This window comes from Luteibacter sp. UNCMF366Tsu5.1 (assembly GCF_900119235.1).
In the GTDB taxonomy this organism is placed as follows: Bacteria; Pseudomonadota; Gammaproteobacteria; order Xanthomonadales; family Rhodanobacteraceae; genus Luteibacter; species Luteibacter flocculans.
Window position 1 is genome coordinate 341,724 of sequence record NZ_FPIS01000004.1, and the last position, 50,303, is coordinate 392,026.

Below are 50,303 nucleotides of genomic sequence, written 5' to 3' on the forward strand. Positions count from 1 at the left end.
CTGAAACAGCGTGACCTGGACCACCCCATCGAGAAGGTCGGTGCGCAGCTTCGCGCACGCATGCCTTGGCTCGCCGCGAACCAGCCGAAGCCGGCAGCAGAACCCGCCAAGGCGGAATGAGGATGGCGAAGGCTCGCGTCGCGTGCGCGAGCCTTCGCACCGGATCACTTGCCAAGTAAGGAACGACACACCGTGAATGCCCAAGTGGACAGCGTCGGCGACATTCGCCGCACTCCCTCGACCCATCCCCTGGCCGGTCAATCCATGACCGGCGCGGACATCGTCGTGCAAGTACTTGCCGACGAAGGCCTCGACGTCCTTTTCGGCTATTCCGGCGGCGCCATCCTTCCCGTGTACGACGCCGTCTTCCGCTACAACGCGGACCACGTGGCCGATGACGGCAGCGAGCCGCTGCCGTTGATCGTGCCCGCCAACGAACAAGGCGCCTGTTTCATGGCTGCCGGCTATGCGCGCGCGTCGGGACGCGTCGGCGCCGCACTGGTCACGTCTGGCCCAGGCGCCACCAACGCGGTGACGCCCGTGCGCGATTGCATGGCCGACTCCATTCCATTGGTGGTGATCTGCGGCCAGGTGCCGACCAAGTCCATCGGCACCGATGCGTTTCAAGAAGCACCCATCAGCACGATCATGGGCTCGTGCGCCAAGCATGTGTTCCTCGTGACGGATGCGTCGACCCTGGAAGCCACCTTGCGCACGGCGTTTCACATCGCTCGCAGCGGCAGGCCCGGCCCTGTCGTCATAGACATTCCCAAGGACGTCCAGAACGCGCCGCTCGTTTTCGACGGCTCGCGTGAGTTGCCGGTGCGCGGCTACCGCACGCGCTTGCGTGCAGTGGAATCCGCCACCATCGCGGACACCGAGTGCGCACGCTTCATCGCACTGCTGAACCGTTCGCGCCGACCGCTCATCTATGCCGGTGGCGGGATCGTCGCCGCAGGCGCGGCCGACGCGCTGCGTGACTTCGCGCATACCTTCGGCATTCCCGTGGTCACCACGCTCATGGGTATCGGGGGGTTCGACACGACCGATCCGCTCGCACTGAACATGCTCGGGATGCACGGTGCGGCGTATGCGAACTACGCCATGGACGATTGCGATCTCGTGCTCGCGCTGGGCGCACGCTTCGATGACCGTGTGGTTGGCGTCCCCGACAAATTTGCACCGAAGGCGCGCGCCATTGCGCAGATCGACATCGATCCCGCCGAGATCGGCAAGGTCAAGGCGGTGGACTGGCACCATGTGGGCTCGCTGGATACGTCACTGATCCGCCTCACCGCCTACGGCAAGCGCCATGGCTTCCGCCCGGACTACGCGGCCTGGCGCGAGCACGTGACCACGCTGAAAGCCACGCATCCCATGAACTTCCGCCGCGATGGCGAGGCCATCCAGCCATGCGCGGTCATCGAGGCCATCAATCGCATCACCGACGGTCGCGCCATCATCAGTACGGGCGTGGGCCAGCACCAGATGTGGGCCGCGCAGTACTTCGACTTTCGCGAGCCGCGGCACTGGCTCACGTCCGGGTCCATGGGAACGATGGGCTTCGGCCTTCCTGCCGCCATCGGCGCGCAGTTCGCACGGCGCGATCGGGTCGTGATCGACATCGACGGTGACGCGAGCATTCGCATGAACATCGGTGAGTTGGAGACGGTCACGACGTACGGCCTGCCGGTGAAGGTGGTGGTGCTCAACAACAGCGGCGACGGCATGGTGCGCCAGTGGCAGAAGCTGTTCTTCAAGGGCCGCTTCTCCGCCTCCGACAAGAGCCTGCACAAGAAGGACTTCGTGAAGGCCGCACAGGCGGATGGTTTCGAGTGGGCGCAGCGTCTCGATGACCCCGCGCGCATCGACGCCACGATCGCCGACTTCCTCGCCTTCGATGGTCCGGCCTTTCTTGAAGTGGTCATCGACCCCGACGCGGGGGTCTATCCCATGGTGGGGCCGGGCGCGACCTATGCCGAGATGATTACCGGCGAGTGGATTGCGAGCCGGCATGCGCCCGCGACGCCGGCCGAGGCCGAACCGACGGGGATGTTCTGACCATGCGCCATCTGGTTTCCATGCTGTTGCAGAACGAGGCAGGTGCGCTGGCACGAGTGGCCGGTCTGTTTGCCGCGCGCGGCTACAACATCGAGTCGCTGACCGTGGCGGCGACGCCCGATGTAGACGTGTCGCGCCTGACGCTCGTCGTCTTCGGCGACGAGGCCGTGATCGACCAGATCGTCAAGCAGTCGGCCAAGCTCGTGGATGTGATCGAGATCGGCGAATTGACCGCACGCGAGCACGTGGAGCGCGAACTGCTGGTGGTGAGGTTCGACGCACCGGAGGCCGCCGCCGATACCTGCCTGGCACGCTACGGTGCGCGTCTTCTGCACCGTAGCGGTACGCAGTCGGTCATGGAATACACGGGCAACGCAGCAGAGGTCGACGATTTCCTCGACGCCCTGCGCCAGCGCGGAGAGATCGTCGATCATGCCCGCAGTGGCATCGCGGCGATCGAGCGCCCGCAGATCCCGGCAGGTGCGACCGCACAGGCGCTGCTTTAGCGGCGCCTGTGCGGCGACGTCTTTACCAGACCTTGTAGACCTGCCCGGTCTGTCGTCCCTCGACCGAGCGCGAGAACGCCAGCGCGGCGCGTGCCGCGGGAACCGGTTCGAATCCACGGAAGAACGGCCCGTAGCCTTCCATCGACTCGACCAGCACGTTGGGGCTCACGGCGTTGATGCGCAGGCCGCGTGGCAGTTCAATCGCCGCCGCACGCACGAACGCTTCCACGGCGCCGTTGACCATGCTGGCACAGGCGCCGGCAACGATCGGCTGTTCGGTCAGGATGCCGGTGATGAGGGTGAACGAGCCACCGTCGCGCAGCCGTGGCGTGCCTACTTCCACCAGGCGCACCTGACCCAGCAGCTTGTCCTGCAGGCCGTCGAGGTAACGTGCCTCGCTCAGTTCGGCCAGCGGGGCGAACGGCACCTTGCCGGCCGTGCAGACGACGGCATCCAGTTCGCCCACGTCGCGGAACATGGCGGCAACGCTGGCCGCGTCGCGCAGGTCCACGCGCACGTCGCCGTGGGTGCGTCCGGCGCGGACGATTTCGTGACGTGCGCCGAGTTCGTTGACGACAGCCTGGCCCAGCGTGCCGGCAGCGCCAATGATCAGGATCTTCATGATCGGGTTCCTTGGTGAATGCGACCGCCGAGCATACGCCGCGCGAGGCGGGCGGTCTTCCCCACGATCGCGTGGACCGACGCTTTACGAGACGTATCCGGGTGCTTCACTCCGCCGCGCCTACCGTGGAAGCTCCCCGCCGAATGGAGCGAGCCCCATGCCCTATACGCCAACCAATCCCCAGCCGCCGTTTGCGGAGCCCGGCAAGAACCGCCCGGACGAGGAAATTCGCAAGCCGGGCAGTTTCCGGCCGGAACGGGACGCGGACCCTGAGCCGCCCGTGGATAACGATCCGATCGAACCGCTGGAGCGTTGAGGGTTTCCTGATGGGCGCGACCCTTGACGGGTCGCGCCAGTAGGGCATGTCGGCGGGCGTCGGCTAGACTTCCCGCATGACTCCCACGTCCCGCAAACCCTCCCCAGGGAGAAAGACGGCGCCATCCGCGCGCAAGGCACCTGCCGCCGCACCCGCACGCCCCGCCGATGCATCGACCTCGGCCGAGCGCGTCATCGCCTTTTTCCTGAAAGGACTGCCGGCTGCGCGGCGCGAAAAGATTCACGCCTATCTAGTGCTCACGCGGATGGACCGGCCCATCGGGGCGCTTCTGCTGCTGTGGCCTACGTGGTGGGCACTGTGGCTGGCAGCGAAAGATTTCCCGCCCATCGGGCCGCTGGTGATCTTCACGCTGGGCGTCTTTGCGATGCGATCGGCAGGCTGCGCGATCAATGACTACGCGGATCGCAAGCTCGATCCGCAGGTCGCGCGCACGGCTGGCCGGCCCATCGCCAGCGGGCGCGTGACGCCGCGCGAGGCGCTGGTCATCTTCGCCGGCTTGCTCGTCTTCTCGTTCGTGCTCGTGCTGTTCACCAACCGGCTCACCATCCTGCTGTCGTTTGCCGGGGCGGCGCTTGCCGCGATCTACCCCTTCACCAAGCGCTACACGAACCTGCCGCAGGTGGTGCTAGGTGCGGCGTTCGGCTGGTCGATACCCATGGCGTTCGCTGCGGTCACCAACACCGTGCCGCCGCTGGCGTGGCTGCTCTTCATCGGCAACATCCTGTGGTCGGTGATCTACGACACCGAATACGCCATGGTCGATCGCGAGGACGACCTCAAGGCGGGCGCCAAGTCCACGGCCATTCTTTTCGCCGATGCCGACCTGGTCATCATCGGCATCCTCATGGGCACGTTCTTGCTGACGATGCTGTTCGTCGGCACCCGCGCCGAACTCGCGTGGCCGTATTGGATTGGACTGGTGGCTACGGCCGGCCTGTTCGCTTATCAGCAATGGCTCATGCGAAACCGGGAACGCCTCGCCTGTCTTGCCGCGTTCAGCCACAACAAGTGGGTAGGGCTGGCGCTGTGGCTGGGCATCGTGGTGGCGCTGGCCCTCTGACGTGATCGCACACCAGGGTGCGGTTCTCGTTTTTCACGATTGAAACCGGGCCGTCACGTAAGTTCATTCGTTCCGTCACCCGTGACGCATAACGTTCGCAGGGTCGTGGACCCACGGAGAGGCCACGGGTAGCCGCACACCCCAGCGGCACCCGAGGGGCGGGTTCGCGCAGACCTGCCCCGGAAGACATCGATCATGCGTCACACCCCGCCAAGTTGCGCCCTGCGCGCAGCCATCGCCGCCGCGTTGTTGCTTGCCACCGCCGCCCATGCGCAGGACAGCGCACCCGAAAAGAAAACGACGGACCTCGACAATGTCGTCGTCACCGCTCGCTCAGGCGTCGAGACGCGCACCAAAGCGGAAACCAGCTATTCGATCACCACGATCGACGAGGATCGCCTGCGCATGCAGGCTCCGACGAGCGTGACCGAAGCGGTAAAGTCCGTGCCGGGCTTTTGGGTGGAATCCTCCGGCGGCGAGGCCTCGGGCAACATCCGCGCGCGTGGCATCCCGGTGGACGGCTACGGATCGGTGACGTTGCTGGAAGACGGCATCCCCGTGCAGCACGATCCCGCGCTGGGTTACCTCAACGCCGATCAGGCGTTTCGTCTGGACGAAACCATCGAGCGTGTCGAAGTGGTGCGAGGTGGTCCGTCGTCGGTGTTCTATTCGAACGCACCGGCAGGCGCGATCAACTTCATTCCGCGTCAGGTGGGCGATACGGCCGAGGGCCTGGTCAAGTACACCGTCGGCAACTACTCCCTGAATCGCCTCGACTTCTGGTACGGCACGCCCATGGGCAACGGCTGGAAACTTGCGGTGGGCGGCTTCTGGCGCGTCGATGACGGCGTGCGCCGCCCCCAGTTCCACGCGGACGACGGCGGCCAGTTGCGCGCCACGCTGTCGAAGACGCTGGAGCATGGCGACCTGAGCTTCGACGTGAAGCACATGGACGACAAGGTAGCGCTGTACCTCGGCATTCCCATGCGTACCAACGCCAACGGCGACATCCGTGCCGTGCCCGGATTCAACGGCAACTACGGCACGCTGGCGGGCCCGGAGACCGAGCACCTGCCGATGCGCGAAGCGGGCGGTGGCACGTACGACTTCGACAACAGCGAAGGCACGCATGTGAAGCGCACCCAGGTGTCGTTCAAGTTCAACCACGACCTGGGCGACGACTGGAAGCTCGCCGAGTCGATGCGTTACAGCACCACCGATACGCAGCGCAACGGCGTGTTCCCGAACGCGCTGCAAAGCGCCAGTTCGTTCATCACCCAGGACAGCAAACGTCTCGCGCTCGTTCCCGGTGCCACGGGCCTGCAGTTCCGCTATGTGGACAACCCGTCGCAGGTCTTCAACGTCGCCAACCAGAACGGCAACGGCCTGGTGGTGACCGAAGGCCTGCGCGGCATCACGCTGCCGGTCGACGAGTTCATTAACGACACGCGCGTGCTGCGCAAGTTCGAGTTCGGCGACCAGACCCACGACGTCACCTTCGGCTATTACCACGCCAACTTCGAGCAGGACTTCGATCGCTACTCGTCCACGGTGCTGACCGATGCCACGGACAACGCGCGCTTGCTGGATCTGGTGGGCGTGGACGCCAACGGCAACGTGCTTGGCTCGCTCACCGACCACGGCTTCTATCGCTATGGTTACGAGTGGGAACACGCCAGTGGCAAGTCGAAGACAAACGCGTTCTACGCGTCGGACGAATGGCAGGTGACGCCCGAGCTGCGCGTCGATGGCGGCGTGCGCTGGGAAAAGGTGAACGTGCAGGGCTATACCGAGGGCAAGCAGACCGTCGACATCGGTGGCTCGCCGGCTGCCGCCCAGGTGCTGACGGGTAACGGCCAGTTCGTCCACTACGACCAGTCGTTCGACAAGACCGGCTGGACGCTCGGCGCCAACTGGCAGTTCTCGCCGCGCCAAGGCCTGTTCGCACGCTGGACCTCGGCGTTCCGCCTGCCCAACCTCAGCACCTACATCACCAGTCCGACGGCCACGCCGCTGTTGCAGACCATGGACCTGGCCGAGACCGGCTGGAAGTACAGCGATCGTTTCGTGGACCTGTACGCGACCGCGTTCTACACGAAGTACGACAACGTCAGCTTTACCAACAACGTCTTCGACCGCAACGGCAACACGTCCACGCCGCAGACGGGCTACGCAAACACGAAGACCTACGGCCTGGAACTGGAAGGCACGCTCTATCCGAGCAAGTGGTTCGACGTACAGTTCAACGCGACGCTGCAAGACCCCAAGTACAAGGGGCTCAGTTACACCGATGTCGTAGCCGGCGCCCCGGTGCTGCGCGATTACGACGACAACCAGTTGATCCGCGTACCGAAGGTCAGCTACCGCATCGTGCCCGGCGTGAACCTGTTGGATGGTCGCCTGCGTCTGCAAGTGTCGTACGAGCATGAAGGCAAGCGCTACGTCGACACCGCGAACTCCGTGGTGCTGCCGTCGTACTACGTGATCGGCGCCAGCGCGCGCTACGATGCCACCCCCCAACTTTCCTTGTTCTTCTACGCGGACAACCTCACCAATTCGCTCGGCCTGACGGAAGGCAATCCGCGGGCGGGCGAATTGGTGAGCGCCGATGCGGGCGCGAATACCTTCATCGCGCGCCCCTTGCTCGGCCGCTCGTTCCGTCTTGCCGCGATGTACCGTTTCTGATGCGCCGCTGGATCGCTTTCATTCTCGCCAGTCTTCTCGCCACCGGCGTGGCAGCGGAGCGGGCACCCGACCTGGTCCTTCGCGGCACGCTTTCCGGCGCGGACCAGCACACCTATCGCGAGTTGCCGTTCGACGTACCGGCAGGCACCTCGCGCATCACCATCGACGTCGACTATACCGGCCGCGAGGAAAAGACCGCGATCGACCTGGGCCTGTTGGGCCCCGGCGAGTTCGAGGCGCAAGATGGCTTTCGCGGATGGAGTGGCGGCAGCAAGCGCCGCTTCACCGTGTCCGCCACAGACGCGACCGCCTCGTTCCTTCCCGGTGCCATCGGGCCCGGACGATGGCGGCTTCTGCTCGGTATCCCGAACATCCGTCCGACCGCGACGTCCACATACACCGCGAAGATCTGGCTCTCGCGCGATGAGGAAGGCTTCGGTCCGGAGCACGGTCTAACGACGACACTGGCGACCGGCGAGCGCTGGTATCGCGGCGACCTGCATATGCACTCTGCGCACAGCGATGGTGGGTGCATCAATACGTCGAAGACGAAGAGCGTGCCGTGTCCGCTGTTCCTCACGGTGACGTCGGCGGCGAAGCGCGGTCTCGATTTCATAGCGGTGTCCGAACACAACACCATGTCGCAGGTGTCCGAGCTGCGCGAGATGCAGCCGTACTTCGACACGATGCTGCTGATCCCGGCACGGGAGATCACCACCTTCGAAGGACACGCCAACCTGTTCGGCGTCTCGCGCACCGTGGATTTCCGCGTAGGCAGCAAGCAGGTGCCGGACTGGAATGCCTTGCTGGCGGACGTGGCCCGCGCGCACGGCGTCATCTCCATCAACCATCCTCGCCGACCGAACGACGAGACGTGCATGGGCTGCGGTTTCACCCCGCACGATACCGTTGACATGCATGGCTTCCAGGCCATCGAAGCGGTGAATGGACGCGACGTCGAGCGCGCGGAAACTGGCATTCCCTTCTGGGAAAAGCAACTCAATGCTGGACTCCGGATCACGGCCATCGGCGGCAGCGACAGCCACGTCGGCAGTGACGACGCCCGCGACGAGTTCGCCGGCACCATCGGCACACCGACGACGGTAGTCCACGCGCGCGAACTGTCCATGGAGGCGATCCTCGACGGCATCCGTGCCGGCCATGTCTTCATCGACACGGAAGGCACCCGCGATCGCTCGCTGGACGTCACCGCGAGCACGGGTATCGCCAAAGCCGGTATGGGCGACGCCATCGACGTGCCGTCCGGAGCGGATCTTCATCTATCCCTGCGTACGGAGGCGCTGCAAGGCAAGAAGATCGCCGTTACCCTCGATGGCAAGGCGTTGCCCGACTATGCGCAGGTCATTCCCGCCAACGGCAGACTGGACATCGATTGGCGCAGCGATGGCAAGCCGCACTGGCTGCGCGTGGACGTTCGCGCGGCCGACGGAAAACTGCTGATCCTGGGCAATCCGGTCTACGTGAATCGCTGAGCGCGGCGCCGCCGTGGTGAACGAAGACCCCAGACCACCGATGCGTCGACGAGGCCGGTCGCATCATCGACGCGCGGGCACATCTCCAGGGATACGTTCCGCTGGAGGCGGCGGCCGATCGAACGGTAACGGCGTGCGCGCCAGCGCCCATACGTCCACACGTTCGACCCCTGCCGCGTGCAGCGCGCGCGTGCATTCGGCAAGCGTGGCGCCGGTGGTCATCACGTCGTCGACCAGCGCGACATGGCGTTGCACCGGCGCGTGTTGCACAACGAAGGCGCCACGCACGTTGCGTGCACGTGCGCCGGCATCGAGCAGGGTCTGCGCTTCGGTGCCGCGCGTGCGACGCAGTGCGTCGTGCGCCAGCGGCAGGCCATAACGTCGCGCCAACGGACGTGCCAGTTCCAGCGCCTGGTTGTACCCGCGGCTGCGCAGCCTGCTCGGATGCAACGGCACCGGCACGATCAACTCGGGCATCAACGGCGGCGGGCCGGCATCCAGCCAGCACGTGGAAAGCACGCGTCCGGCAGCGAGGTGACCTGCGAACTTGAAGCGGGCCTCCAGCATGTCGAGCGGCCACGCATACGAGAAAGGTACCCACACATCGGCCCACGGACGCGGTGCGCGCTGACATTGGCCGCAGATCGGCGTCGGTACCGGCAGGGGAAGTGCGCAGCGTCCACAACACGACAGGTTGCGCGAGAGCTCGGCACGGCATCCGTCGCACAATGCGATGTCGTCACCGCCCGCACCGGCGCACACCAGGCAACGCGCCGGCAGGAAGAAGCGTGTGGCGGCACCGAACCATCGCTTCCAGAAAGACGCTTCCATGCGTCGATGGACCCGTCAATCGCGCCGATACATCGCCGCGTCGACGATGGACCACAGGTGGATGATCCAGCCCAACCAGATCACCCAAAGCACGGCGGCGAGCACGAACATGAGCAGCGCCTTGAAGACACGGCCCTGCACGAGCTGGCCCAGTCCCGGAATGAAGAAACTGCAGATTGCCGCAAGCACGTTGCCGCTGCTGCCCTGACCTTCGCTCATGCGCATGCCCTCCTAGTGGGAACCCGGGACCATCGTACGGCAGTGCCACCCAGGCCACCGTCAACCTTTACCATGCCGTTAAGGTTGACATCATCCCGACGGGTTTCCACACTCCGCGTCTTCGCCCGCCGGGATACCCCCATGACCGCAGCCATCCGCCACGACTGGTCCCGCGAGGAGGTCGAGCACCTTTTCGCCTTGCCGTTCAACGACCTGCTCTTCCAGGCCCAGACCGTGCACCGGCAGTACCACGACCCGAACGCGGTCCAGGTCTCGACCTTGCTCTCGATCAAGACCGGCGGCTGCCCCGAGGATTGCGCCTACTGCCCGCAGGCAGCTCGCTACGCCACGGGCGTGAAAGCCGAGAAGCTGATGAGTGTCGAGGCGGTGCTCGCCCGAGCCCAGGCGGCAAAAGAGGCCGGCGCGAGCCGTTTCTGCATGGGCGCCGCGTGGCGCTCTCCGAAGGACCGGGACGTCGCGAAAGTGGCCGAGATCGTCAGCGCCGTGAAAGGCCTGGGCCTGCAGACCTGCGCCACGCTGGGCATGCTGACTCAACCGCAGGCCGACACGCTGAAAGCGGCTGGTCTCGATTTCTACAACCACAATCTCGATACCTCTCCGGACTACTACGGCGAGATCATCCACACGCGTGAGTTCCAGGATCGTCTCGACACGCTGGATCACGTCCGCGCTGCGGGACTCAAGACCTGCTGCGGCGGCATCGTGGGAATGGGTGAGTCGCGCGCGCAGCGCGCCGGCCTGCTGATGACGCTGGCGAACCTGCCGGAGCATCCGGAATCGGTGCCGATCAACCGCCTCGTTCAGGTCGCGGGCACGCCGCTGGACGGCACCGAAGCGCTGGACCCGTTCGAGTTCGTGCGCAGCATCGCCGTCGCGCGCATCCTCATGCCGGCGTCCGTCGTGCGGCTGTCGGCCGGTCGCGAAACCATGGACGACGCGCTGCAGGCACTGTGCTTCGCCGCGGGCGCCAACTCGATCTTCTACGGGGAAAAGCTGCTCACCACCGGCAACCCGGACGTCGAACACGATCGCCGCCTGTTTGCCCGTCTCGGCCTGAAGCCGCTGGAAGTCGTCCTCGAACCCGGCACCGTGCACGCAGACATCGTGGAGCACGCAGCGGCGTGACGCGACCGGACCTGCTCGCGCGACTGGACGCCGCGCGCGTCGAACGCGAGCAGGCGGGTCTGCTGCGCCGTGCGCGCGTCTGCGACGTGCTGCCCGACGGGCGCCGCAGAGTCGGCGACCGCGTGCTCGTCGATTTCTGCGGCAACGATTACCTGGGTCTCGCGGCGCATCCCGATGTCGTGTCCGCGCTCACGCGTGCGGCCTCGACGGAGGGCGTCGGTAGCGGCGCCGCGCATCTCGTGTCCGGCCACCGCGGCGCTCACGCGGCGCTGGAAGAAGAGCTGGCCGACTGGACCGGACGCGAGCGGGCCCTGCTTTTTTCCACCGGCGTGATGGCGAATCTCGGCGCACTGCAGGCCCTGCTTGGCGCGGGCGCATCGCCAGCGCGCCACAAGGCGCTCTGCGTACAGGATCGCCTCAATCACGCGAGCCTCATCGACGGGGCGATGCTGGCCGGCGCGGAGCTGCGTCGTTACCCGCATGCCGATGCCGCGGGCGCCGCCCGGCAACTCGACGCGCGCCCGGATCTCCCCGCGCTCGTGGCCACCGATGGCGTCTTCAGCATGGACGGCGACGTGGCCCCACTGCGCGATCTCGCCACGGTATGCCGCCATCGCGGCGCCATGCTTTACGTCGATGACGCCCATGGTCTGGGCGTGAGGGGGCCGGGTGGTGCCGGGTCGGTCGCGGCAGCGGGCCTCGGCACGCGGGACGTACCGATTCTGATGGGCACGCTTGGCAAGGCGGTGGGATGCGCGGGTGCCTTTCTCGCGGGGGATGCGCGATGGATCGAGGGCATCGTCCAGTTCGCCCGCACCCATGTGTACACCACGGCCATGCCCGCTGCGCTGGCCGCCGCGACGCAGGCCGCCGTGCGGCTCGTGCGCACCGACCCCGAAGGCCGGCGGGAACGCCTGGCGGCCAACATCGCAAGATTTCGGGTCGGCGCCGCACAGCTCGGGTTGACTCTGTCCACGTCGGCCACCGCCATCCAGCCGCTCCCGATGAGCAGCCCGGTAGCCGCCGTATCGGCAGCGACGGCCCTGGAGGCCGCTGGTTTCCTCGTCGTGGCGATCCGTCCGCCCACCGTGCCGCCGCAGGGCTCGCGCCTGCGCATCACGTTGTCCGCGGCCCATACCGCGGCGCAGATCGACGCCCTGCTCGACGCGCTGGCGAGGATGCCCCGCCCGGTGGAGGGCGCGGTCGTATAATGACCGGTCGCGAACCCCGGCTACGCCCATGACGATCCTCAATATTTCCGCCTACAAGTTCGTCGGTCTCGACGATCTCGCCGAGCTGCGGGCCCGGATTCTCGAGCGCTGCGAGGCGCTGGCGCTGAAGGGAACGATTCTGCTCGCGCCCGAGGGCATCAACCTGTTTCTGGCCGCACCACGCGAAGCCATCACCGAGTTTCTCGACTGGTTGCGCCAAGATCCGCGTTTCGCAGACCTCACACCGAAGGAAAGCGTGTCCGATGCGCCACCCTTCGGGCGCATGCGCGTACGACTGAAGAAAGAGATCATCACCATGCGCGCGCCGACCATTCGCCCCGCCGAGGGACGCGCGCCACACGTGCTGCCGACGGACCTGCGGCGCTGGCTCGACCAGGGCCACGACGACGATGGTCGTCCGGTCGTCCTGCTGGATACGCGCAACGACTACGAGGTCAGCGCCGGCACGTTCGAGAACACGGTGGAGTACGGCCTCGCCAGCTTCACAGAGTTCCCCGCAGCGGTGGCCGCGGACCGCGAACGCTTCGAAGGCAAGACGGTAGTGTCGTTCTGCACCGGCGGCATCCGCTGCGAAAAGGCTGCCATCCACATGCGCGAGCTGGGCATCGAGCACGTGTTTCAGCTCGAAGGCGGCATCCTCAAGTATTTCGAGGAAGTGGGCGGTGCGCACTGGCGCGGCGATTGTTTCGTCTTCGATGCGCGCGGTGCCGTCGATCCGTCGCTCGCGCCGAGTTCGCCTCCGTGAGCGATCTCCACGTCGAAGTTCATGGTACCGGGCCGGTGCCGATGGTGATGGTGCACGGCTGGGCCATGCATGGCGGCATCCTTGCGCCGCTGGTTGAACGGCTCACGGCGCACTACACGATGCACGTCGTCGACCTGCCGGGACACGGCTATTCGCGCGACTCGCGCGTGCCGCTGGAGCCGGGTGCCTGCGCCCGCGCCATCGCCGCGGTAACGCCGCCGGCGGTATGGCTCGGTTGGTCGATGGGTGGTCTGGTCGCACTCACTGCCGCACTGGACCTGCCCGAAGCCGTCCGCGCCGTGGTGCCGATGTGCGCCACACCACGCTTCGTTCGCGCGGACGATTGGCCGCACGGCAACGATCCCGAGCTGGTGCGTCAACTGGCTGTCGATCTGGACGTGGACTATCACGCCACCATCGAACGCTTCATCGCGCTGGAAGCGATGGGCAGCGCCGACCCGCGCGGCGAAGCGCGCCGCTTGAAGGACGAGGCGTTCTCACGCGGCGAACCCGACCCACGCGTGCTCATGGAGGGCATCCGCCTGCTGGAAAGCGAAGATCTTCGCCCCCGTCTCGCTGCCATCGATATGCCCAGCCTGTGGATCGCAGGGCGCCGCGACCGCATCGTCCATCCCGAGGCCATGCGCTGGTCCGCCGACGCCGCAGGTGGCCGCTTCGAGGAAATCGCCCACGCCGGGCATGCCCCCTTCATCGGACACGCCGCCGCCGTGGCGGATGTCCTGACCGAATTTACCGACGCCTACCCATGAGCGATTTCCATTTCGACCGCCGTCAGGTCCGCCGCAACTTCGCGCGCGCCGCCGACACCTACGAGAAACACGACGCATTGCAACGCGAAGTGCAAGCCACGTTGATCGATCGGCTCGACATCTACGAGCAGGTGCCCGACGTGGTCCTCGACGTCGGCGCCGGGACGGGTCGAGGCAGTGCGGCATTGAAGAAGCGCTATCCCAAGGCCCAGGTCGTCGCCATCGACCTCGCGCTGCCGATGTTGAAGCAGGCAAAGCAGCACGCGTCCTGGCTGAAACCGTTCGGTCGCGTGCTTGGCGATGCGTACACCCTTCCGGTGCCGGATCGCAGCGTGGACGTGCTGTTCTCCAACCTCTGCTTCCAATGGTGCGAGGATTTGCCGCGCCTGTTCGCCGAATGCGCTCGCGTGCTCAAGCCCGGCGGATTGCTCACGTTCTCGACCTTCGGCCCGGACACGTTGAAGGAGTTGCGTGCTTCGTGGGCGGAGGCCGACCAGTACGCGCACGTGGCGCGTTTTCTCGACATGCATGACGTGGGCGACGCGATGCTTGCCCAGGGCCTGCGCGATCCGGTCCTGTTCGCCGAACGCTATACACTGACCTACCCGACGCCCCGCGCGTTGCTCGACGAACTCAAGGGTCTGGGCGCCAACAACGCGGACGCGCAGCGTCCTCGCGGCTTGACCGGCAAGCGCCATTATCAGCGCATGGTGGAGGCCTACGAGGCCCTTCGCACCGATGGCGTGATTCCCTCCACATGGGAAGTCGTGACGGCCCACGCATGGGGCCCACCGGCAGGACAGTCGCGTCGCGAAGGTAGCGGCGAAATCGCCAGCTTCCCGATCGAGAACCTGCGCGGATCGCGACGCAAGACGCCGTTCTAACAGCTAGACCATCGACGTGAGCGTGAGCGCATCGCCTGGCGCCTTCACCTTGGCATCGTTGTCGAAATAGACATACACGTCTCGCGATGCACGCGTGGGCGGAAGCGATCGAGTGATGCGCGGATCCCCCTGCGCCTGCCCGCCCTTGCGCCATGCGCGAATACGGCGCGCCCATTCGCCCAACGCCTCGCGGCCGTAGCCACTCGTGTACAGATGCTTGTCGCCGTGCAGACGTACGTAGACGAACGGCGCGGTCACGTCGAAATAGCGCGGAAACTTGCCTGCCGTATCGGCGACGACAAACGCAACACCGTATCGGCGCAGCAGCGTGACGAAGGCGGGATCGACGAAACTCTCGTGGCGGATTTCTACAGCGTGGCGCAACCGATGGCTACGCCTGAACTCGAGAAAGGGCTCGCGCTTCAGGTGCGAGTCGTAGCCACGCGCCATATCCGCCGCGGCCCGCGTGGTCTTCGGCAGCAAGGCCAGGAAGTGCTCGAAGACCGCAGGCTCGAATCGAAGTGTGGGCGGGAACTGCCAAAGGATGGGCCCGAGTTTCTCGCGCAGCGCCAGCACACCCGAGGCGAAGAAATTCGCCATCGGCTTCTCGATGTTGCGAAGTCTCAAGGTATGGGTAATGAACCGCGGCCCCTTGACCGCGAAGACGAACCCGCGTGGCGTGTCGTCATACCAGGACCGATAGCTCTCCGGCCGCTGCAACGAGTAGAAAGAACCGTTCAGCTCGATCGTAGGGAACTGGCGCGATGCGAAGGACAACTCGTTTCGCTGCACGAGATCCCTGGGGTAGAACACGCCGCGCCACGGAGCGTAGCGCCAGCCCGAAATGCCGATTCGTGTGGTAGCCATGCCGTCATGGCAACTCGCCACGGGTGCAGCCACGGTGAACGCCGCGTCATCGATAGCGGAAGCAATCTACCGCGTGATCGTTGACCAGACCCGCCGACTGCAGCAGCGACTGACAGATCGCCGTGCCGGCAAAGCGGAAGCCACGCTGTTGCAGCGCCTCGCTCAACTGATCGGACAGATCGCTGCGCATGGGCAGCGGCTCGTCGCCACGCCGCGCGTTGACCTGCGGCGTGCCACCGACGAATGCCCACAGATACGCGGACAGCGAGCCTCTCTCATCGATGACGCGCAACGCGGCACGGGCGTTGTTTCGTATGGCGTTGATCTTGAGGCGATTGCGGATGACACCGCGATCGGACAGTACCGCTGCCAGTTCGTCGTCACTCATGGCGGCGACACGTGCGATGTCGAAACCATGGAAGGCGCGGGCGAACGATTCGCGCTTGACGAGTACTGTGCGCCAGGCAAGCCCGGCCTGCACGGCACGTAGGGAAAACCGCTCAAAGATCAGATGATCCTCGTAGACGGGAACCCCCCACTCGGTGTCGTGGTAAACGCGCTCTATATCGCTGTGTTCGGCCCATGCGCAACGCATTGCCACCTCACGAATTGCCCGGAAAGAGCGGCGAGAATATCGCCGCGCCTTTCGCGAGGATGTCCGCTGTCGGCCTAGTCGAACGTACGTATGAACGGGCCCCGCGGCACGCATGACGCCGTCATCGCATTGGGCGCCACCGTCATCATGTGGGTCTGCGTAGCCCACAAACGGCAAGAACGGTGATCGACGCCGCGCCGAAGGACGCGTCACCAGGGCAGAGCGTCGATGTCCACGTTGCCGCCGGTCAGCACCGCGCCTGTTCGACGGCCGGCGAGATACTGCGGATAACGCAGCGCGGCCGCCAGCACCGTGGCGCTGGAGACCTCGACGACGAGGCGCAATTCGGTCCACAGCAGCCGCATGGCTGCGATCGTCTCTGCGTCGCTCACGCGCAACACGCGAACGCCATGATCGCGCAGCGCGTGAAAGTTGGGCTCGCCGATCAAGGTGCGCAGCCCGTCGCAGATCGTGTGCGGGGTGAACGACCCTACCCGCGCGCCGGCTTCCAGCGATCGCGCCGCGTCATCGGCGCCTTCGGGCTCCGCCGCCAACACGACGATCGACGGATCGATACCGTGCGCGGCAATGGCGCAGCCGGATGCGAGGCCGCCGCCGCCGACAGGCACCAACACCGTATCGAGTCCCAATGCCTGACGGAGCATTTCCGGCACCACGGTGCCCTGGCCTGCCATGACGCGCGCGTCGGCGTAGGGATGAACGAGTGTGGCACCCGTCTGCGCCTGTACTTCCGCTGCCTTGGCCTCGCGCGCGGCTGTCGTCGCCTCGCAGCGATGCAGGGTGGCACCGGCGGCGACGATTGCATCGAGCTTGGCTTTTACCGCACCCTCAGGAACCACGACGTGCGCGGGAATGCCTCGCGTGCGTGCGGCCATCGCCAATGCATTGCCGTGATTGCCCGACGAATGGGTCACGACGCCGCGCACCGCCTCGTCTTCCGTGAGAGACCAGACGGCGTTGGTTGCACCTCGATACTTGAACGCACCGCCTCGCTGCAGGTTTTCGCACTTGAAGACGATGGGCGCACCCACCAATGCATCGATGCGATCGCTGCGCATGACGGGCGTTACGAGTGCATGCGGCGCGATCCGCGCCGCCGCATCGCGCACCTCAGCGAAGCTGGGCAGATTCATCGAGCGAACTCGACACCGCACACGAAACGACGCTCCTCGCCCGGGCCCAGCGTGACGAGTGGTGTGCAGTCGTCGCGATTGAACGCGTCGGGCATGCATTCCATCGGCTCCAACGCCACCGAGCGACGGGCATCGCGTTCGGCCGTGTCGGCAGTGAAGACGAGCATCACACCGCGCTCCTGCCACACGGCGATCGCCGCGCCGCTCTTGGGATCGCGCAGGTGCGTGCGTGCACGGCCATCGGCATCGAGTTGCAGATCGGCGTAGGTGTGATTGAGCTGCGTGTCTCCGATCGGCCGCGTATTGCGGAAATCGAGTGCGCGGTCCGCCTTGTCCAACGCTTGCCATGCACGTGTGCCGGGCAGTGGAATGAAGTCCTTGTCGGTCGCGATGATCTTATCGCCAGGCACCTGAAGCTCCCAGCCTTCGATCGGATGGTCCGAGAGGCGGAAGTACGGGTGCCAGCCGAAGAACGTGGGCGCATTGCGCTCGCCGACGTTGCGCGTGATCGCTTCCAGGCTCAGGCCGTTGTCGTCGAGGGTGAAGGTGATCGACACGTCGAGCGCAAAGGGATAGCCAGAGTTGACCTCGGGTCGGATCGCCGAGGTGACGAGCGTGACGGAGGCCTTTTCGTCGTCGGCGTGTTGCTGCTTCACGTCGAAGGTCACGCCACGCAGGAAGCCGTGGCGACTTGCACGATCCGCGCCGACGACACCTGGCTGCAAATCGTAAGAAGTTGCTTCAAATGTGTAGCGCGAATCGTTAACGCGATTGGCGAACGGCGTCATGATCGCGAATCGCGAACCCTTGTGCCCGACCAGTTCCTTCTCGTCACGGAAGCCATCCGCGATGTCGCGGCGGCCCTGAGGCGGGCAGGTAATTATCGAAAGAACCGTGGCGCCGCGGCGCGCAATGCGGATTTCACGATCGGCATCGGCGTCCACCAGCACCACCAGTTCCTCGCCACCCAGGGCGGCGCGCGTCACGGCGAAACGGGACATGGGAGTTCCTTTTGACGAATCCGGCCGCATGTTAGCCTGCCCACCGTATTCGACAAATGACGTCAGCCATGAGCGACCGTTCCGACGCCCCCACCACCGTCATCCGGCTCGATGATTATCGCCCACCGGCCTGGGCCGTCGAGCACGTGGCGCTGGTCTTCGACCTGGGCATCGACCGCACAGAGGTCGATGCCACGCTGCAGATGGTGCGAGCGGCTGGCGACGAACCGATACGGCTGAACGGCGAGGGCCTGGAACTGCTCGAACTCTCGGTCGACGACCGGCGCCTGGTCGAAGGCGAGTACATCTTCGCCAACGGTCTGCTGGAGATCGCCGTCGATGCCGAGCGCTGCACCCTTCGCACGAAAGTGGCGCTTCGCCCCGCGGAGAACACGGCGCTCGAAGGGCTGTACCTTTCCGGCAGCCGCGAGAACGGCTTCCTGCTGACCCAGTGCGAGGCCGAAGGCTTCCGCCACATCACGTTCTTTCCGGATCGACCGGACGTGCTATCCCGTTACACCGTCACGTTGCGCGCGGACCGCCAGCGCTTCCCCGTCCTTCTCGCGGGCGGCAATCCCGACGGCAGCGGCGAACTGTCCGATGGGCGTCATTGGGCGCGGTTCGTCGATCCGCATCCGAAGGCCAGCTATCTCTTTGCTGTCGTGGCCGGCCGGTTGGAGCGGATCAGCCGCGACTACACCACGGCCGACGGTCGCGCCGTCGCGCTGCATGTATGGGCGGAAGCCGACGTCATCGATCGCTGCGACTATGCGATGGATTCGCTGGTGCGGTCGATGCAGTGGGACGAGCGCACCTACGGTCGCAATTACGACCTCGACGTTTTCCATGTCGTCGCCACGCATGACTTCAACATGGGCGCGATGGAGAACAAAGGTCTCAACATCTTCAACGCGAAGTACCTGCTCGCCGACCCGGATTCCAGCACCGACGACGAATACCGTCACGTGGAGGCCGTGGTCGCCCACGAATACTTCCACAACTGGAGCGGCAATCGCGTCACCTGCCGCGACTGGTTCCAACTCAGTTTGAAGGAAGGCCTCACCGTCTTCCGCGAACAGAGTTTCTCGGCCGACATGAATTCGGCACCGCTCAAGCGGATCGAGGACGTCGCACTGCTTCGGCGTGCCCAGTTTCCGGAGGACGCGGGTCCGCTCTCGCATCCCGTGCGCCCGTCGCAGTACAGCGAGATCAACAACTTCTATACGGCCACGGTCTACGAAAAGGGCTCGGAACTGGTGCGCATGCTGGCCGGCAGGCTCGGGACCGAAGGCTTCCGCCGCGGCATGGACCTGTACTTCGATCGTCACGATGGACAGGCCGCCACCATCGAAGACTTCATCGAGGCGCTCGGCGATGCCAATGCCATCGACCTGTCGCCTTATCTGGCTTGGTACGGACAGGCGGGCACTCCTCGACTCACGGCCGAAGGCCGTTTCGACGCCGCGCAACGGCAGTACCGTCTGACGCTGCGCCAGCGCACGCCGGCCACGGCGGGCCAACCGAGCAAACAGGCCTTGCCGATCCCGGTGCGGCTCTCGCTGTTCGACCGGTCCGGCCGGGCGCTCCCATTGCGCCTTGAAGGCGAGGCCCGCGCGGAAGGCGCCGAACGCACTGTCGTGCTCGACACAGCCGACCAACACTACGTCTTCGAAGATATCGACGCCGCACCCGTGCCGTCGCTGCTGCGCGGGTTCTCGGCCCCCGTCATTCTCGAATGCGATTACCAGCCAGAGGATCTGGCGATTCTGCTTCGCCACGATCCGGACGGCTTCAATCGGTGGGAGGCTGGCCAGCAGCTGGCCGGCCTCGCCTACGACGACTGCCGCGATGCCCGGGCCGACGGCCCGGCGCTGCTCGCCTGGACCGGAGCGCTCGCGGAACTGTTTGCCGACGCGTCGCTGGACGATGCGCTGCTCGCCGAACTGCTGACCCCGCCCGGGGAAATCGAGCTGGTCGAACGACAGGCCGAGCGCGACCCGGACCGTATCCGCACCGCGCGCCAGGCGATGCTTCAGGCGTTGGCCCAGCGCATTGGGGTGGATTCCTTGCGCGCCCGCTACGACGCGCTGCGGGCGTCCACCAGCGCCGCAATGGATGCCGCCAGCCAGGCGCGTCGTCAGTTGAAGCGCCGCGTGCTCGATCTGCTTGCCTTGATCGATGCGCCGCTTGCGACCACGTTCGCGCTCGCCCAGTACGAACAGGCGCCGGGCATGACGGACCGACTGGCCGCCTTGGCCACGCTCGCTACCGTGGCACCGGCGCAGGCCATCGCACCGATCGCGCATTTCCGTCGCCGCTACGAGGGGAACGCGCTGGCGCTCGACAAGTGGTTCGCGATGCAGGCGCAGCTTCCCGGCGCCGACGCGCTGGCCCGGGTGCAGGCGCTGGAAGGCGACCCCAGCTTCATGCTCAAGAATCCGAACCGCGTGCAGTCGCTCCTGGGCACGTTCGCCCGCTCGAATCCCACAGGATTCCATCGCGCCGACGGCGCGGCCTATCGCTGGCTCGCGGACCGGCTTGTGGCCGTGGACGGCCTGAATCCGCAGGTGGCGGCGCGAGTGGCGACGGCGTTCAACGGCTGGAAGCGGCTTGAGCCAACGCGGCGTGCGGCCGCCCATGCCGTGGTCGCGGAGCTTGCCGCCCGCAAGGATTTGTCGCGCGACCTGGCCGACATCCTCGGACGCGTCGCCCTTGGCTGATCGTGCGCTGCGTCACGCAGGGTCTCACGGAAGGTAAGAAACTGACGTACTGCGTCACCAAATGCCGAAACAGAGCACTTTCTTGACGCAAAAGTCACACACGGTTCAGTGGAAAAGTGTAGTGTGACCTTCAACAAAGAAAAGCCGCGGCCATAGCCGCGGCTCTTTGTGCCAGTCACTCGGTTTCTGGCGCCCGGCAACACGGTCATCCTGGATTCCCCCTGTTCCTGAGACCGCCGGGCGCCAGATCTCATTCTTCGAACCGGATGAGGCATCCCTGCCCACCCCGCTTCCTTCCTTCGGCACTCGGCCAAACCCCTGCGTTCGGCCTCGGCGCGCGGATGATCGCGCTGCGTCTGCCCGGAGGAAGTGCGAGTAGTGAAAAGCACAAGACGTGCCAGCACCCCGTCAGGAGACGGGAAGACGCGGTCCGCCGCGACGGCGCATAGCGCGTAAAATATCGATCCTGATTCCGCTACCCTCGCCTCCCATGCTGCATGACGAAACCTACGATGTGATCGTGGTCGGTGGCGGCCACGCCGGTACCGAAGCGGCGCTCGCTTCCGCGCGGGCCGGCGCGCGCACGCTGCTGCTCAGCCACAACATCGAAACCATCGGCCAGATGAGCTGCAACCCAGCCATCGGCGGCATCGGCAAGGGACATCTGGTCAAGGAAATCGACGCGCTGGGCGGCGCGATGGGACTGGCCGCGGATCGCGCCGGCATCCAGTGGCGCACGCTCAATGCTTCCAAGGGGCCGGCCGTACGCGCCACGCGCTGCCAGGCAGACCGTGCGCTCTACAAAGCGGCCATTCGGCACCTGGTCGAAACCCAGCCCAATCTCGTGCTGTTCCAGCAGGCCGTGGACGATCTCCTTCTCGACGGCGGCCGTGTTGCGGGCGTACGTACGCAGATGGGCCTGGACTTCCACGCACGCTGCGTCGTGCTGACGGCGGGCACCTTCCTGGCGGGCAAGATCCACATCGGACAGGCCCAATACGCGGGCGGCCGGGCAGGCGATCCGCCGGCCACGACGCTTGCCGCGAGGCTGCGCGAGTTGCCCGTCGCCGCCGATCGACTCAAGACCGGCACGCCGCCACGCATCGACAGCCGCAGCATCGACTTCTCGGCGCTCGACGAGCAGCCGGGCGACGATCCGATGCCGCACTTCTCGTTCATGGGCTCGCCTGCCGATCACCCTCGGCAGGTCAGCTGCTGGATCACCCACACCACCGGGGCGACGCATGAGCTCATCCGCGCGTCGCTCGACCGCTCGCCGCTGTACAGCGGGCAGATCGAAGGCGTGGGCCCGCGCTACTGCCCGTCGATCGAGGACAAGGTGGTGCGCTTCGCCGAGAAGACCTCGCACCAGATCTTCGTGGAACCGGAAGGCCTCGATACGTTCGAGATCTATCCGAACGGTATCTCCACCTCGTTGCCGTTCGACGTGCAGTACGCGCTGGTCCGTTCCATTCCGGGCTTCGAGCGCGCCCACATTACGCGGCCCGGCTATGCGATCGAGTACGACTATTTCGATCCACGCGGCCTGCATCCGTGGCTGGAAACCAAGGGCATCCCCGGCCTGTATTTCGCGGGGCAGATCAACGGCACCACGGGCTATGAAGAAGCCGGGGCGCAGGGCCTGATCGCGGGGCTGAACGCGGCACTGGCCGTGCGCGGCGACGCGCCGTGGTACCCGCGTCGCGACGAGGCCTACATCGGCGTGCTGATCGACGACCTGACCACCAACGGCACGATCGAGCCCTACCGCATGTTCACCTCGCGCGCGGAGTACCGCCTGCACCTGCGCGAGGACAACGCCGACCTGCGGCTCACACCCCAGGGCCACGCGCTGGGCGTGGTGTCCGATGCGCGCTTCCGTCGACTCGAGGGCAAGCGCGACGCTGCCGAACGCGAGAGCGCCCGGCTGCGCGCCCTTTGGGCGGCACCGAACAATGCGCTGGGGGCCGCCATCGAGCGCTCGCTGGGCCTCGCCGTCAGCCGCGAGACGCACGCGCTAGATCTGCTCCGCCGGCCGGAAATGGATTACGCCACGCTCACCACCGTCCCGGAACTCGGCCCTGCCGTTGAGGATGCCGAAGTCGCCATGCAGGTCGAGGTGCAGGCCAAGTACGCCGGTTATCTCGAGCGCCAGCGCGAAGACATCGAGCGCCAGCGGCGTCACGAATCCACGTCCATTCCCGAAGGCTTCGACTACGACCGCGTGCGCGGCCTCTCGGCCGAAGTCCTGCTCAAGCTGAAGCGCGCGCTGCCCGCCACCATCGGGCAGGCCTCGCGCATCAGCGGCGTCACGCCCGCGGCCATCTCGCTCCTGCTCGTCCATCTGAAGCGCCGCGCCGCCTGACGACACCCTGCCATCCAGCAGTCGGCGCGCCGACGACCCATCTGGCATCATTCCGACATCGAGCAAGCGAGCGGAAGGAACACCATGCAAGTCTGGATCGGACGCAACGGCGAGCGCTTCGGCCCCTATGGGGAAGACGAAGTCCGGCAGTGGCTGCGCGACGGCACCTGTCGTCCGGAGGAACTCGGCTGGTACGAGGGGATGACCGACTGGCGGCCTCTCGGTGAGATGTTCCCCGACGAGCGCCCCGCACCAGGCGCCGTACCCCCACCGCCACCGCCCTTCATGGGCGTTCACGACACCGCTGAGCCGGAGTACGCCGGCTTCTGGTTGCGCTTCGGCGCCTGGGTGATCGATTACCTCATCCTCATGGTGCCCTTCACCGCCATCAGTCTGAGCATGGGGCTGGGCGCGGCGATGACCCGGCTGTTCGCCGAGATGGAAAAAGACCAGACGGCAGCCATCACGGCGTATGCCGCCACCGCGCAGCCCATCACCTATGTGCTGCTGGTCATCGGCTTCGTCTACTACGCCTTCTTTGAAAGCTCGAAGTGGCAGGCCACGCCGGGCAAGATGGCCGTGGGCATCCGCGTGACCGACACCGAGGGTCGTCGCATCAGCGTGGGCCGCGCCGCAGGGCGTAATGCGGTCCGTCTGCTCAACGCGTTCACGTTGCTGGTGCCGATGGTCTTCTACGTCGTCGCCGCCTTCACCCAGCGCAAGCAGGGTGTGCATGACCTCCTCGCCAGCACCTACGTGCTTGTCGGCCGCGCCGACAAGGTCGCGGCGCCCGCGCCACGCGGCCGTACGGGCGGCAGCTTCGACGCCTGACGCACCGCCCCGGCCGATCCGGCCGGGGCGTTCCCTGTGCTTGCTATCATCGGCGGCCCGGCCCGACGTTCGGCCGGCGAGCAACGCACAGGAACGACATGCAGAGCATCGAACAACGTATTGCCCAGGACATTGCCGCCAAGCCCGAACAGGTGCGCGCGGCGGTCGAGCTGCTCGACGGCGGCGCCACCGTGCCGTTCATCGCGCGCTACCGCAAGGAAGTGACCGGTGGCCTCGACGACATCCAATTGCGCCTGCTCGAAGAGCGCCTGCGCTACCTGCGCGAGCTGGAAGACCGCCGCACGGCCATCCTGGATAGCATCGCCGAGCAAGGCAAGATGACCGACGCGCTGCGCGCGGACATCCTCACCGCCGATACCAAGGCGCGCCTGGAAGACCTCTATCTCCCCTACAAGCCGAAGCGCCGCACCAAGGCGCAGATCGCACGTGAAGCAGGCCTCGAACCGCTCGCCTTGGGCCTGCGCGACGATCCGACGCTGGATCCGGAAACCTTTGCCGCAAGCTTCGTCGATGCGGAGAAGGGCATCGCCGACACCCGCGCCGCACTCGACGGCGCGCGCGCCATCCTCATGGAAACCATCGCCGAAGACGCCGCACTCGTGGGCGAGCTGCGCGACTGGCTTTGGGAGAAAGGCCAGATCCGCGCCACTGTCGTTCCCGGCAAGGAGAACGAAGGCGCGAAGTTCCGCGATTACTTCGACCACATGGAGGCCGTGTCCAAGATCCCGTCGCATCGCCTGCTCGCGCTCATGCGCGCGCGCAACGAAGGCGTGATCGAGATCGACCTGAACCCGGGCGTGGACGCCGACCAGGGCCACGCCGAAGGCGAAGGCCGGGTGGCGGCGCGGGCGGGCATCGTCGATCGCGGTCGCCCGGCCGACGCCTGGCTGCGCGAGACCGTGCGCCTCACCTGGCGCGTGAAGCTGCATCTGCACCTGACGCTCGATCTGTTCGGCCGCGTGCGCGAAGGCGCGGAAGACGAAGCCATCCGCGTGTTCGGCGAAAACCTCAAGGATCTTCTCCTCGCCGCCCCCGCCGGTGCGAAGACCGTCATGGGCCTCGACCCCGGCATCCGCACCGGCTGCAAGCTCGCCATCGTGGATGCCACGGGCAAGCTGCTGGCGCACGACACCATCTATCCGCACGAGCCCCGCAATCAGTGGGATCAGTCGCTCGCGCGCATCGCTCAGCTGTCGAAGCAGCACGGCGTGAATCTCATCGCGATCGGCAACGGCACCGCGTCCCGCGAGACCGACAAGCTGGCAGGCGAGGTGATGCGCAAGCATCCGGAGCTCGGTTTGTCCAAGGTCGTGGTCAGCGAAGCCGGCGCCTCGGTCTATTCCGCGTCGGAACTCGCGTCCAAGGAATTCCCTGAGCTCGACGTCTCGATTCGCGGCGCTGTGTCGATCGCGCGCCGCCTGCAGGATCCGCTCGCGGAGCTGGTGAAGATCGAACCGAAGGCCATCGGTGTCGGCCAGTACCAGCACGACGTGAATCAGGTGAAGCTCGCGCGTGCGCTCGATGCCCGCGTGGAGGACTGCGTGAACGCGGTCGGCGTGGACGTCAACACGGCCTCTGCACCGCTGCTCGCGCGCGTTGCGGGGCTGTCGTCGAGCGTCGCCGAGAACGTGGTGAAGCATCGCGATGCGAACGGGCCCTTCCCGAGCCGCAAGGATCTGCTCAAGGTGCCGCGCCTCGGCGACAAAGCGTTCGAGCAGTGCGCCGGCTTCCTGCGCATCACCGGCGGCAGCAACCCGCTCGATGCAAGTTCAGTGCATCCCGAGGCTTACCCGGTCGTGGAGCGCATCCTCAAGCAGTGCGGCCGCGAGGTGAAGCAGGTCATCGGTGACACCTCGTTCCTGCGCAGCCTGAAGCCCGAGGATTTCACCGACGACACCTTCGGCGTGCCGACCATCCGCGACATTCTCAAGGAACTGGAAAAGCCTGGCCGCGACCCACGTCCCGAGTTCGTGGCGCCGAGCTTCGCCGAGGGCGTGGAGGATCTGAAGGATCTCAAGGTGGGCATGGTGCTGGAAGGTCGCGTCACGAACGTGGCCGCGTTCGGCGCCTTCGTCGATATCGGCGTGCACCAGGACGGTCTCGTCCACGTCTCCGCGCTGTCGCATACGTTCGTCAAGGATCCCCGCGACGCCGTGAAAGCCGGCGACATCGTGAAGGTCAAAGTCATGGAGGTCGACCTGCCGCGCAAGCGCATCGCCCTCAGCATGCGGCTGGACGACGTGCCGGGTGAGGCACGGAGCGGACGCCCCGCCGCGCGCGACGACGCGCCGTCGGGCGGCAACCGCCGCGGTGGCCCGGCTGGCGGACGCGGTACGCCGCCTCCCAAGCCTGCGGCCGCCCCTGCCAACAGCGCCTTTGCCGACGCGTTCTCCCGCGCCTTGAAGAAATAACTCAGACGCCTGCCGCAGCTACTGCTGCGGCGGGTGAGCACGACATCGCCTTGCGACCCAACGGTCCAGGGCCTTAGGCGCAAGTTTTTACGGCCCTTGGGCCTTTCAGCACGACCGCTCAGGGGCTACTTCCCTTTTCCATTTCGCGGCGCAGCATGCGCTTGCGTATGGCTTCCATTAACGTAACGTTTCTCTAACGCCCCACACACGGAGTGATCCACATGCGTATTCGTCATCTTGCCGGTGCCATCGGCGCCGCCCTTCTCTTCAGTGCCGGGGCGCACGCCGACGGATATCAGCAGGTCGTCTCCTTTGGCGACAGCCTCAGCGACAACGGCAACGTTGCCCTGTTGACCGGCTCGCCGGTCGTCTCCCGCTTCACCACCAACCCCGGCACCGTCGCGGTCGAGAACATCGCCAAGTACTTCAACCTGACGCTGACGCCGTCGCTCCAGGGCGGCACCGACTACGCGTTCGGCGGCGCACGCGCGGCCATTGCGAACCCGGTCCCGGCCACGTCGACGCAGATTCAGCAGTACCTGACCGCGAACGGCGGCAAGGCCAACCCGAATGCGCTGTACACGATGTGGATCGGCGCCAACGATCTGCTCGCCGCCACCAGCAACCCGGCAACCGCGCAGGTTGTCGTCGCGACCGCCGCGCAGAACGAAGTGGCGCAAATCAAGGCGCTGCAAGCCGCAGGCGCTAAGACCATCGTCGTCTTCAACCTGCCGGACGTCGGCAAGACGCCCGCCGCGCTCTCGCAGGGTGCTGCCGCATCGGCCGGCATCACCCAGCTGACCCAGATCTACAACGGCATCCTCTCGGGCGGCCTGGCGCAGGCCAACCGCGGCATCGTGCCGATCGACACCTACGCACTGCTCAACGAAGTGATCGCAAGCCCGAGCACCTACGGATTCACCAACGTCACGACGCCGGCATGCACCACGGCCAGCTCGATCACCTGCTCGCCGGCCACGCTGCGCGATCCGAATGCCGCCAATACGTACCTGTTCGCTGACGGCATCCACCCGACCAATGCCGCACATGCGCTGCTCGGTCAGTACGCGATCTCGATCATCCGCGCGCCGCAGCAGATCTCGCTGCTGGGTGAAGCGGGCCTCGCATCCAACGCCGCGCACGTTCGTACGCTGCGCAACCAGATGATGGCCGACAACTTCGGTGCCGACTCGCGCTTCTTCGCGGCGGTCGATTACGGCCAGCAGAAGTTCAAGACCACCGACACCTCGCCCAAGACCGACAGCGACAACGTCAACCTGACGGTCGGTGCCGACGCCAAGGTCAGCGACCACGTGTCGGTCGGCGTTGCTGCTGGCGTTGCGCAGTCCAAGGCGGACTTCCAGGGCGGTGGCGGCTACAAGATGCAGGACATCGCCGGCTCGGGCTACGCCTTCTATCACAACGGCGGCGGCTACTTCGGCGGCTACGCCAGCTTCGGCCAACTGAGCTTCACCGACATCGACCGTCGCATCGACCTCGGTGCCGCCCGCCGCACCGAAACCGGCAAGACCGACGGTTCGCACGTGGGTGCCGGCCTGAGCGGCGGCTGGTGGTTCGGCAGCGACTCCCTGAAGACCGGCCCGTTCGCGTCGGTGGAATGGGAGCAGCTGCGCGTGTTCGGCTACACCGAGCGCAACGACACCAGCACCGCAATGCGTTTCGACCGTCAGACGCGTAACGCCCGCATCGAAACCGCCGGCTGGCGCTTGCAGGGCACCTGGCAGTCGGGCAACACGCTGCTGCGTCCGTTCGCAGAAGTCGCGTACAACCACGACGGTCGCGCCGATGCTCGCTACGTCACCGCAGGCCTGACCAACATGTCCGGCGAGTTCAGCGTGCAGGGCTTCTCGCCCGACAAGACCTGGGTCACGGCGGATCTCGGCCTCAGCGCCGACTTCAACCAGACCTGGAGCGGCTGGGTCAGCTACAGCGGCCGCTTCGGCGACGACACCCAGCGCTTCAATGGCCTGAATCTCGGGCTGAAGATGGCGTTCTGATAACGCTTCATGCCTGGAAGCGGCACGGGCTTTGACCCGTGTTTCCATCAAAAGAAAACGCCGGCATCAAGCCGGCGTTTTCTTTTACCCCTTTACGGATTGGTAAAAGTCCAGCCCTTGTCTTGCAGCAGTCGCGGCTCGGCAATGCCTGCGGGCTCACACTCTGCGGGGCCGCACGCGGCGCTTATCGTGAGGAAGCCAGGCAAGGTGTAGTTGGTGATGATCGTACCGGGGACGATGTAATGCGGCGAGGGGTTGCTACCGCAAGGTGTTGCTTCATAGATCGTGTAAGCGGTGTGCGTGTTGCCGCCGTGATAAGTCACGGCTTCACATGTCCGGAGAAACTGTCCGACGATGGCGCCGTTCTCGTCGAAGTATTTGATCGACGTCGAAGTGAGCGAAAGTGCGTACGCATTTCCAACGATGCCGAATAGCGAAATAGCGGCCAGCGCGAGCTTTCCAAGCGAACCCTTCATTGCGTGCCTCTCTGTAGTCGTAGAACGGTCCAAGTACCCCCTACGCAACCGTATTCCTGAGAGTCGACAAGTTCTGTAAGGCACTACCGCTGATCTCTGTAGGGGTAATCCTACAGACGTACTGACTCGTACTTTCTTGCGCGACATCGGAGCAAGTTTTCACACAGCTCATTCGCTGCCAAAAGAAAACGCCGGCGCGAGGCCGGCGTTTCTGCGATCGCATGTGAGCGAGATTATTTCTTGCCGCCCGCCTTGCTGTACATCGCTTCGGCCTGCTTGCGCAGGTTGTTGGCTTCGTCGTCCGAGAGCACGTCGACCTTGCCGCCCGACTCGTTCTGCTTCAGCACAAGTTCGCCGGCGTCATTCCAGCCCGCGCGCTCGGTGGACGTCGGCTTGGCGTCCTTGCTGGCCTTTTTCTCCTGCACGATGACCCACGGCTTACCGTCGCGGTACGCGTAGTTGGTCGAGGTGAAACCCTTGTCGCCGTAGTCGACCAGTTCGATGACGAACTGGACGTCGTTGCCCTTCTTGAAGATCTGCCAGCCGCGCGACTCGCCTTCCTTCAGCGCGGTGCCCTGGGTGACCTTCATGCCGCCGATGTTCTTCTTGACGCTGTTGTAGCCAGCCAGCTCTTTCTCGCCCGGCGTGGCTTCACCGACGAGCTGGATGTTGGCGACGTTCTTGGCGCCCTTGGTCAGCACAGGAGTCTTGAGCGGCGACGAGTAGTGACGCTCGCCGTCCTGCAGCGACACCTCGATGATGTACATGTCGTTCGGATTGACGTCCGACGCATTGAAGTCGAGCTGGAACGACTGCGGCATGGTGACCGGCGCAATGGTCTTGCTGGCCAGCGGCTGCGAACCCTCGGCCGAGACGTCGACCAGCTTCAGGTCGAGCTTGGCATCCGGACTGAGCTGCGCACCGGCGTCACGGAGAGTGACCGTACCGGTGACGGCATTGGCCGGTGCCGCGTTGTCGCTGCTACCCGGGCTGCTGCCGGCGGCGGCGGGCTGGGCGTTGTTGTCGGAGCCGCCGCTGCAACCGGCGAGGGCCAATGCGGCCACGGATGCGAGCGACAAGAAAATCCTGCGCATGGTCGAACCTCGTTACAGAACGGAATGTTGGTGGGTCACGGAAGATACGCGCGCGCATGGCGCACAAGGCTTCCGGGGGGAACGTCGGAGCATACCGGCAAATGCGCCTCTGGAAAAGTCAAGTGACGAATCTGACAGGAATCGGGTTTCGCGATGCGGTCGGCAAGCTGGCAGTCAGATTTGCCGGAAAGGCGCAATCGCTTGATCTTGCGGGATGTTTTTTCCCGCGCTTACGAAAAACGCCACCCGAAGGTGGCGTTTTTCGTTTTCCAGTGACCACGCCCCGAAGGGCGTGGCGCTGGCCTGCGACATCGATGGATCAGAAGTCGTAGGTCACACCGAAACGCACCGAACGCGGGGTCTGGTACGCATAGGCGCTGCGGTAGCGCGGATTCGGAGCATCCGACACGCCGTAGTACGGGAACTGCTGGGTCTTCTGCTGTTCGTTGAGGAGGTTGAACACCTCCACGCTGAAGGCCAGCTTGTGGTCTGCGAACGCCGGACGGTATTCCGAGCTGAGCGATACCGTGTGCGTCATCGGCAGGCGGCTGCCCGAACCCGGGGGCGACGGCAGGCCATTGCACCAGTGGTACGACTCGACGCCATAACCGGCATCTTCCTGGTTCGGACCGAAACCGCCGTAGCAGTTACGCGGCGCACCCGAGACAATCGCGATGTTGCCGGCGATCATCCATTCCGGGGTGATCTGGTACGCGCCATAGGCCTTGAACGCATGCGTGTGGTCGTTGGCAAGCTTGCCATTCGAATACACCATGAGCGGCGCGTTGTCCCAAGCCTGGGTAACCGACGGGTCGCTGCGGGTACCGGCATCGGTATCCACCTGGCCTTCGCTGTTGCCGTAGAGCTTGGAGTACGTGTAGCTAACGGTGCCCCACCAGTTGCCGTCACCCTTCTGGCGAGTCAGGTGCAGTTCGGCAGCGTAGTAGTGGCGCTTCAGGTGCGGGAAGCCCAGCTCCTTGTTCGATACGGTGATCGAATCGTAGCCACCATTGGCGTTACCGACCTGGAAGGTGTTCGCGCGACCCGGATTGAACAAGTAGCAGCCCACTGCGTTCCAGTTCTGCGTATCGACGTCGTAGCCGGCGGCCGTGAAGGCATCCTGCACGCGACCGGTATCGCAGAAGTCGTCGATCGCATTGCCGAGCTTGCGGTACGTCAGCTTGGCACCGTAGGTCCAGTCCGTACCGAGCGTCTTGTCGAAGCCGGCGATGAACTCGTCCTGGTATTCCGCGCTCACGCCCTTGGCCGTCACGATCTTCGGATCCGGCGACTGACCGTACTCGTTGTTGGCCGAAATTTCGGCGCCAGGGCCACGAATCGTGTTGAGCGGGGTGAGACCGGTCGGGTAACCGGTGGCGGGATCGACGCCCGTGTACGAGTAGTACACGCGGGTGTAGTAGGAGCCCGATGCCCCACGGATGGCGGGCGCTGCGGGCAGGGCAAGATAGTAACGGCCGGCATTGGCGTACACCTTGAAGGTGCTGTCGCCATAGACGTCCCAGCTGGCGCCGAGGCGCGGAGCCCACTGCGGCTTGGTCTGCGTGATGTACGCCTGACCGCTGCCGTTGTAGTTCGTGAACTGGTCGTTGCGCAGACCGATCGACAGCAGGACGTTGTCGTTCACCTGCCACTTGTCTTCGACGTACTGGGCACGCTGCTTCACGCGGACGCTGGCCGCCGTGATCTGACGATACTCGTCGACGTAGTAGGGCGAGCCCACCGGCGGCGTGACCTGCCCGTTGGCAATCGTCTGACCCGTGGCGACCGTACCGTACTCCCACGCATAGCCGGCGTTGCCGTACATCGACTGGCCGTCGTCGTTATCCTGCGTCGACTGGTTGTCGATACCGAAGGACAGCGTGTGGTTGCCGAGCACCCAGCTCAGGTCGACACGGTAGTTCGAACCCTTGCTCTCGTGCCGCGGATCGTCGACCTGGATCAGGTTCTGCGCGTTGCCGATACCGCCGGCCACGCCGCCATTCGCCGCAGGGTTCTGGTTCTCGGGCGTGATAATGCCGATCAGGTTCGGATCGGTCGAAGCCGGGTTGGTGTAGAACTGCGTCTTCTGTCGGCCGTACTGTGCCGTCAACGTGAGGTTGTCGGTGATGTAGCTGGTGTACTTGGCCAGCCACATCGTCTGCTTGGTGTTGGCTTCCGTCGCCGGATTGCGATACGCACCCCGCGTGCCAGTGGCGTTGTCGTAGCCGTAGATGCTGCCGGAGTAGTTGTCCTTGTAGGACGCGCCGGTCAGCTCGAGCAGATTGTTGTCGTTGATGTTCCAGTCGATCTTGCCGTACATCTTCGGATCGTCGTAACGATAATCCGTGACGCGGGTCGTGGAGACCGCACCGACGTTCGTGCCTTCGCGACGCGCGCCTTCAACGGCGATGAACGCGAACAGCTTGTCCTTGATCAGCGGGCCGCCGGCGTAGGCCGAAGCGATCGCTTCCCAATCCTTGTTGTCCTGGCGACGCTGGTAGAGCTCACCTTCTTCCGGCGAACCCTTGACGTAATTGATGTTGCGCGGATCGGCCTTCGCCCACTTCGGGGTGAACAGCAACTGGCCGCCGAAATGGAATTCGTTCGTACCGCGGCGACCCACGACGTTGATCACGCCACCGGCCGAACGGCCGTACTGGGCGCCGTAGCCGCCGGTCAGAATCTCCTGCTGATCGATCGCGCCGTACGGCAGAACGATACCGCCGTAACCATTGATCGGATCGGTGGTGTTCATGCCGTTGACGTAGTACGCGTTTTCGTTGACCGAGGAACCGGCGAACGAAACGAGCGCCTGACCCGTCGGGCTCGCGAGACCCGTGCCGGTCGCGCCTGCGGTCACGCCCGGAGCGAGCAGCGCGATGGCTTCGGCGCTACGGCCGAGCGGCAGCTGCTTCAGCTGAGTCTGGGTGATGACGGTGCGGGAATCGACAGACGAGACGTCGATCGGCGGCAGCGCGTTGCCCACGACGGTCACGCCCTCGAGGTTCGACGCATTGGCTGCCGCGGCGGCCGGAGCGTTGAAGGAAACCTCGGTACCGGCGTTGACGCGCAGCTCGACGTTGTCACGCGTGTCGACGGCGGCGCCACCCTTCATGAGGGTGACCTTGTAGCTGCCCAGGGGCAGGTTGTTGAAGGTGTAGCGACCATTCTCACCGACCGTCGCGGTACGGGTCGTACCGGTGGAGCTGGTGATCTGGACGGTTTCGCCGGGTTCGGCCTGACCGAACAGGCTACCGGTGGTGGCCTGGGCGAACACGGTGCCCGTGAGGCCCATGCCCATCGCGAGCGCGAGCGCCAGCGAGGAACGACGCAGGACGGATGCCTGCCGGATGCTGCGAGAACTCATTGCAAATCTCCCCAGATCGGCCCTCACCGGGCCTGAAAACGAGCAAAACCGACCGAAGCCGGAAAAAGAGGCTTCGTCGGCGCACGTTTCGGAGATATTCCTTGCGCGCCACTCCTCCCAGAGTGGTACGCGGTCCCCGTGGACCTGCTCCCGACAAGCCATGACATCCGCTGAACCGTCCCTATGCGTAAGAACGCGAGGGGATTGCCAGCATCGCCGACGCCGAACATAGGCGTACGCCGACCACCGTGTCAACAAATTATTTACACGGAGATAGGAGTTTTTCTTACGGCTAGTTCGCACATCGAAGGGTTCGACGGCTCGGGAACAAAGGGAAATTTGCTTACAGTTGAAACAGTTCCGCCAAAAAAGCGCCCCGATCCGGGAGGCGCGGGGCGATCTGGGGAGGCACTAGGCCTTGCCGAGCGGGCCGTCCTTGGCCCGTCGGTTTTCTCTTCTTGTAGCTTGGTAGCGCTTTCTTGCGGCTTTACCCGATCAGAAGTCGTACGTGATACCCACGCGGGCATAACGCGGCGTGGTCTGATACAGGGGGACGCCGTAGCGCGGGTTCGGCTTGGCCGTGCTTCCGCGGATCGGGTAGATCTGCGTTTCCTTACGGCTGTCGAAGAGGTTGAAGACCGTGAGGTTGAAGCCGAGCTTGCTGTCGGCCCACGTCGGACGGTATTCGATCGAGCCCGTCACGATGTAGGTCCACGGGTTGTGGCCTGCTTCACCCGGAGGCGACGGCTGACCTTCGCACCAGTGGTAGTACGAGCCGTAACCGAGGTTCGGGTTGGTCTGGCCCGGGCCGTAGAAGCCGAGGCAGCTCTTCGGCGCGCCGGAGGCGATGTTGGCGTTAGCCGACACGAGCCATTCCGGAGCCAGCTGATACGAACCGTAGATCTTGAACTGATGCTTGCGGCTGTTGGCCAGTTCGCCGTTGGCGTACTGCATGACTTCCGCATAGTCCCAGTCGACCGTCGCCGAGACCGTGTCCTGACGAATGTCCGAACGGACCTGGCCTTCCGAGTTGCCGTAGCTCTTCGAGTAGACGTAGTCGAAGCGGACCTGATACTTGCCATCCCACGCGTGATCCAGGTACAGCTCGAGGCCGTAGTAGTTACGCTTGCTGTGCGGGAACCCGAAGTCCTTGTTGTTCATGTCGACGCTGTAGAAGCCGCCGTTGGTGTTCGGAACAAGGAAGGTATTCGCACGGCCCGGGTTGAACAGGTAGCTGCCCTGGATGTCGCCGATGGTGTCCGGATCGATACCCGAACGGATCATCTTGGCTTCGATCGCACCCGCGTCGCCGACGTCATCGATCGCGTTGCGCAGCTTGCGCACCGTGGCCTTCGCGCCGTAGGTCCACTTGTCGGTCAACGCCGCATCGAAGCCGAGGATGAACTCGTCCTGGTACTGCGACTTGATGTTGGTGGCAGCTGCGGTCTTCGGATCACGCGGGATACCGTACTCGCGGTTCGCCGAGATCGGGCCACCCGTGCTGCTGAAGATCGGGGTGAGGCCGGTCGGCGTGCCGTCCGGATTGATACCCGTGTAGGTGAAGTACTCGCGGGTGTACAGCGACGCACCGGCCGAGCGCAGAGCGACCGACGCCGGCAGCGCGAGGAAGTAACGACCCGCGTTGGCGTAGATCTTCAGGCTGGAATCGCCGTTGACGTCCCAGGTGGCACCGAGGCGCGGCGCCCACTGCGGCGTGGTCAGGCGCAGGTAGGCCTGGCCGTTCTGGTTGTAGTTGGTGAACTGGTCGTTACGCAGACCGAGCTTCAGCAACCAGCGATCGCTCACCTGCCACGCGTCTTCGATGTACTGAGCGCGCTGCGTCGTGCGGACCGAAGCCTGGGTGCTGTAGACGTAGCGAGCGACGTAGTAGCCGTCGCCGCCGGGCGGCGCCACGTAAGCGGCGTCGGTCGGCGAGGTGCCGATGATCGGCGTACCAGCGTCCGTCTGCCAGTATTCCCAGGCGTAGCCCGGGCCCGACGTCGTGATGCCGTCGTTCTTGTCGAGCACCTTCTGGTTATCGATACCCGCGGTGATCGTGTGATCGCCGATGTGGTAGCTCAGGTCGACGCGCAGGTTGGTGTTGGTCGACTTGTGCTTCGGATCGGCAATCTGCGCGGACGGGTTGGAGTTCGTGATGAATCCACCGCCGGTGAGCCCGGTGTTCTGCTGGTTCGCCTGCAGAATCGACGGCAGGGTCGAGTCGGCAGTCGCGGTGTAATACGTACCCTTCATCTTGCCGTACAGGGCCGTCAGGGTCAGGTCGTCGGTGATGTAGCTGGTGAACTTGGCGCTGTAGACGTCGGCACCGGACTTGTTCTGCGGTGCACCGGCAGTGTCCTTGCCAGTGAAGTCGCCACGCTGGCCGGTCGCGTAGTCATAGTCGTAGATCGACGCGTCGTAGTTCTGCTTGTTGGAAGCGCCGGTCAGTTCGAGGATGTTGGAATCGGTGATGTTCCAGTCGACCTTCGCGTAGTACTTCGGGTTGGTGTAGGTCTGCTTGTACACGAACGGCGAAGCGGTGCTGGTCGTTACCGAACCCTCACGACGCTCCTGCTCGGCCGCCAAGAAGACGTACAACGTGTCCTTGATCAGCGGACCACCGGCGTAGGCCGAATACGTGGTGCGCCAGAACTTGTCGTCGCGGTTGCGATCGTAGATGCGACCGGCGTTGGCGCCAATCTGGCTGTAGTAGTTGATCGGGTCGGCCTTGGTGCCCTTCGGCTCCCACAGAACCTGTCCACCGAAGTGCCACTCGTTCGTACCGCGCTTACCGACCTGGCTGATCACGCCACCGGAGGAACGACCGTAGGCAGCGCCGTAGCCGCCCGCGAGCACTTCCTGCTGGTCGATCGCGCCGTACGGCAGGGTGATACCGCCGAAGCCGCTGAGCGGATCCGTGGTGTTGAAGCCGTTGATGTAGTACGCGTTCTCGGTGACGGCGCTACCGGCGATCGACACCAGCGGGTTACCGGTCGGGCCAACGAAGAACGAGCTACCGGCCACGGCGCCCGGCGCGAGCAGTGCGATCGCTTCGGCGGTGCGAGCCAGCGGCAGCTTGGAAAGCTGTTCGGACGTGATGACCGTGCGCGAGTCGACCGTGCTGACGTCGATCGACGGGAGTGCATTGGCCGAGACCGTCACGCCTTCGAGGTTCGACGTATCGGCAGTGGCGGCAGTGGCGCCACCGAAGCTGACATCGGTACCCGCACCGACGCGAAGCGTCACGTTGGCGCGCGAATCGACGGCGGCACCGCCCTTGTTCAGCGTGACCTTGTAGTTGCCGAGCGGCAGCTGGTCGACCACGTAACGGCCGTCGGCACCGACGTTGACAGTGCGGCTAACGCCGGTGTCGCTCGTCACGGTGACGGAGTCGCCAGCGCCGGCGGCCGTCTGGCCGAAAATGCGGCCGCTGGTGGACTGCGCGAACACGGCACCGGACACGGTACCCAGGCTGATCGCCAGAGCCAGTGCGGTCCGACGCCCCAGAGACGCGGCGCGATAATGACGCGAATTCATCGAATGCTTCTCCCCATGGAAAGCCGCCATCGCAAAATGCTGCGGTGGGACGGCAAGACGATCCCGAACCGGCGCAAACCGGCCCTCTTAGGATCGATGTCAAAAAATTTTCTGGTCATACAACGACATCCCGGAAAGGACGCCGCCCCCAAACGTCACGGGTCAGGTGACGGAACGAGATATACGGGAAGCTGTCATCGTTACGCAATACGAAAACTTCACGATTTATTAGCTGTCGTCGCAATTAGTTGCACGACAAGATCATGCGTACCCGCGAGAATTTCCTGTATCACTCAGATATTTACGATTCACGCGGCCGGGCAATTCCTACGCCATTAGGAATTCAGCCTAGGAAACATTCCTAGAAAAAAAGCCCCCGACCCGGAGGGTCGAGGGCGATCTGGGGAGACGCTGGTTATCGCCTCCGGTACGAAGTGCCGTACAGAGGCTCTTGTTGTCTTTCTACGACGACCTCCGATCGATCAGAAGTCGTACCGAGCGGTGAAGCGCACAGTGCGCGGGTCGGTGAAATTGAGCTCGCGGTCGTAGAGGGGGTTCACCGTCGAGCGCGACTGCGCGTAGCGCGGGTTGTAAGACGTCGGCGTCTGCTTGTTGAACACGTTGAGCACGTCGACCTGGAAGGTCAGGTTCTTGTCCAGCCAGGACGGCGTGTACGCCGCGTTGAGGTTCACGATGTAGGTCCACGGCGTGTTGCCTGCCGAACCACGCGGCGAGCGCTCGTAGCCAGGCGTGCCGGGGAGACCGCACCAGTAGTAGAACGAGCCGTTGTACAAGCCGGCGTCGGCGGTCGGATAGAAGCTGGTGCAGTTCTTCGGACGGCCCGAGGCAATGTTGAGGTTCGCACCGAAGCGCCAGTCGTCACTGAGCTGGTAGTAGCCGAACGCCTTGATCTGGTGCGTGCGGTTGTTAGGCAGCTTGCCGTTCGCGCCGACCATCAACTGCGGAAGATCCCAGTCCTGCGTAACCGACACGTCAGCCTGGCCACCGTTACCGGTATCGAGGTCCGAAGCGAGCTGGCCTTCGGTGTTGCCGTAGCTGCGCGACCAGGTGTAGTCGATGCGCCCGTACCACTTGTCGGAGAACGGATGCTCCAGGTACAGATCCACGGCATAGTACTTGCGCTTCAGATCCGGCAGCTGCAACGCGTCCTTCGAGTAGTGCACCGCCACGAAGGAACCGTCGTCCTGCTCCTGCAGGAAGGTATTGCCGGTGCCCGGATTGAACAGGAAGCACGCGCCACCAAGTGCGGGGGTGCAGGTGTCGTCGATGGCGCTGCGCAGCTGGCGCCAGGTCAGCTTTACGCCCCAGTTGAGCGAAGGGGTAAGCGCCTGATCGAGACCGGCGATGTACTCATCCTGGTAGTGCGACTTCAGGCCCTTCGCCGCGACCGTGCGGGGATCCGGCGCAATGCCGCATTCCAGGTTCGCGGAGACGGCGTTCGTCCCATTACACGTGTAGCCCGCGGCCTGATTGACCGGTACGGACACGAGCCCTGTGGGCGCACCGGTGGTGGGGTCGATGCCCGTGTAGCTGAAGTACTCCGACGTACCCAGCGAACCCGACGCTGCGCGAACGGCCACGTTGTTCGGCATCGCGAGGTGGTAGCGGCCGGCGTTGGCATAGATTTTCAACGTGGAGTCGCCGTTGACGTCCCACGACACACCAAGGCGCGGTGCAAGCTGATGGCGCTGCTTCGCGTAGACCTCGTTGTTGCCGTTGTAGTTCTTGAACTGCTCGTTGCGCAGACCGGCGTAGATCATCCATCGATCGGTGAGCTGCCAGTGGTCGTCGATGTACTGCGACTCCTGAACCGTCTTTACCTTCGCCGATGTGGTCGTGTACGCGCGGGTGACGTAATAGCCCTGTGTACCGAGGCCGCCTGCAGCCGCGGGTGAACCCACGCCGTGGCCGGCGTCGATCGCCTGGCCCGGATTGTTCTGGAAGTTATAGGTCCAGCTATAGCCGCCCGGGAGCGAGGTGCCAGTGAACGACTTCGCCTCCTGGCGGTCCGCGCCGAAGCGGATGTCGTGATCGCCTAGGCGATATTCCAGATCGAGGCGCCAGCCGTTGGTTTCGTCGTTGGCACCCGGCACACGAACCGCGGCCGAGGTGGTCTGGCAACCGCCGTAGCTGAGGCCTGGCGCACGCGCCTGCGCGGTGGCGATGCTGATGAGCGGGCAGTTCGGGTTGTACTGATACGGCAACTGGATGTGATCCAGTCGCTGCTGGCCGTACAAAGCCGACACGGTGAAGTTGTCGGTGATGTAGCCCGTGTACTTGCCGACGTAGAGGTCGCCGCCGTCCTTGGTATAGACGCCGCCGTTCTGCGTCTGCCCGTGACCGAGCGTGGCGTAGCTGAAGCCGTAGGTCTTGGACGTGTACTCGCTCTTGTCCGAGACGCCGGTCAGTTCGATGTGATGATCGTCGGTGATGTTCCAGTCGATCTTCGCCAACCAGCGCGGGATCTTGTACTGGTATTCGTTCCAACCGTTGCGGCCGACGGTAGCCGCCGTGATCGCGCCCGCGGTCGTACTGCTGGCGATGCCCTGGCCTTCACGCCGATTCATTTCGGCATCGATGTAGAAGAACAGCTTGTCCTTGATCAGCGGACCGCTCGCGTAGGCGCCAATGGTCGAGCGCCAGTAATTGTTCTTCTTCGTGTACTGATAGATCGTGCCGTCGGTCGTCGGGTAGAAACCCGTGTCGGGATAGTTGTTGTTACGCGGCGACGCGCGCGTGCCGGACGGTTCCCAGATGGTGTACACGCCGCCGTGCCACTCGTTGGTACCGCGCTTGGTGACGATGTTGATGACACCACCGGTGGACCGGCCGAATTCCGCGCCGTAACCGCCGGTGAGCACCTGCTGCTGATCGATCGCATCGAACGGGAGCTGGGTGAGGCCGATCGAGGTCAGCGGGTTGGTCACGGCATAGCCGTTGATGAAATAGGCGTTCTCGGAGGACGCAGAGCCGCCGAAGCTGGGCACCGGATTGCCGAGGGCATCCTTGTAGCTGGAGTTGCCGATGACGCCCGGTGCCAGCAGCGCGGCGGCAAGCACGTCACGGGTGATGGGCAACTTGTTGAGCTGCTCGGCGGTGATCACGGTGCGCGTGTCCACGGACGAAACGTCGATCGACGGCATGGCCGTCGCGCTCACGGAAACGCCTTCCAGGGTGCTGGCCTCGGTCGCGGATGCTGCCGAACCGAACGACACTTCCGAACCGCCCGAAATCGTCACCGAAACGTTGTCGCGCTGGCTCACCACGGCGCCGTTGTTCTCGAGCGTGACCTTGTAGCTGCCCGGCGGGAGCGAACTGAAACGATAGCGGCCGCTCGCATCGACCGTGATCGATCGCGCGAAGCCCGTATCGGGGTTGGAGATGGTGACCGTATTGCCCTGCTGCGGATTCACCTGGCCGAAGATCGAACCGGTGACGTTCGATTGCGCCATCGCGGCGCCAGCGACGGTGCCCAGGCCGATAGCGACGGCCAACGCCGTCCTCCGACCCAGCGCTGCCGTGCGGTAGTTACGCAAATTCATTCAGTGGCTCCCCTGGAAGTTCCGAAGTCGTACGTTCTTGCGATTCATCGGCAAGCCGCGCCCGTCCCGGCGGCACCAGGCCAGGGTCGATCGGCTTGTGTCTTTTTTCCATTTGTAACGGCCACTTGCCAAGAAGCGCCGCATACTCCCCCTGCAGCACGATGCGTGCCGCGTCGTCACATATACGTAAGAGCTTGCGGCTTCGCAACACGAAAAATTCACGCGCGTCCGTCGCTCGAAACCATCGCGGGAGGGCCATGGGTGCACGTGCAGAAAAAAAGACTGTCGGGATCGACGGTTACGGCGGCGCCAACCATGACTTTCGGCATGTCTGCGAATTCGCCCTAGGAAACATTCCTAGAAAAAACCGGCGATTAGTTCGCGATATCGCATCGATGACGGACAGCGGGACGGCCGCTGAATCGCCGCCTTCCGAAACTTCTCAAGCGAAAGACTTTCGAAGGGAAGCGCGTGTACACCGGATACCGGGCTCGCGCGTTGGAGCTTCAACGCCGGGGGGCGGTCTTTGATCAACGAGGTTTCAATCGCATGAACGACAATTTACGGGGATCCATCCTGGCCGATGCTGCCAGCGGAGGCCTGGACACCGGTCGCGCCGAGACCTCGGTAGCGCCGTCTTCCTTTGCCAGCCGCGTGCGCGCGGTCATCAAGATGTCGGGGAGCGTCAGCGAAATCGCACGTCGCTGCGGCTTCTCGGAGGGCGTGGTGCGCAGTTGGCGCGACGGGAACACCGATCCGTCGCGTGGCCGTTGCGTGACCATGGCGAAGACGCTGGGTCTGTCCCTCGTCTGGCTTGCCGCAGGCGAAGGACCGATGATGCTTGACGGGTCCAACGAAGACACCGTGGCTCGCACCGAGTCATCCGAATCCACGCGCAGCCGCGAAGTATCGACCGCGCGTACGAGCGCACTCGATCCCTCCCGCCTTGCTGCCGCGATGAAGTTGCTGCAATCGGATATCGAGATGGCCGGCAGCCGCTTTTCACCGGTGCGCCACGCGGACCTCGTAGCGGAGATGTACGCCATCCTCGGCCGCTCGGGCGAATCGGACTACGCCGATCGAATGGTCGCCTTCCGGCGGACGCTGGTGTCGCGCGTGCACGACGAACAGGGTACGGCACTCGCTTGAGCCCCGTCTTTCGGGCGATGCCGTCGGCATCGCCCGAAGACCGCCGAGGGAATTACAGCCGCGAGATGTCGGCGATGGCGCCGAAGCTGGCTTTCAGCTGGGCGAGCAGTGCAAGACGGTTTGCGCGCACGGCCGGGTTCTCGGCGTTGACCAGCACATCGTCGAAGAACCGATCCACCGGCCCCTGCAAGGCTGACAGGCGCGCGAGCGTGCCCGTGTAGTCGCCACGTGCAAGCAAGTCGCGCGTCTCCGCGCGGGCGGCATCCAGGGCCGCGTGCAACTCACGCTCGGCATCGGATTCGAAATGGGCTGGGTCGACGCTCGACGGGATGGGTGCGGCGTTGGCTTCTTCCGCCTGCTTGCGCAGGATGTTGCCCACACGCTTGTTCGCTGCCGCCAGGCTAGCCGCCTCGGCGCGTTGCGCAAACTCGCCGACCGCGCGCAGACGGCGATCGAAGTCGGGAAGCGTGGCCGGCGCCACCGCGAGCACGGCCTCGAACTGGTCGGCCGAAAAGCCCTGATCCGCGTAGTAACCGCGCAGGCGATCGAGCACGAAGGCTACGACTTCGTCGCCGAGTTCCCGGCGGCGAGCGCCGATGTCCACGGCCGGTGCCTTGCCATCCTTGCCCGGCTTCACGCCAGCCACGAGCGCCGCTTCGGGCACCATCTCGAAGGCTTCGGTGAAAGCGGCACGCAGGTCGATCTCCAGCCCGCCCTCAATGAGGGTACGCGCCAGACCGAGCGCCGCGCGGCGCAGCGCGAACGGGTCCTTGTTGCCGCTGGGTTTGAGTCCCACGGCGAAGATGCCGGCGAGCGTGTCGAGACGTTCGGCCACCGCAAGCACCTGCCCGACCTTGCCGGCAGCAATGGCATCGCCGCCGAAGCGCGGCTGGTAGAAGCTGTCGAGCGCCTCGGCCACATCGGGCGCGATGCCTTGCCGCGTGGCGTAGTAGCGGCCCATGACGCCTTGCAGTTCGGGGAACTCGCCAACCATGCGCGTGAGCAGGTCGCACTTCGACAGCGCCGCGGCATGTGTCGCCTGGCCCGCGTCGACACCGACACGGTTGGCGATGACACGCGCCAGTTCGGCCACGCGCACCGTCTTGTCCCATAGGCTGCCCAGCGACTGCTGGTAGGTAACGTTCTTCAGGCCTTCCTGGTGGTCGGCGAGCGGCGTTTTGAGGTCTTCGTCCCAGAAGAACTTGGCATCGGCAAAACGCGGACGAATGACGCGCTCGTAGCCCTTGCGGATCTCAGCGGGATCGCGGCTCTCGATGTTGGCGACACCGATGAAGTGTTCGGTCAGGCGCCCCTCGGCATCGAATACCGGCACGAACTTCTGGTTGGTCTCCATGGTGGTGACCAACGCCTCGGGCGGCACGTCGAGAAACGCGCGCTCGAAGGTACAGGCGATGCCCACCGGCCATTCCGTGAGGTTGGCGATCTCGTCGAGCAGCCCTTCGGACAGTCGCGGCACGCCCCCGGTCGCCACGCGCGCCACTTCGTCACGCACGCGCTGCCGCCGTTCGACGGGATCAGCGATGACGTGCGCATGGCGCAGGGCCTCAAGCCAGCTGTCGGCGTCGGCGACGTGGACCGGCGCGGGATGATGGAAGCGATGACCGCTGCTCTGGCGACCGCTCTTCAACCCCAGAACCTCGCCTTCGACGATGTCGGCACCATGCAGCATCAGCAGCGTATGCACGGGGCGCACGAAGGTATCGTCGCGATCGCCCCAGCGCATCGCCTTGGGAATCGGCAGCGCCTTGAGCGCCTCGGTAACGATCTCCGGGAGCAGCGATGCGGTCGGCTGACCCGGCTTCACGGCGCGGAACACGAACCACGCGCCCTTGTCGGTCTCGAGTCTTTCGAGGGCGGACACCTCGACGCCGCACGATTGTGCAAAGCCGAGCAACGCCTTGCTCGGCTCGCCGTCGGCACCGAGGCTCGCGGCGATCGCCGGGCCGCGACGCTCGATGGTCTGTTCCGGCTGCGCCACGGCCACCTCGGCGATGTGCACCGCGAGACGGCGGGGTGACGCATAGGCCTGCGCCGAGGCGAAGTCTGCGGCAACGCCGCGCTTCTCCAAGCCTTCGACGACGCCGCGCGCGAACGCGGCGGACAGGTCGTCCAGGGCCCTCGGCGGCAGTTCCTCGGTGCCCAGCTCGATGACGAGCGGCAATCGCTTATCGGCCACGGGCGGCCTCCTTGTCGTTCTTCAGGCCAGGAAAACCAAGCTTTTCGCGCTGCGCCACGTACGCCTCGGCGACGCTGCGCGCCAACGTGCGCACGCGCAGGATGAAACGCTGGCGCTCGGTCACGCTGATGGCGCGACGCGCATCCAGCAGGTTGAAGGCATGGCTGGCCTTGCAGACCTGCTCGTACGCCGGCAGCGGCAACCCCGCGGCGATGAGCTTGCCGGCCTCGCCTTCGCAGACGTCGAACCAATGGAACAGCTCGGGAACGTTGGCATGCTCGAAGTTGTACGTACTCTGCTCCACCTCGTTCTGGTGGAAAACGTCGCCATACGTGACGACGCCATGCGGGGCATGCGTCCAGACGATGTCGTAGATGCTGTCCACGTTCTGCAGGTACATGACCAGGCGTTCGAGACCGTAGGTGATCTCGCCCGTGACGGGACGGCATTCGAGACCGCCGGCCTGCTGGAAATAGGTGAACTGGGTGACTTCCATGCCGTTCAACCAGACTTCCCAACCCAGACCCCAGGCGCCCAGCGTGGGCGATTCCCAGTTGTCCTCGACGAAACGCAGATCGTGCACCAGCGGATCGATACCCAGCGCTTTCAGCGAGCCGATGTAGCGCTCGAGGATGTCGTCCGGATTCGGCTTCAGCACTACCTGGTACTGGTAATAGTGCTGGAGTCGGTTCGGGTTATCGCCGTAGCGACCGTCCGTGGGCCGGCGGCAGGGCTGCACGTAGGCTGCGGCCCAGGGCTCGGGTCCGAGCGCACGAAGGAAGGTGGCCGGGTGGAACGTTCCCGCGCCGACCTCGGTGTCGAGCGGCTGGACCAGCACGCAGCCCTGCTCCGCCCAATAGCGGTTCAGGGTCTGGATCACGTCTTGGAAGGTGGGCGCGGACATGGTTCCCGAGTCCTTGAGAAAGCGGGCTAGTATAGCGGCGTAGGATTCACACGGGGTCGCACCACCATGGCAGTCAATCCGCAACCCGGCGCGCTGCTCGGCCGCCGCGGCCGGCTGGAACTCGACGAGGTGCTCGCCTCGCTCGTCGTAGACGGATACCTCACCGGCGACGACGCCAAGCGCATCCGGCTCGCTTCCCGCGGCGGAAAATCCGCCATTGAGCTGCACCCTCTGGTCCTGATTGCGAACGCCAAGCCGGAGAACCGCCGTGAAGCCGGGCGGCCGCTGAGCCTCGAAATCCTGGTCGAATGGCTGGCCGGCAAGGCCGACCTGCCCTATCTCAAGATCGACCCCATGAAGGTGAACGTGGCCCAGGCCACGCAGGCCGTGAGCAGCGCGTACGCCCAGCGCCACCGCATCCTTCCCGTGGCCGCGTCGTCGATGGAGGTGACCTTCGCCACCGCGGAACCCTTCGATACCGGCTGGGCGAACGACCTGGCGCACATGCTCCGCCGCGATGTGCGTCGTGTGGTGTCGAACCCGATCGACATCAACCGCTACCTGCTCGAGTTCTACGGCGTGCAGCGATCGATCCAGCTCGCGCAGGATGCCAAGGGGAGCGAGCCGTCGAAGATCATCAACTTCGAACAGTTGGTGGAACTCGGCAAGACCGGCGAAGTAGGTGCAGATGATCGACACGTGGTCCACATCGTGGACTGGCTGCTGCAATACGCTTTCGAACAACGCGCCTCCGACATTCACCTGGAGCCGCGCCGCGATGCCGGACAGATGCGCTTCCGCATCGATGGCGTGATGCAGAAGGTGTTCGAGCTTCCGCCGCCCGTGATGACCGCGGTGACCGCGCGCGTGAAGATCCTCGCGCGCATGGACGTGGCGGAGAAACGGCGTCCGCAGGACGGTCGCATCAAGACGCGCTCCGCCGGTGGCCGCGAAGTGGAGTTGCGTATCTCCACGATGCCCACCGCCTTCGGCGAGAAGGTGGTGATGCGTATCTTCGATCCCGACCTCGTGATGAAGGACTTCGCTCAGCTCGGTTTCTCCGCCGAGGAAGATCGCGTGTGGCGCAGCATGGTGGAACGCCCGCACGGCATCGTGCTGGTGACCGGCCCCACCGGCTCGGGCAAGACCACCACCCTCTATTCCACACTGAAACATCTCGCGCGACCCGAGTTGAACGTCTGCACGGTCGAAGACCCGATCGAAATGGTGTCGCCCGACCTCAACCAGATGCAGGTCCAGCCGTCCATCGACCTGGACTTTGCGGCGGGCGTGCGAACCCTGCTGCGCCAGGATCCGGACATCATCATGATCGGCGAGATTCGCGATCTTGAGACGGCGCAGATGGCCGTGCAGGCGTCGCTCACGGGCCATCTGGTGCTCTCGACGCTGCACACGAACGACTCGCCCAGTGCCGTCACTCGCCTGCTCGATCTGGGCGTGCCGCATTACCTCATCCAGTCGACGCTCTCGGGTGTTGTGGCGCAGCGTCTGGTACGCACCCTCTGTCCGCATTGCAAGGTGGTCACAACGCAAGATGCGGATGCATGGCGTGTGCTGACACATGGCTGGGACGTGCCGGTGCCCGAACGGGTTTACGAGCCCGTCGGTTGCCTCGAATGCCGCAAGACTGGCTTCCTCGGACGCACCGGCGTGTACGAGATGATGCCGATGACTACGCGCTTGCGTTCGCTGATCTCGGCGGACCTCGATCTCGGCCGGTTCGGTGCCGAAGCCTTGCACGAAGGCATGAAACCCCTGCGTATCTCGGCGGCCATGCAGGTCGCCGCCGGACTCACCACCGTGCGTGAAGTACTCAACGTTCTCCCGCCGACCGACATCGACGATAGTCATCAGCCATGAAGCCCGTTCTCATCATTCGCACCGGCCGCGCGCCCGAGGTCATCAGCCAGCGCCACGGCGACTTCCCGCGTTGGTTCCGTCTCGGTCTTCGCCTGCGCGAGCCCCACGTAAAGGTGGTGGACGTGGAGCACGGCGATCATCTGCCCGATCCCGATGAGTGCGCAGGAGCCGTACTCACCGGCTCTGCCTCGATGGTCACCGAGAAACTGCCGTGGAGCGAACGCACGGCGGGGTGGATTCGCCACGCCATGGACATCGATCTGCCGATGCTCGGCGTGTGCTACGGCCATCAGTTGATGGCACATGCGCTTGGCGGGCGCGTGGACTACCTGCCGGGTGGGCGCGAGATGGGCACGATACGCATCGAAGCGCACGCCGATGCCGCGGCCGATCCACTCGGCGCGCGGTTGCCCGCCGCCTTCCATGCCCATGCGACACACGAGCAGAGCGTGCTGGAATTACCGAAGGGGGCAACTTCGCTCGCGCGGTCGGACCGAGACCCGCATCACCTGGTGCGTTACGGCAAGCACGCAGTGAGCACGCAATTCCATCCCGAGTTTTCGGCGGAAGTCATGCGCGCGTACATTCGGCGCAAGCACGACGTGCTACGGCAAGAGGGTCAAGCGCCCGACGCGATGCTCGCCGCCGTCGTCCCGACGCGTGACGCGACCCTGTTGCTACGTGGTTTCGTGCAGGAGCATCTGCTCGCGCCGCGGGAATACTCAGCCGCGTAAGCGACGGGCGATGGCGCCCCGCGAGAACAGCGCGAAGACGATCCCGAAGAGAAACCCGCCGATGTGCGTCCACCACACGACCGCACCGTAGCTCGCACCCGCGTAGCTGAAAAGTAACTGTACCAGCGCCCAGATGCCGATCAGCAGGAATGCCGGCACGCGCACGAATTCGAGATACAGGCCCAACGGCAACACGAGGCCCAGCTTCGCTCGCGGGAACAAGGTGACATAGGCACCCACCACGGCAGAGACCGCCCCGCTGCATCCGATGATCGCCACGCGCACCCCAGTGAGCGAAATCGCACCGATGAGGTTCGCGACCACGCCGCCGAGCAGAAAAAGCAGCAGGAACCGGGGCGAACCGAGGCTGCGCTCTGCGGGAAGGCTGAAGATCACGAGGAAGAGCAGGTTGCTCAGCAGATGCAACCAGCCGCCGTGAATGAAGATGGCGGTGAACAGGCGCAACAGGGCGGGGTCGCTCAACTGCTCCCACAACGGCAGCCCCGTCCCGAAGAGATGGGCAGGCACCGTGCCCCAGTGGAGCATGATCGAGCGACGCTCATCGGGACCGGCCAGCGCGAGCGCCACGAAACTGACCACACAAACGATGACGACGAGCATCGTCGCCCAGGAAAGCCGCGACCGTCGACGGGTGTCTACCTGGACGAACATGCTCAGGGGACGCCACGCGCCAGATGAGGGCCATCCGTCTCCAGTGACGAAAGCGCAAACATCGTCTCGGGGCCGACCACGCCATCGGCCGCGATGCCGAAGCGCTGCTGCAGGCCGAGAACGCGAGCCTCCACCGAGCGATCGAAGCTCGTCGGCTGAGTGGCTGTCGGCGCACCCGGATCGCGCGGAAGACGCGCGAGAATCCAGGCCAGCCCTTCGCCCGTGTCGCCGCGGGCCAGCTTCAAGGGCATGGCGGGATCGACGCGAAACACCGCATAGAAGCGACCACTCCACACCTGAGCGAACGCTTCCCGAGTCAGTTCCACGTATTTTCCACCGAGGTACAAGCGGACCGCTTCATCGCCCGCGCCCACCAGCAACACCTGCTGTTTCGCGTGCGTCTCGTCGAGTTCCAGAACGATAGGGCGGTCGAAGCGACGCAGTTGGTCCAGCGACCCGCGGCCGCTCACGCAGGCGAAGCCAGGGAAAATCGTCGCATCGCAGTTGATTGCGTTCGCGACCGACGTTTCCTTCGAGGTGATCTGCCAGCGCGCGAGCAGTTCCCCCCAAACCCGGACCTTACCCACATCGGGCGGCGGGAGTGCGTCCTTGAATTTCTCCAGGGCCTGTTCCGGTGTGGCGGTTACCAGGCTCTTGGGGCGCGAAGGACTGTGCCCCGTAAGGAACCAAGTCGCCGCGCCACCGACAAACAGAACCGCGGCCAGGATGCCGGCGACGAGGATCGGCTTGCGGAATCGGCGCAGCCAGTACTGAGCGTGTTGCGGCAGTGCCTCTCGCACCACGAACGACAAGGCGCGCTCGCCGATCGAACGCTCGCCCCGCTCGGCCGCGCGCTCGAGCGCGCGATGAGCCAGTGTGTTCAACCGGCGCGGATTGCCCTTGCCGTCATCGCGCAGGCTGCGCAGCCCCAGACGGCTGAACGGCATCTGCGTCGTGCCTGCCACATGGAGACGATGACGGACATAGCGCTCGCTTTCTTCACCGTTGAGCGGCCCCATCGGCAGCCGGCTGCGGATACGGGAAGCAAGTTCGGGAGCATCCGGTCCGACGAGCCGTTCGCGGAGCGATGGCTCGCCCGCGAGCAGAATATGGAACGGTGCGCCGGCCTTCTCACAGGCGACGAGCAAGCGCATGACGATGTCCAGATCATCGTCGGAGAGCTCCTCAGCATCGTCGAGGATCCAGAGGAAGCGGTGGTTCACATGGTGCGTCAGGCGCCCAAGGCCTGTCGCCAGGCCGTCGACGAGATGATCCTGCGTATTCGCTTCGGCGCTCAAGGGCAGCGGCAGGCCAAACCCCGCATACAGCGAACGCAGCCAGGCTATGGTCTCGAGCGCATAGTCGCCCTCGCCGTGGCGGACCGCGCGAATTCCCCGGCTCAGTGCATCGGCTTCCACCAGCATGCAGAGCAGCGTCTTCCCGATACCCCGCTCGCCCGTCACCAGTGTCACGCTCGAAGGACCGGCGCCGACCTCGTATTCCACGTGCGCCAGGATCTCGCGCTCGCGAGCGAACAGACACGCGAAACGCGGATCCGGTGCGTCGCCAAACGGCGGTTCGCGAAGTCCGAAAGTCTGTAGATACATGGGCCTACTGTAGCCGATCGGTCGTAAGGGCGGATGCATCGTAATGGGAACGCCCGAAGCGACAAATCGGCCACACGACAGCCCATCCGCGTAGGTGCCGCCATGGCAGCGAAGTAAGCTTGTCTGGTGGGAGCCAGCCTGCTGGCGATGGGAACTTGTCTCGCTGTTACACCGCTTCGTGGGCTTCTCGCCGCCATGGTGGCTCCCGCAGGCCAAGCAAAAAACCCGGCCTCTAATGAGACCGGGTTTTTAGGATAAAGCCCCTGGCGGTGACCTGTTGCGGGTCGTGCCCGCTGGGCACGACAGCAACAAGAAAAAACCCGGCCTCAACGAGACCGGGTTTTTAGGATAAAGCCCCTGGCGGTGACCTACTCTTGCATGGCTTGAGCCACACTACCATCGGCGCATGCGCGTTTCACTTCTGAGTTCGGGATGGGATCAGGTGGGACCACGCCGCTATAGCCGCCAGGGAAGGGGTGGGAGCAGCGCCTGAGCGCCGGCTCCACAAAGGGGGTAAACGAGTGACAAGCGTCCGGGAACGACCGGAG

Annotated in this window: 36 protein-coding genes and 1 rRNA gene (1 of these 37 only partly in view); 20 read left to right on the top strand and 17 right to left on the bottom strand. The window is 64.9% G+C overall.

The features are described from left to right. The 3 genes from ilvC to ilvN all read left to right on the top strand — a co-directional run. On the top strand, positions 1-120 hold the end of the coding sequence (ilvC, locus tag BT115_RS17810; protein WP_083527561.1) for a ketol-acid reductoisomerase. 900 nt of this gene lie to the left of the window's left edge; the window shows 120 of its 1,020 coding nt (coding positions 901-1,020); its start codon lies off the left edge, out of view; it ends in the stop codon at positions 118-120. Between the two features lie 144 nt (positions 121-264). After that, on the top strand, positions 265-2,061 hold the full coding sequence (ilvB, locus tag BT115_RS17815) for a biosynthetic-type acetolactate synthase large subunit (protein WP_083527569.1): 1,797 nt from the start codon (positions 265-267) through the stop codon (positions 2,059-2,061). Between the two features lie 2 nt (positions 2,062-2,063). Then, complete coding sequence (gene ilvN, locus BT115_RS17820; RefSeq protein ID WP_072323971.1) at positions 2,064-2,567, top strand: acetolactate synthase small subunit; 504 nt, start codon at positions 2,064-2,066, stop codon at positions 2,565-2,567. Between the two features lie 22 nt (positions 2,568-2,589). On the opposite strand, the gene BT115_RS17825 is transcribed toward ilvN, so the two are convergent. After that, positions 2,590-3,189, bottom strand: coding sequence for a short chain dehydrogenase (locus BT115_RS17825; RefSeq protein ID WP_072323972.1), 600 nt, complete (start codon positions 3,187-3,189; stop codon positions 2,590-2,592). Between the two features lie 157 nt (positions 3,190-3,346). Here BT115_RS17825 and BT115_RS18720 point away from each other — a divergent pair, with 157 nt between their 5' ends. From BT115_RS18720 to BT115_RS17840, 4 genes are all read left to right on the top strand, one after another. Then, entirely contained in the window at positions 3,347-3,505 is a 159-nt protein-coding gene (locus BT115_RS18720; RefSeq protein ID WP_177257447.1) for a hypothetical protein, read from the top strand. 76 nt (positions 3,506-3,581) lie between these two features. Then, positions 3,582-4,586, top strand: a complete 1,005-nt coding sequence (gene ubiA / locus BT115_RS17830; RefSeq protein WP_083527562.1) for a 4-hydroxybenzoate octaprenyltransferase — start codon at positions 3,582-3,584, stop codon at positions 4,584-4,586. A gap of 195 nt (positions 4,587-4,781) precedes the next feature. Beyond that, positions 4,782-7,271 (top strand): TonB-dependent receptor, encoded by a 2,490-nt coding sequence (locus tag BT115_RS17835; RefSeq protein WP_072323973.1) that lies wholly within the window; start codon positions 4,782-4,784, stop codon positions 7,269-7,271. Continuing rightward, entirely contained in the window at positions 7,271-8,764 is a 1,494-nt protein-coding gene (locus tag BT115_RS17840; protein ID WP_072323974.1) for a CehA/McbA family metallohydrolase, read from the top strand. The genes BT115_RS17835 and BT115_RS17840 overlap by 1 nt, the downstream gene beginning before the upstream one ends. A 63-nt stretch (positions 8,765-8,827) precedes the next feature. Here the strand turns inward: BT115_RS17840 and BT115_RS17845 are convergent, their stop codons facing one another. Continuing rightward, a complete protein-coding gene (locus tag BT115_RS17845) occupies positions 8,828-9,595 on the bottom strand; it encodes a ComF family protein (protein WP_072323975.1) in 768 nt (255 codons plus the stop codon). Positions 9,596-9,610: 15 nt separating this feature from the next. Beyond that, on the bottom strand, positions 9,611-9,814 hold the full coding sequence (locus BT115_RS17850) for a hypothetical protein (protein WP_072324055.1): 204 nt from the start codon (positions 9,812-9,814) through the stop codon (positions 9,611-9,613). A gap of 141 nt (positions 9,815-9,955) precedes the next feature. On the opposite strand from BT115_RS17850, the gene bioB reads away from it, so the two are divergent. Genes bioB through bioC form a run of 5 tightly spaced genes read left to right on the top strand, consistent with a single transcriptional unit; the run spans position 9,956 to position 14,591 of the window. After that, entirely contained in the window at positions 9,956-10,960 is a 1,005-nt protein-coding gene (gene bioB / locus BT115_RS17855; protein ID WP_072323976.1) for a biotin synthase BioB, read from the top strand. Next, positions 10,957-12,171, top strand: a complete 1,215-nt coding sequence (locus tag BT115_RS17860) for an 8-amino-7-oxononanoate synthase (RefSeq protein WP_072323977.1) — start codon at positions 10,957-10,959, stop codon at positions 12,169-12,171. The genes bioB and BT115_RS17860 overlap by 4 nt, the downstream gene beginning before the upstream one ends. Before the next feature lie 28 nt (positions 12,172-12,199). Beyond that, complete coding sequence (locus BT115_RS17865) at positions 12,200-12,937, top strand: sulfurtransferase (protein ID WP_072323978.1); 738 nt, start codon at positions 12,200-12,202, stop codon at positions 12,935-12,937. A 41-nt stretch (positions 12,938-12,978) separates the two neighbouring features. Beyond that, on the top strand, positions 12,979-13,707 hold the full coding sequence (gene bioH, locus BT115_RS17870; protein WP_072324057.1) for a pimeloyl-ACP methyl ester esterase BioH: 729 nt from the start codon (positions 12,979-12,981) through the stop codon (positions 13,705-13,707). Next, entirely contained in the window at positions 13,704-14,591 is an 888-nt protein-coding gene (gene bioC, locus BT115_RS17875) for a malonyl-ACP O-methyltransferase BioC (protein WP_072323979.1), read from the top strand. The genes bioH and bioC overlap by 4 nt, the downstream gene beginning before the upstream one ends. Positions 14,592-14,594: 3 nt before the next feature. On the opposite strand, the gene BT115_RS17880 is transcribed toward bioC, so the two are convergent. The 4 genes from BT115_RS17880 to BT115_RS17895 form a co-directional block, all read right to left on the bottom strand. Then, a complete protein-coding gene (locus tag BT115_RS17880; RefSeq protein WP_072323980.1) occupies positions 14,595-15,458 on the bottom strand; it encodes a DUF72 domain-containing protein in 864 nt (287 codons plus the stop codon). A 46-nt stretch (positions 15,459-15,504) separates the two neighbouring features. After that, positions 15,505-16,053: a DNA-3-methyladenine glycosylase I gene (locus tag BT115_RS17885; protein WP_072323981.1), complete on the bottom strand. Its 549-nt coding sequence runs from the start codon at positions 16,051-16,053 to the stop codon at positions 15,505-15,507. A gap of 209 nt (positions 16,054-16,262) precedes the next feature. Next, on the bottom strand, positions 16,263-17,207 hold the full coding sequence (locus tag BT115_RS17890) for a pyridoxal-phosphate dependent enzyme (protein WP_072323982.1): 945 nt from the start codon (positions 17,205-17,207) through the stop codon (positions 16,263-16,265). Next, on the bottom strand, positions 17,204-18,208 hold the full coding sequence (locus BT115_RS17895; protein ID WP_072323984.1) for an aldose 1-epimerase: 1,005 nt from the start codon (positions 18,206-18,208) through the stop codon (positions 17,204-17,206). The genes BT115_RS17890 and BT115_RS17895 overlap by 4 nt, the downstream gene beginning before the upstream one ends. A 68-nt stretch (positions 18,209-18,276) precedes the next feature. On the opposite strand from BT115_RS17895, the gene pepN reads away from it, so the two are divergent. The 5 genes from pepN to BT115_RS17920 all read left to right on the top strand — a co-directional run bounded on the left by pepN (position 18,277) and on the right by BT115_RS17920 (position 28,574). Beyond that, positions 18,277-20,928 carry an aminopeptidase N gene (gene pepN / locus BT115_RS17900; RefSeq protein WP_072323986.1) on the top strand — a complete coding sequence of 884 codons (2,652 nt, stop codon included), beginning with the start codon at positions 18,277-18,279 and terminating at the stop codon, positions 20,926-20,928. A gap of 490 nt (positions 20,929-21,418) precedes the next feature. After that, entirely contained in the window at positions 21,419-23,293 is a 1,875-nt protein-coding gene (gene mnmG, locus BT115_RS17905; RefSeq protein WP_072323988.1) for a tRNA uridine-5-carboxymethylaminomethyl(34) synthesis enzyme MnmG, read from the top strand. Between the two features lie 84 nt (positions 23,294-23,377). Then, complete coding sequence (locus BT115_RS17910) at positions 23,378-24,124, top strand: RDD family protein (RefSeq protein WP_072323989.1); 747 nt, start codon at positions 23,378-23,380, stop codon at positions 24,122-24,124. Positions 24,125-24,222: 98 nt separating this feature from the next. Then, entirely contained in the window at positions 24,223-26,556 is a 2,334-nt protein-coding gene (locus BT115_RS17915) for a Tex family protein (protein ID WP_072323991.1), read from the top strand. Positions 26,557-26,777: 221 nt separating this feature from the next. Beyond that, positions 26,778-28,574 (top strand): autotransporter outer membrane beta-barrel domain-containing protein, encoded by a 1,797-nt coding sequence (locus tag BT115_RS17920; protein WP_072323992.1) that lies wholly within the window; start codon positions 26,778-26,780, stop codon positions 28,572-28,574. 92 nt (positions 28,575-28,666) lie between these two features. Here the strand turns inward: BT115_RS17920 and BT115_RS17925 are convergent, their stop codons facing one another. The 5 genes from BT115_RS17925 to BT115_RS17945 form a co-directional block, all read right to left on the bottom strand. After that, the gene (locus BT115_RS17925; RefSeq protein ID WP_072323993.1) at positions 28,667-29,050 is read right to left on the bottom strand and encodes a DUF6289 family protein; all 384 of its coding nucleotides are present in this window, start codon (positions 29,048-29,050) and stop codon (positions 28,667-28,669) included. Positions 29,051-29,283: 233 nt separating this feature from the next. Beyond that, positions 29,284-30,144, bottom strand: a complete 861-nt coding sequence (locus tag BT115_RS17930) for a DUF1481 domain-containing protein (protein WP_072323994.1) — start codon at positions 30,142-30,144, stop codon at positions 29,284-29,286. Between the two features lie 319 nt (positions 30,145-30,463). After that, a complete protein-coding gene (locus BT115_RS17935; RefSeq protein ID WP_072323996.1) occupies positions 30,464-33,511 on the bottom strand; it encodes a TonB-dependent receptor in 3,048 nt (1,015 codons plus the stop codon). A gap of 495 nt (positions 33,512-34,006) precedes the next feature. Further along, the gene (locus BT115_RS17940) at positions 34,007-37,048 is read right to left on the bottom strand and encodes a TonB-dependent receptor (protein ID WP_072324059.1); all 3,042 of its coding nucleotides are present in this window, start codon (positions 37,046-37,048) and stop codon (positions 34,007-34,009) included. Positions 37,049-37,530: 482 nt separating this feature from the next. After that, complete coding sequence (locus BT115_RS17945) at positions 37,531-40,611, bottom strand: TonB-dependent receptor (protein WP_072323997.1); 3,081 nt, start codon at positions 40,609-40,611, stop codon at positions 37,531-37,533. Positions 40,612-41,160: 549 nt separating this feature from the next. Here BT115_RS17945 and BT115_RS17950 point away from each other — a divergent pair. After that, positions 41,161-41,760 carry a helix-turn-helix domain-containing protein gene (locus tag BT115_RS17950; protein WP_255369468.1) on the top strand — a complete coding sequence of 200 codons (600 nt, stop codon included), beginning with the start codon at positions 41,161-41,163 and terminating at the stop codon, positions 41,758-41,760. A gap of 52 nt (positions 41,761-41,812) precedes the next feature. Here BT115_RS17950 and glyS read toward each other — a convergent pair whose 3' ends face one another. Both glyS and glyQ read right to left on the bottom strand, forming a co-directional pair. Continuing rightward, positions 41,813-43,957, bottom strand: a complete 2,145-nt coding sequence (gene glyS, locus BT115_RS17955) for a glycine--tRNA ligase subunit beta (protein WP_177257448.1) — start codon at positions 43,955-43,957, stop codon at positions 41,813-41,815. Next, the gene (gene glyQ / locus BT115_RS17960; protein WP_072323998.1) at positions 43,947-44,861 is read right to left on the bottom strand and encodes a glycine--tRNA ligase subunit alpha; all 915 of its coding nucleotides are present in this window, start codon (positions 44,859-44,861) and stop codon (positions 43,947-43,949) included. Before glyQ ends, glyS begins: the two co-directional genes overlap by 11 nt. A gap of 66 nt (positions 44,862-44,927) precedes the next feature. Here glyQ and BT115_RS17965 point away from each other — a divergent pair, with 66 nt between their 5' ends. Further along, the gene (locus tag BT115_RS17965; RefSeq protein ID WP_072323999.1) at positions 44,928-46,742 is read left to right on the top strand and encodes a GspE/PulE family protein; all 1,815 of its coding nucleotides are present in this window, start codon (positions 44,928-44,930) and stop codon (positions 46,740-46,742) included. Beyond that, positions 46,739-47,476, top strand: a complete 738-nt coding sequence (locus BT115_RS17970) for a glutamine amidotransferase (protein WP_072324001.1) — start codon at positions 46,739-46,741, stop codon at positions 47,474-47,476. The genes BT115_RS17965 and BT115_RS17970 overlap by 4 nt, the downstream gene beginning before the upstream one ends. Here BT115_RS17970 and BT115_RS17975 read toward each other — a convergent pair. From BT115_RS17975 to rrf, 3 genes are all read right to left on the bottom strand, one after another. Next, a complete protein-coding gene (locus tag BT115_RS17975; RefSeq protein ID WP_072324003.1) occupies positions 47,465-48,148 on the bottom strand; it encodes a rhomboid family intramembrane serine protease in 684 nt (227 codons plus the stop codon). The genes BT115_RS17970 and BT115_RS17975 overlap by 12 nt on opposite strands. Positions 48,149-48,150: 2 nt before the next feature. Further along, a complete protein-coding gene (locus BT115_RS17980; RefSeq protein WP_072324005.1) occupies positions 48,151-49,755 on the bottom strand; it encodes an ExeA family protein in 1,605 nt (534 codons plus the stop codon). Positions 49,756-50,110: 355 nt separating this feature from the next. Next, positions 50,111-50,225 (bottom strand): 5S ribosomal RNA (rrf, locus tag BT115_RS17985). Positions 50,226-50,303: the final 78 nt, after the last annotated feature.

Excerpts from the sequence above, each read along its gene's own strand:
- mnmG (WP_072323988.1), top strand. The coding sequence starts at position 21,419 with ATGCTGCATGACGAAACCTACGATGTGATCGTGGTCGGTGGCGGCCAC.
- ilvN (WP_072323971.1), top strand. The coding sequence starts at position 2,064 with ATGCGCCATCTGGTTTCCATGCTGTTGCAGAACGAGGCAGGTGCGCTG.
- BT115_RS17850 (WP_072324055.1), bottom strand. The coding sequence starts at position 9,814 with ATGAGCGAAGGTCAGGGCAGCAGCGGCAACGTGCTTGCGGCAATCTGC.
- BT115_RS17885 (WP_072323981.1), bottom strand. The coding sequence starts at position 16,053 with ATGCGTTGCGCATGGGCCGAACACAGCGATATAGAGCGCGTTTACCAC.
- BT115_RS17945 (WP_072323997.1), bottom strand. The coding sequence starts at position 40,611 with ATGAATTTGCGTAACTACCGCACGGCAGCGCTGGGTCGGAGGACGGCG.
- BT115_RS17935 (WP_072323996.1), bottom strand. The coding sequence starts at position 33,511 with ATGAGTTCTCGCAGCATCCGGCAGGCATCCGTCCTGCGTCGTTCCTCG.
- glyQ (WP_072323998.1), bottom strand. The coding sequence starts at position 44,861 with ATGTCCGCGCCCACCTTCCAAGACGTGATCCAGACCCTGAACCGCTAT.
- BT115_RS17825 (WP_072323972.1), bottom strand. The coding sequence starts at position 3,189 with ATGAAGATCCTGATCATTGGCGCTGCCGGCACGCTGGGCCAGGCTGTC.
- bioC (WP_072323979.1), top strand. The coding sequence starts at position 13,704 with ATGAGCGATTTCCATTTCGACCGCCGTCAGGTCCGCCGCAACTTCGCG.
- bioH (WP_072324057.1), top strand. The coding sequence starts at position 12,979 with ATGGTGATGGTGCACGGCTGGGCCATGCATGGCGGCATCCTTGCGCCG.
- BT115_RS17915 (WP_072323991.1), top strand. The coding sequence starts at position 24,223 with ATGCAGAGCATCGAACAACGTATTGCCCAGGACATTGCCGCCAAGCCC.
- BT115_RS17950 (WP_255369468.1), top strand. The coding sequence starts at position 41,161 with ATGAACGACAATTTACGGGGATCCATCCTGGCCGATGCTGCCAGCGGA.
- BT115_RS17930 (WP_072323994.1), bottom strand. The coding sequence starts at position 30,144 with ATGCGCAGGATTTTCTTGTCGCTCGCATCCGTGGCCGCATTGGCCCTC.
- ubiA (WP_083527562.1), top strand. The coding sequence starts at position 3,582 with ATGACTCCCACGTCCCGCAAACCCTCCCCAGGGAGAAAGACGGCGCCA.
- BT115_RS17980 (WP_072324005.1), bottom strand. The coding sequence starts at position 49,755 with ATGTATCTACAGACTTTCGGACTTCGCGAACCGCCGTTTGGCGACGCA.
- BT115_RS17940 (WP_072324059.1), bottom strand. The coding sequence starts at position 37,048 with ATGAATTCGCGTCATTATCGCGCCGCGTCTCTGGGGCGTCGGACCGCA.
- BT115_RS17920 (WP_072323992.1), top strand. The coding sequence starts at position 26,778 with ATGCGTATTCGTCATCTTGCCGGTGCCATCGGCGCCGCCCTTCTCTTC.
- BT115_RS17910 (WP_072323989.1), top strand. The coding sequence starts at position 23,378 with ATGCAAGTCTGGATCGGACGCAACGGCGAGCGCTTCGGCCCCTATGGG.
- BT115_RS17895 (WP_072323984.1), bottom strand. The coding sequence starts at position 18,208 with ATGTCCCGTTTCGCCGTGACGCGCGCCGCCCTGGGTGGCGAGGAACTG.
- pepN (WP_072323986.1), top strand. The coding sequence starts at position 18,277 with ATGAGCGACCGTTCCGACGCCCCCACCACCGTCATCCGGCTCGATGAT.
- ilvB (WP_083527569.1), top strand. The coding sequence starts at position 265 with ATGACCGGCGCGGACATCGTCGTGCAAGTACTTGCCGACGAAGGCCTC.
- BT115_RS17975 (WP_072324003.1), bottom strand. The coding sequence starts at position 48,148 with ATGTTCGTCCAGGTAGACACCCGTCGACGGTCGCGGCTTTCCTGGGCG.
- BT115_RS17890 (WP_072323982.1), bottom strand. The coding sequence starts at position 17,207 with ATGAATCTGCCCAGCTTCGCTGAGGTGCGCGATGCGGCGGCGCGGATC.
- BT115_RS18720 (WP_177257447.1), top strand. The coding sequence starts at position 3,347 with ATGCCCTATACGCCAACCAATCCCCAGCCGCCGTTTGCGGAGCCCGGC.
- BT115_RS17970 (WP_072324001.1), top strand. The coding sequence starts at position 46,739 with ATGAAGCCCGTTCTCATCATTCGCACCGGCCGCGCGCCCGAGGTCATC.
- BT115_RS17965 (WP_072323999.1), top strand. The coding sequence starts at position 44,928 with ATGGCAGTCAATCCGCAACCCGGCGCGCTGCTCGGCCGCCGCGGCCGG.
- BT115_RS17880 (WP_072323980.1), bottom strand. The coding sequence starts at position 15,458 with ATGGCTACCACACGAATCGGCATTTCGGGCTGGCGCTACGCTCCGTGG.
- BT115_RS17835 (WP_072323973.1), top strand. The coding sequence starts at position 4,782 with ATGCGTCACACCCCGCCAAGTTGCGCCCTGCGCGCAGCCATCGCCGCC.
- BT115_RS17845 (WP_072323975.1), bottom strand. The coding sequence starts at position 9,595 with ATGGAAGCGTCTTTCTGGAAGCGATGGTTCGGTGCCGCCACACGCTTC.
- BT115_RS17865 (WP_072323978.1), top strand. The coding sequence starts at position 12,200 with ATGACGATCCTCAATATTTCCGCCTACAAGTTCGTCGGTCTCGACGAT.
- BT115_RS17925 (WP_072323993.1), bottom strand. The coding sequence starts at position 29,050 with ATGAAGGGTTCGCTTGGAAAGCTCGCGCTGGCCGCTATTTCGCTATTC.
- bioB (WP_072323976.1), top strand. The coding sequence starts at position 9,956 with ATGACCGCAGCCATCCGCCACGACTGGTCCCGCGAGGAGGTCGAGCAC.
- BT115_RS17840 (WP_072323974.1), top strand. The coding sequence starts at position 7,271 with ATGCGCCGCTGGATCGCTTTCATTCTCGCCAGTCTTCTCGCCACCGGC.